At 32.7% G+C, this 57671-nt stretch carries 51 protein-coding genes, 1 tRNA gene and 2 rRNA genes (1 of these 54 running past the window's edge); 33 read left to right on the forward strand and 21 right to left on the reverse strand.

Features of this window, described 5'->3' with window-relative positions:
- Nucleotides 1-227 (forward strand): 23S ribosomal RNA (locus ABWO08_RS00985); the annotation flags it as partial.
- A gap of 170 nt (nt 228-397) precedes the next feature.
- Nucleotides 398-507 (forward strand): 5S ribosomal RNA (gene rrf, locus ABWO08_RS00990).
- Between the two features lie 351 nt (nt 508-858).
- Here rrf and ABWO08_RS00995 read toward each other — a convergent pair.
- Nucleotides 859-1302: a DUF4268 domain-containing protein gene (locus ABWO08_RS00995; protein WP_353083100.1), complete on the reverse strand. Its 444-nt coding sequence runs from the start codon at nt 1300-1302 to the stop codon at nt 859-861.
- Between the two features lie 65 nt (nt 1303-1367).
- Here ABWO08_RS00995 and ABWO08_RS01000 point away from each other — a divergent pair, with 65 nt between their 5' ends.
- Nucleotides 1368-2006 (forward strand): NUDIX hydrolase, encoded by a 639-nt coding sequence (locus ABWO08_RS01000; protein ID WP_353083102.1) that lies wholly within the window; start codon nt 1368-1370, stop codon nt 2004-2006.
- 42 nt (nt 2007-2048) lie between these two features.
- Nucleotides 2049-2813: a lysophospholipid acyltransferase family protein gene (locus tag ABWO08_RS01005; protein ID WP_353083104.1), complete on the forward strand. Its 765-nt coding sequence runs from the start codon at nt 2049-2051 to the stop codon at nt 2811-2813.
- Here ABWO08_RS01005 and ABWO08_RS01010 read toward each other — a convergent pair whose 3' ends face one another.
- Genes ABWO08_RS01010 through ABWO08_RS01020 form a run of 3 tightly spaced genes read right to left on the reverse strand, consistent with a single transcriptional unit; the run spans nt 2814 to nt 5052 of the window.
- Nucleotides 2814-3437 (reverse strand): DUF8845 family protein, encoded by a 624-nt coding sequence (locus ABWO08_RS01010; protein WP_353083106.1) that lies wholly within the window; start codon nt 3435-3437, stop codon nt 2814-2816.
- A gap of 5 nt (nt 3438-3442) precedes the next feature.
- On the reverse strand, nt 3443-3937 hold the full coding sequence (locus ABWO08_RS01015) for an RNA polymerase sigma factor (RefSeq protein ID WP_353083108.1): 495 nt from the start codon (nt 3935-3937) through the stop codon (nt 3443-3445).
- A gap of 56 nt (nt 3938-3993) precedes the next feature.
- Nucleotides 3994-5052, reverse strand: coding sequence for a DUF3810 domain-containing protein (locus tag ABWO08_RS01020; protein WP_353083110.1), 1059 nt, complete (start codon nt 5050-5052; stop codon nt 3994-3996).
- A 96-nt stretch (nt 5053-5148) separates the two neighbouring features.
- Here ABWO08_RS01020 and ABWO08_RS01025 point away from each other — a divergent pair, with 96 nt between their 5' ends.
- A complete protein-coding gene (locus tag ABWO08_RS01025; RefSeq protein WP_353083112.1) occupies nt 5149-6612 on the forward strand; it encodes an aminoacyl-histidine dipeptidase in 1464 nt (487 codons plus the stop codon).
- A 41-nt stretch (nt 6613-6653) separates the two neighbouring features.
- On the opposite strand, the gene ABWO08_RS01030 is transcribed toward ABWO08_RS01025, so the two are convergent.
- The 3 genes from ABWO08_RS01030 to ABWO08_RS01040 all read right to left on the reverse strand — a co-directional run bounded on the left by ABWO08_RS01030 (nt 6654) and on the right by ABWO08_RS01040 (nt 10237).
- Entirely contained in the window at nt 6654-7340 is a 687-nt protein-coding gene (locus ABWO08_RS01030; RefSeq protein WP_353083114.1) for a lipocalin-like domain-containing protein, read from the reverse strand.
- A gap of 47 nt (nt 7341-7387) precedes the next feature.
- Nucleotides 7388-9562: a TonB-dependent siderophore receptor gene (locus ABWO08_RS01035; RefSeq protein WP_353083115.1), complete on the reverse strand. Its 2175-nt coding sequence runs from the start codon at nt 9560-9562 to the stop codon at nt 7388-7390.
- 171 nt (nt 9563-9733) lie between these two features.
- A complete protein-coding gene (locus ABWO08_RS01040; protein WP_353083117.1) occupies nt 9734-10237 on the reverse strand; it encodes a DUF6265 family protein in 504 nt (167 codons plus the stop codon).
- 101 nt (nt 10238-10338) lie between these two features.
- On the opposite strand from ABWO08_RS01040, the gene prfA reads away from it, so the two are divergent.
- The 3 genes from prfA (at nt 10339) to ABWO08_RS01055 (ending at nt 13152) form a co-directional block, all read left to right on the forward strand.
- Nucleotides 10339-11412, forward strand: a complete 1074-nt coding sequence (gene prfA, locus ABWO08_RS01045; RefSeq protein WP_353083119.1) for a peptide chain release factor 1 — start codon at nt 10339-10341, stop codon at nt 11410-11412.
- 142 nt (nt 11413-11554) lie between these two features.
- Complete coding sequence (pyrF, locus tag ABWO08_RS01050; protein ID WP_353083121.1) at nt 11555-12373, forward strand: orotidine-5'-phosphate decarboxylase; 819 nt, start codon at nt 11555-11557, stop codon at nt 12371-12373.
- Nucleotides 12370-13152 carry an alpha/beta fold hydrolase gene (locus ABWO08_RS01055; RefSeq protein ID WP_353083123.1) on the forward strand — a complete coding sequence of 261 codons (783 nt, stop codon included), beginning with the start codon at nt 12370-12372 and terminating at the stop codon, nt 13150-13152. The genes pyrF and ABWO08_RS01055 overlap by 4 nt, the downstream gene beginning before the upstream one ends.
- 148 nt (nt 13153-13300) lie before the next feature.
- Here the strand turns inward: ABWO08_RS01055 and ABWO08_RS01060 are convergent, their stop codons facing one another.
- Nucleotides 13301-14056 carry a DUF4197 domain-containing protein gene (locus ABWO08_RS01060; RefSeq protein ID WP_353083125.1) on the reverse strand — a complete coding sequence of 252 codons (756 nt, stop codon included), beginning with the start codon at nt 14054-14056 and terminating at the stop codon, nt 13301-13303.
- Nucleotides 14057-14202: 146 nt separating this feature from the next.
- Between ABWO08_RS01060 and ABWO08_RS01065 the strand changes: the two genes are divergently transcribed.
- Both ABWO08_RS01065 and ABWO08_RS01070 read left to right on the forward strand, forming a co-directional pair.
- Nucleotides 14203-17628: a methylmalonyl-CoA mutase family protein gene (locus tag ABWO08_RS01065; RefSeq protein WP_353083127.1), complete on the forward strand. Its 3426-nt coding sequence runs from the start codon at nt 14203-14205 to the stop codon at nt 17626-17628.
- 1 nt (nt 17629) lies between these two features.
- Nucleotides 17630-18115, forward strand: coding sequence for a GyrI-like domain-containing protein (locus tag ABWO08_RS01070; RefSeq protein ID WP_353083128.1), 486 nt, complete (start codon nt 17630-17632; stop codon nt 18113-18115).
- Here the strand turns inward: ABWO08_RS01070 and ABWO08_RS01075 are convergent.
- On the reverse strand, nt 18112-18258 hold the full coding sequence (locus ABWO08_RS01075; protein WP_353083130.1) for a hypothetical protein: 147 nt from the start codon (nt 18256-18258) through the stop codon (nt 18112-18114). The genes ABWO08_RS01070 and ABWO08_RS01075 overlap by 4 nt on opposite strands.
- A gap of 2 nt (nt 18259-18260) precedes the next feature.
- Nucleotides 18261-18812 (reverse strand): DUF1543 domain-containing protein, encoded by a 552-nt coding sequence (locus tag ABWO08_RS01080; RefSeq protein WP_353083132.1) that lies wholly within the window; start codon nt 18810-18812, stop codon nt 18261-18263.
- 84 nt (nt 18813-18896) lie between these two features.
- Here ABWO08_RS01080 and ABWO08_RS01085 point away from each other — a divergent pair, with 84 nt between their 5' ends.
- A complete protein-coding gene (locus ABWO08_RS01085; RefSeq protein ID WP_353083133.1) occupies nt 18897-19412 on the forward strand; it encodes a phosphoheptose isomerase family protein in 516 nt (171 codons plus the stop codon).
- A gap of 63 nt (nt 19413-19475) precedes the next feature.
- Here ABWO08_RS01085 and ABWO08_RS01090 read toward each other — a convergent pair whose 3' ends face one another.
- Nucleotides 19476-20423: a TerC family protein gene (locus ABWO08_RS01090; RefSeq protein ID WP_353083135.1), complete on the reverse strand. Its 948-nt coding sequence runs from the start codon at nt 20421-20423 to the stop codon at nt 19476-19478.
- Between the two features lie 228 nt (nt 20424-20651).
- Between ABWO08_RS01090 and ABWO08_RS01095 the strand changes: the two genes are divergently transcribed.
- From ABWO08_RS01095 to ABWO08_RS01110, 4 genes are all read left to right on the forward strand, one after another.
- Nucleotides 20652-22841, forward strand: a complete 2190-nt coding sequence (locus ABWO08_RS01095) for a glutamine synthetase III family protein (RefSeq protein ID WP_353083137.1) — start codon at nt 20652-20654, stop codon at nt 22839-22841.
- Between the two features lie 100 nt (nt 22842-22941).
- On the forward strand, nt 22942-23817 hold the full coding sequence (locus tag ABWO08_RS01100) for an OmpA family protein (RefSeq protein ID WP_353083139.1): 876 nt from the start codon (nt 22942-22944) through the stop codon (nt 23815-23817).
- Nucleotides 23818-23819: 2 nt separating this feature from the next.
- On the forward strand, nt 23820-24599 hold the full coding sequence (locus ABWO08_RS01105; RefSeq protein WP_353083141.1) for an OmpA family protein: 780 nt from the start codon (nt 23820-23822) through the stop codon (nt 24597-24599).
- A gap of 57 nt (nt 24600-24656) precedes the next feature.
- On the forward strand, nt 24657-25835 hold the full coding sequence (locus ABWO08_RS01110) for an AIR synthase related protein (protein ID WP_353083143.1): 1179 nt from the start codon (nt 24657-24659) through the stop codon (nt 25833-25835).
- Between the two features lie 4 nt (nt 25836-25839).
- Here the strand turns inward: ABWO08_RS01110 and ABWO08_RS01115 are convergent, their stop codons facing one another.
- Nucleotides 25840-26238: a DUF2721 domain-containing protein gene (locus ABWO08_RS01115; RefSeq protein ID WP_353083145.1), complete on the reverse strand. Its 399-nt coding sequence runs from the start codon at nt 26236-26238 to the stop codon at nt 25840-25842.
- A 100-nt stretch (nt 26239-26338) separates the two neighbouring features.
- Nucleotides 26339-28225, reverse strand: a complete 1887-nt coding sequence (gene htpG, locus ABWO08_RS01120) for a molecular chaperone HtpG (protein ID WP_353083147.1) — start codon at nt 28223-28225, stop codon at nt 26339-26341.
- Between the two features lie 183 nt (nt 28226-28408).
- Between htpG and ABWO08_RS01125 the strand changes: the two genes are divergently transcribed.
- The 6 genes from ABWO08_RS01125 to ABWO08_RS01150 all read left to right on the forward strand — a co-directional run bounded on the left by ABWO08_RS01125 (nt 28409) and on the right by ABWO08_RS01150 (nt 33973).
- Nucleotides 28409-28882 carry a lipocalin family protein gene (locus ABWO08_RS01125; protein ID WP_353083149.1) on the forward strand — a complete coding sequence of 158 codons (474 nt, stop codon included), beginning with the start codon at nt 28409-28411 and terminating at the stop codon, nt 28880-28882.
- Between the two features lie 13 nt (nt 28883-28895).
- A complete protein-coding gene (locus ABWO08_RS01130; RefSeq protein WP_353083151.1) occupies nt 28896-29630 on the forward strand; it encodes a YiaD family glycine zipper/OmpA-like lipoprotein in 735 nt (244 codons plus the stop codon).
- A 166-nt stretch (nt 29631-29796) separates the two neighbouring features.
- Nucleotides 29797-30528 carry a DUF4369 domain-containing protein gene (locus ABWO08_RS01135; protein ID WP_353083153.1) on the forward strand — a complete coding sequence of 244 codons (732 nt, stop codon included), beginning with the start codon at nt 29797-29799 and terminating at the stop codon, nt 30526-30528.
- A gap of 23 nt (nt 30529-30551) precedes the next feature.
- Nucleotides 30552-30962 (forward strand): peroxiredoxin family protein, encoded by a 411-nt coding sequence (locus ABWO08_RS01140; protein ID WP_353083372.1) that lies wholly within the window; start codon nt 30552-30554, stop codon nt 30960-30962.
- A gap of 158 nt (nt 30963-31120) precedes the next feature.
- Nucleotides 31121-31202, forward strand: a tRNA-Tyr gene (locus ABWO08_RS01145).
- Nucleotides 31203-31318: 116 nt separating this feature from the next.
- Nucleotides 31319-33973 (forward strand): T9SS type B sorting domain-containing protein, encoded by a 2655-nt coding sequence (locus ABWO08_RS01150; protein ID WP_353083155.1) that lies wholly within the window; start codon nt 31319-31321, stop codon nt 33971-33973.
- Nucleotides 33974-34035: 62 nt separating this feature from the next.
- Here the strand turns inward: ABWO08_RS01150 and ABWO08_RS01155 are convergent, their stop codons facing one another.
- Together ABWO08_RS01155 and ABWO08_RS01160 are read right to left on the reverse strand one after the other, a co-directional pair.
- Complete coding sequence (locus ABWO08_RS01155; protein ID WP_353083157.1) at nt 34036-34728, reverse strand: SIMPL domain-containing protein; 693 nt, start codon at nt 34726-34728, stop codon at nt 34036-34038.
- Between the two features lie 46 nt (nt 34729-34774).
- A complete protein-coding gene (locus ABWO08_RS01160) occupies nt 34775-35422 on the reverse strand; it encodes a rhomboid family intramembrane serine protease (protein WP_353083159.1) in 648 nt (215 codons plus the stop codon).
- Between the two features lie 100 nt (nt 35423-35522).
- Here ABWO08_RS01160 and ABWO08_RS01165 point away from each other — a divergent pair, with 100 nt between their 5' ends.
- Entirely contained in the window at nt 35523-36398 is an 876-nt protein-coding gene (locus ABWO08_RS01165; protein ID WP_353083161.1) for a lysophospholipid acyltransferase family protein, read from the forward strand.
- Between the two features lie 50 nt (nt 36399-36448).
- On the opposite strand, the gene ABWO08_RS01170 is transcribed toward ABWO08_RS01165, so the two are convergent.
- Nucleotides 36449-38065, reverse strand: coding sequence for an ABC-F family ATP-binding cassette domain-containing protein (locus tag ABWO08_RS01170; protein ID WP_353083163.1), 1617 nt, complete (start codon nt 38063-38065; stop codon nt 36449-36451).
- Between the two features lie 95 nt (nt 38066-38160).
- On the reverse strand, nt 38161-38922 hold the full coding sequence (locus tag ABWO08_RS01175) for a TlpA family protein disulfide reductase (protein WP_353083165.1): 762 nt from the start codon (nt 38920-38922) through the stop codon (nt 38161-38163).
- A gap of 61 nt (nt 38923-38983) precedes the next feature.
- Between ABWO08_RS01175 and ABWO08_RS01180 the strand changes: the two genes are divergently transcribed.
- Nucleotides 38984-39910 carry an ABC transporter ATP-binding protein gene (locus tag ABWO08_RS01180; RefSeq protein WP_353083167.1) on the forward strand — a complete coding sequence of 309 codons (927 nt, stop codon included), beginning with the start codon at nt 38984-38986 and terminating at the stop codon, nt 39908-39910.
- Here the strand turns inward: ABWO08_RS01180 and ABWO08_RS01185 are convergent.
- On the reverse strand, nt 39903-40481 hold the full coding sequence (locus ABWO08_RS01185; protein ID WP_353083169.1) for a non-canonical purine NTP diphosphatase: 579 nt from the start codon (nt 40479-40481) through the stop codon (nt 39903-39905). The genes ABWO08_RS01180 and ABWO08_RS01185 overlap by 8 nt on opposite strands.
- Before the next feature lie 174 nt (nt 40482-40655).
- On the opposite strand from ABWO08_RS01185, the gene capB reads away from it, so the two are divergent.
- Nucleotides 40656-41915 (forward strand): cysteate-C-fatty acyltransferase, encoded by a 1260-nt coding sequence (gene capB / locus ABWO08_RS01190; protein WP_353083171.1) that lies wholly within the window; start codon nt 40656-40658, stop codon nt 41913-41915.
- 55 nt (nt 41916-41970) lie between these two features.
- Here capB and ABWO08_RS01195 read toward each other — a convergent pair whose 3' ends face one another.
- Nucleotides 41971-43089, reverse strand: a complete 1119-nt coding sequence (locus ABWO08_RS01195; RefSeq protein WP_353083173.1) for a GTP cyclohydrolase — start codon at nt 43087-43089, stop codon at nt 41971-41973.
- Nucleotides 43090-43111: 22 nt separating this feature from the next.
- Nucleotides 43112-44062 (reverse strand): transporter, encoded by a 951-nt coding sequence (locus ABWO08_RS01200; protein WP_353083175.1) that lies wholly within the window; start codon nt 44060-44062, stop codon nt 43112-43114.
- 120 nt (nt 44063-44182) lie between these two features.
- Here ABWO08_RS01200 and ABWO08_RS01205 point away from each other — a divergent pair, with 120 nt between their 5' ends.
- From ABWO08_RS01205 to ABWO08_RS01225, 5 genes are read left to right on the forward strand one after another with little or no spacing between them, the layout of a single operon-like run.
- Nucleotides 44183-44431, forward strand: a complete 249-nt coding sequence (locus ABWO08_RS01205; protein ID WP_353083176.1) for a DUF4834 domain-containing protein — start codon at nt 44183-44185, stop codon at nt 44429-44431.
- 41 nt (nt 44432-44472) lie between these two features.
- Nucleotides 44473-46914 (forward strand): YfhO family protein, encoded by a 2442-nt coding sequence (locus tag ABWO08_RS01210; RefSeq protein ID WP_353083178.1) that lies wholly within the window; start codon nt 44473-44475, stop codon nt 46912-46914.
- A 4-nt stretch (nt 46915-46918) separates the two neighbouring features.
- A complete protein-coding gene (locus tag ABWO08_RS01215; protein WP_353083180.1) occupies nt 46919-48208 on the forward strand; it encodes a glycosyltransferase family 4 protein in 1290 nt (429 codons plus the stop codon).
- A gap of 13 nt (nt 48209-48221) precedes the next feature.
- Nucleotides 48222-49691: a lipopolysaccharide biosynthesis protein gene (locus ABWO08_RS01220; RefSeq protein WP_353083182.1), complete on the forward strand. Its 1470-nt coding sequence runs from the start codon at nt 48222-48224 to the stop codon at nt 49689-49691.
- Between the two features lie 51 nt (nt 49692-49742).
- Complete coding sequence (locus tag ABWO08_RS01225; protein ID WP_353083183.1) at nt 49743-50933, forward strand: M20/M25/M40 family metallo-hydrolase; 1191 nt, start codon at nt 49743-49745, stop codon at nt 50931-50933.
- Between the two features lies 1 nt (nt 50934).
- On the opposite strand, the gene uvrA is transcribed toward ABWO08_RS01225, so the two are convergent.
- A complete protein-coding gene (uvrA, locus tag ABWO08_RS01230; RefSeq protein WP_353083185.1) occupies nt 50935-53724 on the reverse strand; it encodes an excinuclease ABC subunit UvrA in 2790 nt (929 codons plus the stop codon).
- A gap of 295 nt (nt 53725-54019) precedes the next feature.
- On the opposite strand from uvrA, the gene ABWO08_RS01235 reads away from it, so the two are divergent.
- The 4 genes from ABWO08_RS01235 to ABWO08_RS01250 all read left to right on the forward strand — a co-directional run.
- Nucleotides 54020-54715: an MbnP family protein gene (locus ABWO08_RS01235; RefSeq protein ID WP_353083187.1), complete on the forward strand. Its 696-nt coding sequence runs from the start codon at nt 54020-54022 to the stop codon at nt 54713-54715.
- A 52-nt stretch (nt 54716-54767) separates the two neighbouring features.
- Nucleotides 54768-55733, forward strand: a complete 966-nt coding sequence (locus ABWO08_RS01240) for a cytochrome-c peroxidase (protein ID WP_353083189.1) — start codon at nt 54768-54770, stop codon at nt 55731-55733.
- 21 nt (nt 55734-55754) lie between these two features.
- Complete coding sequence (locus ABWO08_RS01245; RefSeq protein ID WP_353083191.1) at nt 55755-57101, forward strand: YHYH protein; 1347 nt, start codon at nt 55755-55757, stop codon at nt 57099-57101.
- 285 nt (nt 57102-57386) lie between these two features.
- Nucleotides 57387-57671, forward strand: partial view of a T9SS type A sorting domain-containing protein gene (locus ABWO08_RS01250; protein WP_353083193.1) — the start only. Its footprint extends 1491 nt past the window's final position; the window shows 285 of its 1776 coding nt (coding positions 1-285); the start codon lies at nt 57387-57389; the stop codon falls past the right edge of the window.

Here is a 57671-nt window from a genome sequence, read left to right on the forward strand (position 1 = left end):
AGAGGACCGAATTGGACAAACCTCTGGTGTATCTGTTGTTCCGCCAGGAGCACCGCAGAGTAGCTACGTTTGGAAGGGATAAGCGCTGAAAGCATATAAGCGCGAAACCCACCACAAGATGAGATTTCTTTTAAGGGTCGTTGGAGATGACAACGTTGATAGGCTATAGATGTAAAGGCAGTAATGTCATAGTCGAGTAGTACTAATAACCCGTAAGTTTATGTGTAACGCTTGCGCCCTTCGGGGCGCAGCAAACTTTCTTTCCTTTACAGGATGACATTTTTCTTTATCTCAGTATGTTAAGATATTTGCGCTTGATAGCGCGGTGCAAGGTCTTAGGTATAAGGTGTAGGGTAATAACCCAAAACCTAGAACCCAAAACCCTGAACCAAAAGTTTAAGGTGGTTATTGCGTCGGGGCTCACCTCTTCCCATTCCGAACAGAGAAGTTAAGCCCGATTGCGCAGATGGTACTGCAGTTATGTGGGAGAGTATGTCGCCGCCTTTTTTTTGGAAAGCCTGTTCATTTGAACAGGCTTTCTTGTTTTTACACGGTTCGGCGCAGTCACTGCGTTCGTGTCGCCGCCTTTTTTTATAAAACTCCAATCTGACACGAGCGTAGCGAACTGGCGAAGCAAAAGATTGGAGTTTTTTGTTTTAGCTCGGTTCGCCGCCTTGTCATTGCGAGGAGGAACGACGTGGCAATCTCATCTGCTTTAGTTGTTTGCTAATTGTAACTATTAATTATTGCAAATGCTCTAGCAATCTCATTTTCGCGTGAGGGATGGAAGTGAAAATCCTTTGTGAAACAAAGATTATAGCGAACAGCCCGACCCAGAGGGGCACGCCCAAATATAATTTAGGTATTAAGTTCTAGATCGTTGATGTAATCTTGGTATTCGTAGAAAAATACCTCAAACTGTGACATGGTTTCATTGAAGAAATCAAAAATTTCTGGCCAAGTGTTTTTGTTGTTTAAACTCACACCCAGTTTTTCAACCCAAATTCGGCTAATTACATTTCCGCTTTCTAGGTAGTAATTTCCTTCTAAAATTGCTTCAGGAAGATATTCCTCCAGCAGGATTGTTTGTAGGGATTGTATTTTTTCGAAGTAAATTTTTCTTTTCTCTTCTTCTTTGGTTTCAATATCTAGTGAAACTTGCGCTTTTTTATTGTCGATATAAAATTTGAAGGAAACATCTTTAATTTTAGTATTGTATAAAAGCCATTTTCTTGGATAAGCTTCGGCAAATTGTACCCAAAATTCTTTTTTTATAAATAAACTTTCTTCTTTACTGAACATAATTAGGTATAATTTGGGTAATTTATTTTTTATTGGTAAATTTAGGAATAATTACAGTTTACTTTATGACTTTTAAGGACTTTTTTGAATCGCTTTCTGCAATAAGTGAAGTTGAATTACCTTCCATTTCTTCTCATATTAAAATGGCTCCATTGGAACGGATTAAATCGTTACAAGAACCTATTTATAGTAGTTTGACGGCAAAAAAAGCCGCTGTAATGATGTTGTTTTACCCAAAAGAAGGAAATACACATTTAGTATTAATTAAACGAAATTCTTACCCTGGAGTGCATTCCTCACAGATAGCATTTCCGGGAGGTAAAGTTGAAGAATTAGATACTAATTTTCAGGAAACTGCTTTAAGGGAAACGTTTGAGGAGATTGGTGTTACACCAGATAAAATAAATATAATTAGAAATTTTACTCCGTTATATATTCCACCAAGTGATTTTTTGGTTTACCCTTTTATGGGTGTATGTAATGTAGAAATTGAATTTGTTTTGCAACAAGAAGAAGTAGCTGGAATTCTTGAAGTCCCTTTAAAAACTTTTTTGGATGATGCTATAATTTCTACTATGACAATGGATACTTCTTATGCAAAATCTCTTGAAGTTCCTGTCTTTAAATTTGAAGAGCACGTTGTTTGGGGAGCTACTGCAATGATGTTAAGTGAATTAAAAGATGTATTGAAAGTGGTGCTTTAAAGTTTTACTTTTTTTGTATGTTTGCTTTTTATTTAGATTATTATGGGCTTGCTAAAGCGAAATCCTTTCGGACATATTTTATTCATTAAAAAGTGGTTAATACGCATCTTTGGTTGTATTACCCATAGACGTTACAGAGGATTTAACGATTTGCAAATAGAAGGATCAGAGATAATTAGAAGTCTTCCTGATAAAAATGTTCTTTTTATATCCAATCACCAAACTTATTTTGCTGATGTAGTTGCTATGTTCCATGTTTTTAATGCGAGTCTCTCTGGTCGAGAAAATACCATTAAGAATGTGGGGTATATTTGGCAACCAAAAATGAATATCTATTATGTTGCTGCTAGTGAAACAATGAAAGCAGGTTTATTGCCAAGAATTCTTGCCTATGTAGGCGCAATTACTGTAGAGCGAACTTGGCGCGCAGGTGGAAAAGATGTTGAAGAAAAAAGAGAAGTGAACCCTAATGACACCGAAAATATTAAATTGGCACTTCAAGATGGTTGGGTAATTACTTTTCCTCAAGGTACAACCAAGTCTTTTAAGCCAGTTAGAAAAGGAACTGCACATATTATTATGCAACATCGACCTGTTGTTGTTCCTATTGTAATTGACGGTTTTAGAAGGTCTTTTGATAAAAAAGGATTGCGATTAAAAAAGAAAAATATACTTCAATCATTTATAGTTAAAGAACCCTTGCAAATTGATTATGATCACGATACTATTGAAGATATCGTAGAGAAAATTGAATTTGCAATCGAGCAGCACCCTTCCTTTTTAAAGGTAGCTCCTATTGAAGCTTAATTATTCTTCAAATTCTATCTTTGATAGTTCTTTAAAGTTATTATTTAGTTTGTTTAATAATATACCATACAATAGTTTGTAGAAAAGCCAAAATAAAAGCAAAGAAAATGCTATAATGGCAACTCCAACTACTATAAATAGTCCTTCATGTTTTGTGAATAATATATTAATTCTAGAATTGTTTTTTACTTCAAAGTAAACTGCAATTGTACTTGAAAAGAATACTAATAATAAATTATACCATACATAATATTTTACTATTTTTCTTGTGTTCAATATGTCCTTCATTAGCTTTTTTATTGAAGAACCTGTATTTATTACTTGGAAGTTTTTATAAAATAGCGCAATAAAAAAGGTTAATACAATGAAATTAATAATTGTAATAATTACTTCAAAATTATACAAATGAGCTACAACCATTTCTTTTTTGTACTTTTCATCAAGTAACATAAATAAGTCGGTGCCTCTTAGAACAATAAATTCCAAAATGCTAATAATCAAAATCCACTTCACAATGGAAGATGATCTTTTGTGTATCATATTATAAAGAGTCCCTTCAGATAATTGTTCAAATGACGTATTATCTTTTTTCCAGGCCTTCTTTAATAAATCCAATTCTTTCATGCTATCTACGGATTTAATATTTTTTTTAATTTTCCTTTAATTCTATTCATTTTTACTCTCGCATTTACCTCGCTAATACCTAATGTATCTGATATTTCAGCATAATCTTTGTCTTCCAAATACATGAAAATTAAAGCCTTTTCAATGTCATTTAGTCCTTGAACCGCCTGATACATTAACTTTAATTGTTCTTCCTCTTCGGGGTTGTAATCTTCCTGGCTAATACTGAAACTTACCGTTTCGTAATTTACAGTGGATATACTTCTGGTGTTTTTTCGATAAAGTGTAATTGCAGTGTTTAATGCCACTCGATATGCCCAAGTCGAGAATTTAGATTCGCCTCTAAATTTTGGGAAAGCCTTCCACAATTGTATGGTGATTTCTTGAAATAAGTCTTTGTGAGCATCTTCATTATTTGTGTAAAGACGGCAAATTTTATGGACAATGTTTTGATTGTCCTTAAGTTGCTTCACAAATAAAAGTTCCAAATTTTCACTCATACTTTAAATTAGTAATCAAATCCTAAAATTTGTTACAGAATAATTTACATTGTATTCTATAATGGTTTCTTATTATAATAATTCACTAACAAATTCACAAATTTGCTGTAGCTTTCCATTCCGTCTTTTTGTTGATTCATTTTTAGAAATTGATCGTAAAAAGCATGAAATCCTTTATCAATAATCGTGTCGTATTGTTTCCAAAAGGCATCGTTTTCTTTATAGTTTTTTACTATTCCGGGATTAATTTTTGATTTTAAATAAATAAATTTAGCTTCATCTTTCATTGCAATATTTAGCAAGCAATACTTTAGTGCATTACTATAAGCCGAATATTGAAAATACAAATCCTTGTTTTTTATCCCGGCCAAAAAGCCAATAAAATTGCATTCACTTTCACTTGCATATCCAATTTGATGGGCCATTTCGTGACAAACCACATTGGGTAAACTAAATCGTGGCAACTTGTAATTTACTTGTGCTTCATTGGTAAATGGATTCAAATAACCAGCAAATCCCATATAGGTAAGTGGTAAACTAAATAGCGACTGCTTTTTGCTTGGATGAGAATAAATAAATGGATATTCTTTTTGTAAATTTTCATAACCATTTGAACTCGAAATAAAAATTGCTTCGATGCTCTCAGGGTTGATTACTTTTTGATTCTTATTGTGAGTAATTTCAAAGTGGATTTCGTTGGTTTTTGCAATTAATCGTTGAGTGAAATTTTCTAAATCCGCATCTGAATAATCGCGTTCTATGTGCATTTTTTCAAATAAAGGAACCCGATAATAGTTCAATCCCCAAAATAAATGAAACACAAAGTATATGACCGAAAGATAACTCGTAATTTGAAGTAAATTAGTTTTCCAATTTTGTTTCCAAGAATTTCTGGTTTTCCATAATTGAAATAATAAGAATGAAATAGCAATTCCATATAATAAATCACCCACAGAAAATGGAATCCACCCAAGTGCAATTCGCATGAAATAGGATATGCCTACATACAATCCGTTACTATAATATTGTTCTACCACTTCGGGGTAAAAAGCAATTAGTTTCAGATATACAATCTGAAGAACTAATAAAGCTGGAAGTAGGTATTTTCTTTTCATATTTCTATAATCGAATTGTAAATATAATCACAAATCAATTCGCAAAGAAATTAAACTTTGTAACTTTGTAACCTAAAATAACAAACAACAATAAGAATGAGCCAAGAAATAAGAAACCTAGAGCCTAAAGCGCTTTGGAATAATTTTGCCGATCTAAATGCAGTTCCGCGTCCATCAAAAAAAGAAGAGCGTGTAATTGAATTCATAAAAAACTTCGGAAATAAATTAGGTTTAGAAACTTTTGAAGACGAAATCCGTAACGTAATTATAAGAAAACCAGCTTCTCCAGGAATGGAAAACCGCAAGCCAATTGTACTTCAAGGGCATTTGGATATGGTGTGTCAAAAAAATAACGATACTGATTTCGATTTTGATACCCAAGGAATTGATATGTATGTGGATGGCGATTGGGTTCGTGCTCGTGGAACTACACTTGGTGCCGATAACGGACTTGGAGTTGCCATGATGATGGCTATTTTAGAATCTAAAGAAATTAAACATCCCGCAATAGATGCACTTTTCACCATCGATGAAGAAACCGGAATGACCGGAGCATTAAACTTAAAAGGCGGAATCTTAAAAGGAGAAATCCTTTTGAATATGGATACCGAAGAGGATGATGAAATAGGTATTGGTTGTGCCGGTGGAATTGATGTTACGGCAAATAGAAGTTACAATGAAGAAGAAACTCCCGAAGGTTCTGTAGGATATACGATTACCGTAAAAGGATTAAACGGAGGTCACTCGGGTATGGATATTCACAAAGGGCTAGGGAATGCTAACAAGATAATGAACCGTTTATTATTGGACGGTTTTGAGAATTTTGGATTGCAAATCGCTGAAATTTCAGGTGGTAGTTTGCGAAATGCAATTCCTAGAGAAAGCACTGCTAAAATTATTGTGGCAGCCATGTATGACGAAGCTTTTGCATTTGATATGCAAGAAGTAATTAGTGATATTCAAGCCGAATATAAAACTATGGAGCCCAACTTAACTATTGAAATTACTAAAGCTGATTTACCAAGTAAAGTAATGGATTTAGGAGTGCAAGAAGGTTTTATTAGAGGAATTTACGCGGCTCATAATGGTGTATATCGTATGAGTGTAGATATTAAAGACTTGGTGGAAACCTCTAATAATATTGCACGTGTAATTGTAAAAGACGGCGAAATCACGATTCAAAATTTAACACGTTCTTCGGTTGAAAGTTCTAAAATGGACTTGGCAAATGCTTTGCGTGCTGCTTATGAGTTGTTTGGTTGTGAAGTGACTTTTGCAGGAAGTTACCCAGGATGGACGCCAAATGTAAACTCAGAAATATTGGATCTTTTAGTTAAGATTTACGAAAAACAAAACGGATCTAAACCAAATGTGGCTGCTTGTCACGCTGGATTAGAATGCGGAATTCTAGGGACTAATTATCCAGATATGGACATGATTTCTTTTGGTCCAACCATTCATGGAGCACACAGTCCTGATGAAAGAGCAAGTATTTCTTCTTCTCAAAAATTCTGGAAATTTGTATTGGAGATTTTAGAAAATATTCCAGTTAAGAACTAAGATTATAAAAAAAAGCTCCGATTCATTTCGGAGCTTTTTTATTAAGGTACTTTGATGAATTTAGCTTTACAAGGTTCAATACACGGATAATTCAGTATTAATGTTGTTCCTGTTAATTCGTAAATAATTGTTGTATTTGGGCAACTAGAAGGGATTAGTGTATTGTTCGCCGCAGTATAAGTTCCAGTTGAACTTGCATTCGATGCTGTAGACATATCGCACAAAGAACCATTAGAAGTTACATTTCCATTAGCGTCAAATGTTAGGGTTTTATAGCTAGTTACCGGTGTAAAGATACCACTTCCATTGCCGGGATCTGCCAACATTTCTGTGTATTTCCATGTTCCAACTAAGGTGTTTGGAGTGTCATCTGCATCAGTATTGTTGCAGGAAATCAAGGTCAAAAAAACTAACGAAATAAATAATTTGATGGTTTTCATACTGTTTATTAATTTATTGGATTGGATTCCAAAAATAAAAAAATAAGTCATTAGAATTTTATCTTCAAGTATTAAAAAAAACTTACTCTTTCTGAATTTATAAATAATAAGTTTAACTGGAAAGTAAATTATTGAAATCATATTGAAAATTATTGCCGACATAATAAGCATTTCGTAAATGTTCAATAAAACATTAGGAATCCTTTCATTAAAGTCCAAAATAAAACCAATTACCGTTAGTAATATTGAAGTGATGCCAATTATTATGATATCTTTTTTGTTAATCATATTCTTTTTACTTTCTTATTTAATATAACTAGAGTATTTGTTACCTATTAAAAATCGTATGTAAGTGTAATAGAATAATTTCTTGGTGCAATGGGGTTTAAGCTGTTGTCATCGTGAATGTTGTAATTTAATTCGTTTAACAAATTGCTGATTTTAGCCCGAATGGTCCAATTTGAATAGGCATAGGCCATCGTTGCATCTATTTGAAAATAATCAGGAACATAAATTAATTTTCTCGAGTCATTAGCAATTTGTACTCGTGTAGGTCTTCCTGCATAGCGAGTTCCAAAATAAGTATTAATTAATCCAACCGATAATCCGTTTAGTTTTCTTCCTTCAAAATTATAATTAATATTGAAATTTGCAGTGTTTTTTGGGTTGTATTTCAATTGACTCCCTTCAATAAAATAAGAACTCTTAATGTATTTTGTTTCATTAAAGCTATATCCAGCAATAAGTGATAATCCTTTAAATGGATTGGAAACTATATCCAATTCTATCCCTTGACTTTGTACTTCGCCAGCCAATACTTTAATATACGAATAAGTGTTTCCATTGTTTAAGGATTGCTGATAGAAATTTTCATTTGTAATCTGATAACCCGTAAGGTTAATAAACAAGCGGTCTTTTAGAATTTTCGTTTTAATCCCAATTTCATATTGATCAATAAGTGACGGCTTCAAAGCATTTCCAAGTGCGTCTTGACCGGTATTAATTTCAAAAGAATTCGAATAACTAGCAAACACCGAATAATTTTCAGAAGGTTGAAAAATTAATCCCAATCGAGGTGAAAAAGCGCCATCATAATTTGTTGAAATTGATGTGCTGTTTGATGCGTAGGAAAGCACCTCATTTTTAGTATCTTGATAGCTGTATCTAATTCCTGCTAGTAATTTAAACTTATCAGATAGGCGGGCCAAATCTTGAATATAAACTCCAAATCGATTAATTGGTGTACTTGTTAAAGTGTTTTTATTTAAAGTTGGAATTAAAGGTTCTAATGTTGGATTGTAATCATTAAAAATATTGATTACATCATAATTAATGAAATTTTGATAAGCTGTTGTGTAGGTTTTGAAACTTTCAACATCATAGCCAAACAAAAATTGATGGTTTATTTTTCCGGTAGCGAATGTCCCTTTCAAATCAGTTTGTTGGATAAAATAATCGTCTTTGTTTTCAGTGCGCTGAATGCTTCTAGTCCAATCTCCATTGGCGGTGATATTTCCTCCAATTACAGGATTAGGGCGTGTGTTTGAAAATAAATCGGTTTCATAAAATCGAATGGAATTGATAAAATTCAAACTCCAATTTTTTGATAATTCATGAGTTAAAGTAGCTGTGGCAAGTGTTTGCTTGCTGTTGTAATAACCCCAACTTACACCTAAAAACCGATTTCTAGGTAAATCCAATATTTCATAATTGTAAATTCCTGCACCAAAATCGGGGGTCCTGTTGTCTTTTATATAATCGGCCTCCAACAATAATTCGGTTTTATCACTTAATTTTATTAAAAATGAAGGATTGATATAGCTTCTTTCCGAATGAACAAAATCTCTAAAACTATTCCCTTTTTCAAAACTTCCGTTGATTCTAAAGGACATGTTTTTATTTTTTCCAATAGAATTATAAATGTCAAAAGTTGGTTTGATCGTATTGAAACTTCCATATCTAAAACCAATCTCACCGCCCAATTCATTTTTTGGTTTTTTGGTAACCAAATTCAAAATTCCTCCTGCAGCAACATTTCCAAATAAAAGCGCGGCGCTACCTTTTAATAATTCCACTTTTTCCAAACCACTAGTTTCAATTGACATACCATTAAAATAGCGAATTCCATTTTTAAATGTATTGGAACTACTCAAAGGAAAACCTCTTGAGGCAATCTCTTCTTGGTATCCTCCAGTAGTTCCCATAATGTAAACTCCGTTGGTGTTTTTTAAAATATCCGTCAAGGAATTGGTTTGTTGGTTTGTCAATACAGCGCTACTAATTATAGCTGTAGCTTGAGGCAAATCCATCGATTTTATTCCTGCTTTGCCAATATTCACAGGGTTTTTTTGAGGGTAGGAGGCAACATTTACTTCCTTTAATCTTTTCCCTTTTATGTTTTTTACGGTATCAATTAAAGCATAATACGCTTCGTCATTGTTTGATTCTTGAGCGAAGACAGTTGTTGTAATGGTAAAAATAAGCAGTGATAAAAGCGCAACCCTTTTCATTTATTTAGATTTATTAAAAATAATAATGCAAATATAAATTCAAGATTTTAATTTACAAAACTTATTTAGAATAAATAAAAATAATATTTATAACCACCAAATTTTCAATTATTTATAAATAAAAAAAACTTGCCCGAAAGCAAGTTTATGATTTTTAAAATAGTGTTTTGGTTATTTTTTCTTCGATAACATATAAGTGGTTGTGCTCAATTTTCTTTTTTCTTTGCCTGAAACAACAATAGAAATGCTTTTGTTTTTTAGTAATCGGTATTCCAATTTTTGAGGATAATCGTGCTTCGGGTTTTCAAATACCAACAGACTGTCGTCATCTTTGGTCAATTGAAACGGAATAGCGGTGTTGTTGTTTTCGCCTTTTACTGTAGCCGAGTAAATTAGGTGTTCTTTATCTTGAATCAATTCAATTTGCTCGTTGTGAATTGTGTCTTTTTCATCCTGAATATAATACGATTGCCCAGCAAAAGTGCTGTCATTTTTTGGCGTCCAAATTTCTTTTAAGGTTCCCAAACTATCTGTTTTTTCCCATTCACCCTCAAGCCATTTGGCTTTTGCCAATTCATTATATTCTTTAATAAGATTCCCTTTAGCATCATATTTATTGCAAGAAACGCTAGCCAAAAGAACCAAAATCAGTAAGGAGAATAAAGTATTTTTCATAGTCAAAATATTAATACTACAATATTATAAAAAAACTACTAACTGAACACTGCCAACTGAACACTATTTACTATTTTTGCTCTCCAAATAAAGAATACAAAATGTTAGATAGACTTCAATATGTAAAACAGCGTTTTGACGAGATTTCAGATTTGATTATTCAACCTGATGTGATCTCCGATCAAAAGCGTTATGTTCAATTAAATCAAGAGTACAAAGGACTTAAAGATTTAATGGAGAAAAGAGAGGAATTGATTAATGTTACTGGAAATATAGAAGAAGCCAACGAAATTATTGCCGATGGTAGTGATGCTGAAATGGTGGAAATGGCCAAAATGCAATTGGACGAAGCAAAAGAAAGATTGCCTCAATTGGAAGAAGAAATTAAATTCTTGTTGATACCAAAAGATCCAGAAGATGCTAAAAATGTAATGGTGGAAATTCGTGCCGGAACGGGTGGTGATGAAGCTTCAATTTTTGCTGGAGATTTATTCAGAATGTATACTAAATACTGTGAAACTCGTGGATGGAGAACTTCTGTAGTAGATATGAATGAAGGAACTTCAGGCGGATTTAAAGAGGTGATTTTTGAAGTTACCGGTGAAGATGTATACGGAACTTTAAAATTTGAAGCGGGTGTACATCGTGTGCAACGTGTACCACAAACCGAAACTCAAGGTCGTGTACATACATCTGCAGCTACTGTTATGGTACTTCCAGAAGCCGAAGAATTTGATGTGCAAATTGACATGAACGATGTTCGTATTGATTTCTTTTGCTCTTCAGGACCTGGAGGACAATCGGTAAATACGACAAAATCAGCAGTGCGTTTAACACACATCCCAACCGGATTGGTAGCGCAATGTCAGGATCAAAAATCGCAACATAAAAACAAAGACAAGGCGCTTGATGTATTGAGATCGCGTTTGTACGAACAAGAATTAGCCAAAAAACAAGCCGAAGATGCAACCAAGCGTTCTTCTCAGGTTAGTTCTGGAGACCGTTCGGCAAAAATTAGAACTTACAATTATTCGCAAGGGCGAGTAACCGATCACCGAATTGGTTTGGATGTTTTTGATATGGATGGGGTGATGAATGGAAAAATTCAAAAATTTGTTGAAGAACTGCAATTGGTTAACAACATGGAAAAACTGAAAGAAAGCGAAGTTTTGTAAACTCAGAAAAGAATAAATACTTAAAAGCCAAACTAGAAATAGTTTGGCTTTTGTTTTTTGAATATGTTGAGTTTTTGTGGTTACCAAACTTTAAACTAACTTTGTGCAATAACGAGTTACAAACTACAAATTACCAAGAGCCTTGACAACTAAGCAACTTATCGAGCAAATTAAAATCAAGAATTCTTTTCTGTGCATCGGATTGGATGTCGATTTAACTAAAATTCCATCGCATTTATTAGAACTTGAAGATCCAATTTTCGAATTCAATAAAGCAATCATTGATGCTACTCACGATTTGTGTGTTTCCTATAAACCCAATACGGCTTTTTACGAAGCGTACGGTATAAAAGGTTGGCAATCTCTTGAAAAAACAATAAATTACTTAAACGAAAAGCACCCTGAAATCTTCACCATTGCCGATGCAAAGCGTGGCGATATTGGAAATACATCGACCATGTATGCCAAAGCTTTTTTTGAGGATTTAAATTTCGATTCGGTTACCGTTGCGCCCTATATGGGAAAAGATTCGGTGGAGCCTTTTTTGGCTTTTGAAAACAAACACGCTATTATGTTGGCTTTGACTTCTAATGAAGGAGCGTTTGATTTTCAAACCAAAAATGTAGAAGGCAAAGAATTATATAAAGTCGTCATTGAAACTTCTAAGTCGTGGAAAAACTCCCAGAATTTAATGTATGTAGTGGGTGCCACCAAAGCTGAATATTTTACAGAAATCAGAAAAATAATTCCAGACAGTTTCTTGTTAGTTCCCGGAGTAGGAGCGCAAGGAGGAAGTTTGCAGGAGGTATGTAAATACGGAATGAGTTCAAATATAGGCTTGTTAATCAACTCGTCTCGAGGAATTATTTATGCATCCAGTGGAGCTGATTTTGCAGAAAAAGCAAGATCAGAAGCCTTGAAAATGCAACAAGAAATGAAAGAAATACTTCACGCTCTTTGATAGCTTTCACTCAATATAAAAATGAACATTCGCAAGAATGGGTAACTTTTGTGCATGGTGCAGGAGGAAGTTCGTCTATTTGGTTTAAGCAAATTCGTGAATTTCAAAAACACTTTAATGTTTTATTATTGGATTTACGTGGACATGGCGATTCCAATCAGCAATTAAAAAAAACATTCGATAAAAAATACACTTTTCAATCTATCGCCGAAGATGTTTTGGAAGTATTAGATCATTTAAAAATTCAATCCTCCCATTTTATTGGCATTTCACTCGGTACAATTGTCATTCGCCAGTTGGCAGAAACTCATCCCAATAGAGTCAAAAGTATGGTTATGGGTGGGGCTATTTTAAAAATGAATTTCCGGTCTCAAATCTTAATGCGTTTGGGCAATACATTCAAGTATATTTTGCCTTATTTGGTTTTATACCGCTTTTTTGCTTTTGTAATTATGCCTAATAAAAATCACAAGCAGTCGCGTTTGTTGTTTATTAACGAGGCCAAAAAATTATATCAAAAAGAGTTCATTCGTTGGTTTAAGCTCACCGCCGAAATCAACCCGGTTTTAAAATGGTTTCGCCAGCAAGAGTTAAATATTCCTACTTTTTATGTAATGGGAGAAGAAGATTATATGTTTTTACCCTCGGTGCGAAAAGTGGTGGCCAGCCATATAAAAACGGCCGAATTATTTGTTGTTAAAAACTGTGGTCATGTTGTGAATGTAGAACAACCGATTGTTTTTAATGAAACGGTGATTGCGTTTATTCAGAAAAATTGATTTTATTAATTTAAAAAAAGCCAATGCTCTTCGAGCACTGGCAATCTTTTTACTAACTAAACCAAACAAAATTATAAATCCTCATTTATAATTATACAAATATCATAACACTTTATTAATGTGGTGTTAAGCGAATGTTATAGTTAAATTATTTATTCAACAAGCCAAAAACACTTTGTAATAAGGGTGAAGTTCTCGATTTTAAATCGGTTCTAATATTTTTTTCTTCTACCGAAATCATTTTAAAAACACCTTCCATAGATTTATTGGTGATATAATCGGTAATGTCTGGGTTTACTTTGTTTACAAACGGTATGTTGTTGTATTTGCTAATAATAGTATTCCAGATTGTGTCTGCTCCAACTTTCCCAATTGATTGCTGAACAACAGGCGAGAATTTGGTATACAAATCTTTAGTTGTAGCCCCTTTTAGATAAACCGTAGCGGCATCTTCATTTCCTAATAAAATTGATTTTGCATCGGTAATGTTCATGTTTTTTACTGCTGAAACAAAAATAGGAGTTGCTTCTTTAACTGCGTCTTCGGCAGCACGATTCATAGCAGTTATTCCTTGGTCGGCAAGATTTCCCATTCCAAGTTTTCTCAGGGTGCTTTCCACTTTTTGCAATTCCTCTGGAATTAATATTTTCACCGCTTCATTTTTCAAAAAACCATCAACAGCAGTTAGTTTAGAAACCTCTTTGGTGATTCCATTATTTAAGGCTTCTTTTAAACCTGCCGCTATGTCAATTGTTGCAGCCGTGTTTGCTGTACCTCCAACTTTTGGTATGCTAATTTTTGGTAAAGTGACTTTTGGTTTTACAGGTAATTTCTTCGGTATAGTTTTTAATTGTGCTATTCCAATAAAAGGGCAAATTAGGGCGAAAAGAATTATTTTTTTCATTCTTATTGATTTTGTTTTTCAAGTCTATACAAATAGTATGCCTTTATTTTGAATTCACAAATAACGGCAAAGTTTTAGATAAATTTGAAGGTAATAAAATTATTAAATTCGTAAATTGCGCTCTCAAAATTGAATAAAAATCACCAATGGAACCACAAACGCCCTATATTCCTAAAAATAAAGTAAGAATTGTTACTGCTGCCTCTCTTTTTGATGGACACGATGCGGCAATTAACATAATGCGTAGAATTATTCAAGCTACCGGAGTAGAAGTGATTCACTTGGGCCACGATCGAAGCGTGGAAGAAGTAGTGAATACAGCAATTCAGGAGGATGCAAATGCTATTGCAATGACTTCGTATCAAGGAGGTCACAATGAATATTTTAAATACATGTATGATTTACTTAAGGAAAAAGGAGCCGGACATATTAAAATTTTCGGTGGTGGAGGAGGAGTAATTCTGCCAACGGAGATTGCCGAATTGCAAGCATACGGAATTGAAAGAATTTATTCTCCAGATGATGGTCGCGCAATGGGATTACAAGGGATGATTAATGATTTGGTGCAACGATCGGATTATCCTGTAGGTTCTATTTTAAAAGACGAATTAGCACATATAGAAGATAAAAATCCAACGGCAATTGCAAGATTGATTTCTGCTGCAGAGAATTTTCCAGAAATTGCAAAGCCTGCATTTGATGCAATTCACAAGAAAAATGAAACAAATAAAACCCCTGTTCTTGGAATTACCGGAACTGGAGGTGCGGGAAAATCGTCATTGGTAGACGAATTAGTGCGTCGCTTTTTAATTGATTTCCCTGAAAAAACAATCGGATTGGTTTCTGTAGATCCATCTAAAAGAAAAACAGGAGGTGCTTTGCTTGGTGACCGTATTCGTATGAATGCCATCAATAATCCGCGTGTATACATGCGTTCATTGGCAACACGTCAATCTAATTTGGCCTTGTCTAAATATGTCAATGAAGCCATCGAAGTTTTAAAAGCGGCAAAATACGATTTGATTATCTTAGAAACTTCTGGAATTGGTCAAAGTGATACCGAAATTATGGATCATTCGGATGTTTCTTTGTATGTAATGACTCCCGAATTTGGTGCGGCTACACAATTAGAAAAAATCGACATGTTGGATTTTGCCGATTTGGTAGCGCTTAATAAATTTGATAAAAGAGGTGCTTTGGATGCGATTCGCGATGTGAAAAAGCAATACCAAAGAAATCATAATTTATGGGATGCCGATATCGATTCGATGCCAATATTTGGAACTATCGCTTCGCAATATAACGATCCGGGAATGAACACACTCTACAAATCCATTATGGATAAAATTGTAGAGAAAACAGGATCCGATTTAAAATCGACTTTCCAAATCACTCGTGAAATGAGTGAAAAAGTATTTGTGATTCCGCCACACAGAACCCGTTATTTATCTGAAATTGCAGAAAACAACAGAAAATACGATGAAACAGCTTTGTCGCAAGTTGAAGTTGCTCAAAAATTATACGGAATTTTCAAAACCATAGAAACCGTTTCAGGTAAACTACCGGAATTAACTAAAGTTGGTTTAGTGAATAGTGTCATTCCGACGAAGGATGAATCTCATCAATTTTTGGAATTACTTTATAAAGAATTTGACCGTGTGAAAATGAATCTTGATCCATACAATTGGGAGATAATTCTAACTTGGGAGGAGAAAGTAAATAAATATAAAAATCCTATTTATAGTTTTAAAGTTCGTGATAAAGTCATTGAAATTAAAACACACAGCGAAAGTTTATCGCATTCGCAAATTCCAAAGGTGGCTTTACCAAAGTACCAAGCTTGGGGTGATATATTAAAATGGAATTTACAAGAAAATGTTCCGGGAGAATTTCCTTTTGCTTCTGGATTGTATCCATTTAAGAGAGAAGGCGAAGACCCAAGCCGAATGTTTGCAGGTGAAGGTGGTCCAGAAAGAACGAATAAGCGTTTTCATTATGTAAGTGCCGGATTGCCAGCAAAACGATTGTCTACCGCTTTTGATTCAGTTACCTTATACGGAAATGATCCGCATATGCGTCCCGATATTTATGGAAAAATCGGTAATGCCGGTGTTTCTATTTGTTGTTTGGATGATGCTAAAAAACTATATTCTGGTTTTGATTTAACGCATGCCTTGACTTCTGTTTCAATGACTATTAATGGTCCGGCTCCTATGTTGCTTGGCTTTTTTATGAATGCGGCTATTGATCAAAATTGTGAAAAATATATTATTGAAAATAATCTTCAGGCAGAAGTTGAAGAAAAAATCAATGAAATCTATAAGAAAAAAGGAACTGTTAAACCAAAATACCAAGGGGATTTACCTGAAGGGAATAATGGTTTGGGATTGATGCTTTTGGGTGTTACCGGAGATCTAGTGTTGCCTTTGAGTGTCTATAATGATATTAAAATAAAAACCTTATCACAAGTTCGTGGAACGGTTCAAGCGGATATTTTAAAAGAAGATCAGGCACAAAATACTTGTATTTTCTCTACTGAATTTGCCTTACGATTAATGGGTGACGTTCAAGAATATTTCATCAAAGAAAATGTTCGAAATTTTTATTCGGTTTCTATTTCTGGGTATCATATTGCAGAGGCCGGTGCCAATCCAATTACGCAATTGGCATTCACTTTAGCTAATGGTTTCACTTACGTGGAATATTATTTAAGCCGCGGAATGAACATCAACGATTTTGGGCCCAACTTATCGTTCTTTTTCTCTAACGGAATTGATCCAGAATATGCGGTTATTGGTCGTGTGGCGCGTAAAATTTGGGCGAAAGCCATGAAAATTAAATACGGTGCTAACGAAAGAGCGCAAATGTTGAAATACCACATTCAAACTTCGGGGCGTTCACTTCACGCACAAGAAATTGACTTTAATGATATTCGTACTACATTACAAGCGTTGTATGCAATTTATGACAATTGTAATTCGCTGCACACCAATGCGTATGACGAAGCAATTACTACGCCAACAGAAGAATCGGTGCGAAGAGCTATGGCGATTCAGTTGATTATTAATAAAGAATTAGGTTTGGCGAAAAACGAAAACCCAATTCAAGGTTCTTTCATTATTGAAGAATTAACCGACTTAGTTGAAGATGCGGTGTTGCAAGAATTTGACCGAATCACTGAGCGTGGCGGAGTTCTTGGTGCTATGGAAACGATGTACCAAAGATCTAAAATTCAGGAGGAAAGTTTGTATTATGAAACTTTAAAACATACAGGTGAATTTCCAATTATTGGGGTGAATACCTTTTTGAGTTCAAAAGGATCACCAACAATTATTCCGGCAGAGGTAATTCGTGCTACTGAAACTGAAAAGCAATATCAAATAGATATGTTACAGAACCTTCAGAAAGCGAATGAAGAAAAAGTTTCAAATGAATTGAATGCGATTCAAGAAGCAGCTATCAACAATCAAAATATATTTGAAAAATTAATGGAAGCTACTAAAGTGTGTTCGTTAGGACAAATTACGAGTGCGTTATTTGAAGTAGGTGGCCAGTATCGTCGAAATATGTAATTTGAATCTATTGAATCCAACAATAAAAACATTTCCAGAAACTAAATTCATAGGTAAATATCTTTCGTTTACCTATGCCGATTATCGTGCTTTTGAATTGTGGAGCAGTTTTATGTCTCGAAGAAAAGAAATTCAAAATGTAGTTGGAACCGAATTGTATAATATTCAGGTTAATCCAATAAATTTTGATTTTAGTCCAACTACTCCATTTGTAAAATGGGCTGCAGTTATGGTTTCTAATTTTGATATAGTTCCCGATGGAATGGAAACTTTAGTTTTGAAAGAAGAATTGTATGCTGTTTTTAATTACAAAGGCGATCAAAATAGTGTTGCGGCTTTCTTTAATGCAATATATAATGAGTGGATTCCGTCTTCTAGATATGAGTTAGGTACTCATCCACAGTTTGAAATATTAGGCGAAAAATACAAGAATAATGATTCTGATTCGGAGGAAGAAATTTGGATTCCAGTTAGGAGTAAGATTTAATTATTATTTTTATTTTCGTTAAATTTTCTAACCATGGCTTTTAGCTTTTCTTCTCGAGCTACTTTTTTTGCTTTGACTTTGTCGTGCTCTTTATTAAGTTTGTCGTTGTGCCTCTTGATGTTGCGCTCGTTGTTTCTTCCCATGTTTATTTAATTTTATCTAGGTTTAAATATCCAATATGTAATACATCTTCTTCTATGATTTCAGTTTTAGAAATTTGAATATCATAGTTATTTAAGAAAGCTGGTGCTAAAATTTCTTTTACTTTATAGGTGTCATCAATGTCAATTCCAAATTTATCGTCAATGTGTGAAGTAGCTCCTTTGAAATCATAATGTTTGTAAAAGGCTGTGTCTTTTGCTTTTTGGGATACTTCGGATAACGAATTGCCAACCGAAAGTAGTTTGTAATGGTATTCTTCAAATTCATTTTCCTTATAACCGCCAAGGTTTATGAAAAATAATTGAGATGAGTTGGCAGTTGCGGTTCCTTTTGGGACTACTTCAATTTGATAATTTTCAACAAAATTTACTTCTCTCCATGCATCAATGTGGAAATTTCCTTTGGCTTCTGGCCAAAATTCCTTCATTTGTGGAATCAACTCTTTTATAGAATTTCCAATTCCAAAAAAAATGTCGTGTTGCTCGGTATATCTTCCTTTTGGACGACATCCAATCATAATCATATATAATTTCATCTTTCAAAGGTACATTTTTTTGTCAATTGTAAAGTTTGGCACAAGTATTGAAAGGTAAGTAGTATAACCTAAATATAAATTATCATGAAAAAATTTACACTTCTTTTGGCCTTTATTTTAATAGTAACTTTTCAATCTTGTACTGTTAACGAAACAGCTCCTATTAACACAGTAGATAACGATACAATAAGTGAAGTATGGGAATATAATAGATCGTTTACTACAACTAATAACTTTAGTAATTTAATTACTTATCCTCATGCCATTTATACTTCGGATATGGTTTTAGTTTACCGTCTTTCTGGCATTACTGGCGGAAATGATATTTGGAAATTATTGCCAGAAGCGTATTATTTTAATAGTGGTGTTTTGGATTTCAGATATGATTTTGATTTTACTCGTTACGACGTAAATATCTTTATGGAAGGGTTTGACTTAGCTGGCGTGTCTTCTTCTTACAGAGCCAATCAGATATTAAGAGTAGTTGTTATTCCTGGCTTTTTTGGAAATAAAATGGCTAATACAGTTGACTTTAATGATTATAATGCAGTTGCAAAAGCGTATAATATTAATCCTGAAAAGGTGCTTAAAATAAAATAGATTTGGTTAATCTATAAATTTGTTTGTTTGAAAAGAGGTTGTGTTTTAATACAGCCTCTTTTTTTATTTGGGTTCTTGTGTATTTGCTTTTTTAAGAGAAACAATTACTCCGGTTGCTAATGCTATTGCAATAAAACTTAAAGAAACCCATTCTGGAAATTTGTAAAAATGTACTAACAGCATTTTAATTCCGACAAAAAATAGAATAGCAATCAAGCTGTATTCTAGATAGCTGAATTTCTCCAACATGTTGGCTAAGAAGAAATACATAGATCTTAAGCCTAAAATAGCAAATATATTAGAGCTAAAAACTAAAAAGGGGTCTGAGGTAATTGCTAAAATTGCAGGTACACTATCAGTTGCAAATACCACATCCATTACTTCAATTACCAATAATGCTACAAGAAGAGGAGTGGCGTAATTTTTATTGTTTTCTTTAATAATAAAATGCTCGTTGTCTCGATGTTCAGTTATTGGAATTATCTTTCCAATTATTTTGTATATTTTAGAATCTTTAGGATTAAAATCTTCTTCTTCGTTTTTGAAAAGCATTTTTATAGCTGTAAATAATAAAAAAGCACCAAAAACATAGGTAATCCAATTTATTTTCTGAATTAATAGCACGCCAAAGAAAATCATTATTCCTCTAAAAAAAATGGCGCCTATGATTCCCCAAAACAGTACGCGATGCTGGTATTTTTGTGCAATTTTAAAGGAGGAGAAAATTATAGCGATTACAAAAATATTATCTGCACTAAGCGATAATTCAATTAAATAGCCAGTGAGAAATTTAATTGAAGCTTCTAGTGGTTTTAGTTGAGTTGGATTATCCAAATAGTTATTTTGGTATAACCAATATATTACTCCAGAAAAAGCGATTGAAATTGAAACCCATACAGAAGTCCATATACCTGCTTCTTTTGAGCTAATAATATGGGGTGTTTTATTAAAAACCCCCAGGTCTAATGCCAAGAAAATAGTAATTACAACAATAAAAAAAAACCAAACCATAAATTCTCTTTTTTTACAAATATAGAATATCAATAGTAATTTTCAATTATAAATTTTAATGTAAAATTTAGAATAATGCTCGATTTTTATTTTTATTAATATTATTTTTTAATTGTTAATTAAATATTTTGAATTACCCCTAAAAAAATAGGGTATAATTTATTTTTAAACAAAATATTGATATATTTGCATCAAAATAATAGGGTATAACTTTAAATTTTAATAATTATGTCAACTTTACGTTTTCAAGCATTAAACGAGTCTTCAGGTAGAAAGCCTGTAAAATTTGAAGAATCTGGTAGAAAATCAGATCTTTTTGGATCAAATGTATTCAATGATAAAGCAATGAGGCAATATTTAACCTCTGATGCTTATAAAGGAGTAAAAGATGCCGTTCAGCATGGAACTAAAATTGACAGAAAATTAGCTGATTATATCGCAATGGGTATGAAAGAATGGGCGCTTTCTAAAGGAGTAACCCATTATACACACTGGTTTCAGCCATTAACAGGAACTACTGCTGAAAAACATGATGCGTTCTTTGAAACTTCTTACGATGGTTCAGATCCTGTAGAGAAATTTGGAGGTGGTCAATTAGTGCAACAAGAGCCAGATGCTTCTTCTTTCCCAAATGGTGGAATTAGAAATACATTTGAAGCGCGTGGATATACAGCATGGGATCCAACTTCACCTGCATTTATTTTCGGAACTACATTATGTATTCCTACAGTTTTCATCTCCTATACAGGTGAAGCATTAGATTATAAAACACCTTTATTACGTGCTTTAAATGCAGTTGATGACGCCGCTACAGAAGTATGTAAATATTTTGATAAAAATGTAAAGAAAGTTACTGCTACTTTAGGATGGGAGCAAGAGTATTTTTTAATTGATTCTGCTTTGGCAAATTCTCGTCCAGATATCGTTATGACAGGTAGAACGTTACTTGGTCATACTTCTGCAAAAGGGCAACAATTAGACGACCATTATTTTGGATCAATTCCATCTCGTGCCCTAAATTATATGAGAGAATTGGAAGAAGAATGTATGTTATTGGGTATCCCGGTTAAAACACGTCACAATGAAGTTGCACCTAACCAATTTGAGTTGGCTCCAATTTTTGAAGAAACTAATCTTGCAGTTGATCACAACTCTTTATTAATGGATGTAATGTCAAAAGTGGGTGAGCGTCATGATTTTAAAGTGCTTTTCCACGAAAAACCATTCAAAGGTGTAAACGGATCGGGTAAACACAACAACTGGTCTTTGGCTACCGACACTGGAGTGAATTTATTATCTCCAGGAAAAACGCCAATGAGTAACTTACAATTCTTATCGTTCTTCATCAATACGATTAAAGCGGTAAATGAATACGAAGAATTATTGCGTGCTTCTATTGCAACAGCAAGTAATGACCACCGTCTTGGAGCTAATGAAGCGCCACCAGCAATCATCTCTGTGTTTATTGGAGAGCAATTGACTAAAGTTTTAGCTGAATTAGAAGGAGTTTCAAATGGAAAACTTTCTCCTGAAGAAAAAACAGATTTAAAATTAAATGTAGTTGGTAAAATTCCAGATGTAATGTTGGATAATACCGATAGAAATAGAACTTCTCCGTTTGCATTTACAGGAAATAAATTTGAGTTTAGAGCAGTTGGCTCTTCTGCAAACTGTGCTAACGCAATGACTACTTTAAATTCTATCGTTGCAAAACAATTGAAAGAATTTAAAATAGCAGTAGATGCATTAATAGAAACTAAAGATTTAAAGAAAGACGAAGCGATTTTTAATGTATTGAGAGAATATATTAAAGAAACTAAAAAAATCCTTTTTGAAGGTGATGGATATAGTGATGCTTGGGAAAAAGAAGCTAAAAAACGTGGCTTAAGCAATCATAAGACAACGCCTGCTGCATTGAAAGCTAAAGTTTCTAAAAAAGCATTAGAGTTATTTGCTGACTTAAATGTAATGAACCACATTGAAGTTGAAGCGCGATACGAAATTGAATTAGAAGAGTACACTAAGAAAATCCAAATTGAAGGAAGAGTTCTTGGAGATATTGCTCGTAATCACATCATTCCAACAGCTATTCGTTACCAAAATACATTAATCGAAAATGTTCGTGGATTGAAAGAAATCTTTGGAAAAGATTTTGAAAAAATTGCTAAAGAGCAAATTATTTTAATCAAAGAAATTTCAGAACATATTGAAGGAATCAACTCTCAAGTAGAAGCGATGACTGAAGCGCGTAAAAAAGCAAATGCTTTAACCGATGCTCAAAAAATGGCAGAGTCTTATTGTGATAAAGTAAAACCATATTTTGAGGTTATTAGAGCACACTGTGATAAATTAGAGTTATTGGTTGATAATGAAACTTGGACTTTAACTAAATACAGAGAATTGTTATTTACAAGATAATTTATTATTAGATTATATAAAACCCGATTCAAATATTGAATCGGGTTTTTTATTGGGATTAATTTTGTCTATCAAAATATATTTTCCGTAAATTCGTTTTATGATTAGTAAAAAACACTTCTTTTGTTTGATTCTATTAATTTGTTTCTCTTTTGCGAAAGCACAAGAACAGTTTTCGTTGTTTTTTGAAAGCAATAAATTCGAATGTTCTAAATTAGAATCAAAGAAACTTCAAGAATGGATACTAGCCAATAAAGAGGTGAAAATTATTGCTATTCATGGTTTTACAGATGATGATGGGACTTCAGGATTTAATGATACACTTGCTAAGAAAAGAGTAGCATATATTTACAATAAGGTTAAAGATCAAATTAAAATTAGAGAAGATTTTAAGACGATTAGTTTTGGTGAAAATTTTAAGCAAGATGCTGCTAAATCTCAAAACAGAAAGGCAACTGTTTATTATTTACTTCCAAAAGATTTTTCCCGCGAAAATGAAATTCTAGGAATTAAAAAAGAAGAACCAAAACCAGTTGAGCAAGAGACTCCAGAGTTCATTCCAATTGAAGAGGAAACTATGAATTTCCCTGAAAATTCAACTTTAGAAGATAAGATAAAACTTTCAGAAAAAGGAACTTTAATACGATTGGATGACATAAATTTTTATGTGAACACCTTTGCAATTATTCCTACATCCAAGCATTCTATTGATGAGTTAATTTATGTTTTAGATACTTATCCAAAATTAAAAATTGAGATCCAAGGACATATTTGTTGTGTAGATAAAGATGTACGAAATCTATCTACTGCAAGAGCAAAACAAGTAAAACGAATTTTAGTTTCTGAAGGAATTAGTGAAAGAAGAATTAAAACAAAGGGTTTTGGGGTTTCCAAACCAAAATTTGCAATTCCAGAAAAAAGTGAATTTGAAGCGGCTCGAAACCGTCGCGTAGAAATAATGATTTTAGATAAATAAGAATGAAAAAATACAGTTTCCTTTTTTTATTAATGCCTATGTTTTTCTATTCACAAGAAAAACTAGATGTTTTTTTCGATTTTGATAAGTATGATTTAAATGAAGTGGCAGTTAAAAAAATTAATTCTTGGATAGCTGAAGGAAAAGAATATCAGGTTTCTAAATTGTACGGATTTTGTGATTCTAAAGGTACAAATCAATACAATGATACACTTGCCATGAAGCGTGTTTATACTGTTTATGATTTCTTAAAACAAAGTAAAATAGAAGTAAAAAAGGAATTGGAAATAAGAGGATTTGGTGAGGATTTTGTGCAATCGGATGTTCAAGATGAAAATAGAAGGGTGACGATTATTTTTCAAGAAAAAAAACCAATTATCGTAGAAGTAGCTCCCGATCAAAAACTTAAAGATAAACTTAAAGATTCGAAAGTCGGGGATTTAATTAGGTTACCCAATTTATATTTCTTTAATAATTCAGCTAAAATTGTACCCAAGTCACAACCAGTTTTGTATGATTTATTGTGTTTAATGAATGACAATCCAAAGCTGAAAATTGAAATTCAAGGACATATTTGTTGTAAACTACCAAATCAAATAGACGCTGTTTCAACTGCAAGAGCAAGGGCAATTTATAATTTTTTAATTGTAAATAAAGTGAATAGAAAGCGACTATCTTTTAAAGGATTTGGTGCAACAAGACCTATTCATCCAATCCCTGAAAAAAGCACCCAAGAAGAGGAAGATAATCGAAGAGTAGAAATTATGATTGTTGAAAATTAATAATCAAAATTTGTATTTCAAATTACTATCTTTGCGCCACAACACAATAACTACATAATGAGTTCTGATAATAGCCAACGATACGCCTTGCGCGGAGTTTCTGCATCTAAAGAAGATGTTCACAATGCCATCAAAAATATAGATAAAGGATTGTTTCCTAAGGCTTTTTGCAAAATTGTACCCGATTATTTAACCAATGATGATGCTTATTGCATTATTATGCATGCCGATGGTGCAGGAACGAAATCTTCTTTAGCTTACATGTATTGGAAAGAAACCGGCGATATTTCGGTGTGGAAAGGCATTGCTCAAGATGCTTTAATTATGAATATCGATGATTTGCTTTGTGTTGGTGCAACTAATGATATTTTGCTTTCATCTACTATTGGAAGAAATAAAAACTTAATTCCAGCTGAAGTTTTATCGGCAATTATTAATGGCACAGAAGAACTGATCGCGGAGTTAAAATCATTTGGTGTAACCATTCATTCCACCGGAGGTGAAACTGCCGATGTGGGTGATTTAGTTCGAACTATTATTGTAGATTCAACGGTTACAGCTCGAATGAAGCGCAGCGATGTGGTTGATAATGGAAACATTAAGCCAGGTGATTTAATTGTGGGATTGGCTTCTTTTGGTCAAGCCAAATACGAAAAAGAATACAATGGCGGAATGGGTAGTAACGGATTGACTTCAGCGCGACACGATGTTTTTGCAAATTATTTAGCTGATAAATTTCCAGAAAGTTACGATAGTTCAGTTCCAAAAGATTTAGTTTATTCTGGTGGAGTGCAACTTACAGATGCAGTTGAAAATTCACCAATTGATGCTGGAAAATTAGTATTGTCGCCAACAAGAACTTATGCTCCAATTATCAAATCGATATTAAATAAATATACTCCTAAAGATATTCACGGGATGGTACATTGCTCTGGTGGTGCTCAAACCAAAGTGTTGCATTTTGTAGATAATGTTCATGTAATAAAAGATAATTTATTTCCAGTTCCCCCTTTGTTTAAATTAATTCAAGAGCAATCCAAAACCGATTGGAAGGAAATGTACCAAGTTTTTAATTGTGGTCACCGTATGGAAGTATATGTGCCACAAGAAATTGCTGCCGATATTATTGCCATCTCGCAATCATTTGGAGTGGATGCGCAAATTGTAGGTAGAGTAGAAGCTAGTGCAACAAAAAAACTGACTATTAATAGTGAATACGGTACTTTTGAGTATTAAGAGTTTATTTTTCTCCCTCTATTAAATCACTAAGGTGAACGCGTAAAGCATTCACTGAAATGCTGATTTCCCAGAATGATATTCCTAAAGAAACCAAAAGGCTAAGTAGGCTTGCGCCGAAAAAATAAATGCCCATAAGTTGCCATTCTAAAAACAATACCAACATCGAAAAGACCGAAAGAAATAAGCACAACACACCAAAAAGTTGCATGTAGCGAATTAAGGTTAATCGTAGGTTGAGGTTGGTGATTTCTACTAAAATACTTTTGTTTTTTATTTCGTCGTAATTCTTCTTCAAGCTACGAACAATTTGCGCAATAGTTAAAAACCGATTGGTATAGGCCAATAAGATTAAGGAAGTTGCCGAAAATAAAAGCGCTGGAGTTTCTATAGAGAGAGTCATTTTTTTCTGTTTTTAGAATTACAAATGTCGGTAAATAATTTAATATCCATAAAAAAAACCTGCAAGTTTACTTACAGGTTTTTTTCTTTATTCTATTCTCTTATTTAATCAATTCAAAACTACGCTTCACAAAAGCAGTAAGTTCTTCCCCTTTTAATAATCCTTGTGAAATTTTAGCTAAATCTAAAGCTTGTTTGATTAAACTTTCTTGAGCCGATTTGTCTGGTGTATTCAAAATGGTTGTTGCTAACTCTGAATTGGAATTTACGACCAAATTGTACATTTCAGGGAAATTCCCCATACCAAACATTCCGCCGCCACCCGTTTGACTCATCTCTTTCATACGACGCATAAACTCAGGTTGGGTAATAATGAAAGGAGCCGCAGTACTTTCCATAGGTTCCAATTGTACAGTGTAATTTGCTTTTGGAACAAATTCTTCTACAACGGTTTTTAAATTTCCTTGCTCTTCTTCCGATAATTTAGAAATTTGATTTTCTTCTTTAGCAATTAATTTATTAATGTGATCCGAATCTACACGAACAAATGTTAGGTTTTCGTTATCACCTTCTAATTTTTGAATTAAATGCGAAACAATAGGAGAGTCTAGTAATAATACTTGGTATCCTTTTTCTTGAGCAATTTCAATGTAACCGTGTTGTGCCTCTTTGTTAGAAGCATAAAGAACAACTAATTTTCCGTTTTTATCCGTTTGATTGGCGGTAATAGCTTCTTTTAATTCTGATAAAGTGTAGTATTTGTCTTCCACCGTTGGATACAATACAAAATCACCTGCTTTTTCGTAGAATTTAGGTTCAGAAAGCATTCCGTATTCTAAAACGATTTTAATATCGTTCCATTTTTTCTCAAAATCTTCGCGGTTTTCATTGAATAACGCTTTCATTTTGTCGGCTACTTTACGAGTAATGTAATTCGAAATTTTCTTCACATTACTATCCGCTTGCAATCCAGAACGTGAAACATTTAATGGAATATCTGGAGAATCAATAACCCCTTTTAACATTCCTAAAAATTCCGGAACAATTCCTTCTACATTATCGGTAACATACACCTGATTTTGATACAATTGAATTTTATCTTTTTGTAATTGTAAATCAGAAGACATTTTTGGAAAATATAAAATTCCGGTTAAGTTAAACGGATAATCTACATTTAAATGAATGTTGAAAAGCGGCTCCTCAAATTGCATTGGATACAATTCGTGGTAAAACTGTTTGTAATCTTCCTCTTTCAAATCGGCAGGTAATTTTGTCCAAGCCGGATTTGGATTATTGATGATATTATCTACCTCAATAGTTTCTGCTTTGTAATCTTCTGGAGCATCTTCTGGCTTTGGGAGAGTTTCTGTTTTGGTTCCAAATTTAATTGGCACCGGCATGAATTTATTGTATTTGGTAAGTAATTCTCTAATTTTGAATTCTTCTAAAAACTCCAATGAATCTTCGGCTATGTGAAGAATAATTTCTGATCCACGAGTTGTTTTGTCGGCAGCTTCAAGAGTAAACTCCGGACTTCCATCGCATGTCCAATGAGCTGCTGGCTCGTCTTTGTAGGATTTTGTAATGATTTCAACTTTCTCGGCAACCATAAAAGCAGAATAAAATCCTAGTCCAAAGTGGCCAATAATTCCGGCGTCTTTTGCAGAATCTTTGTATTTTTCTAAAAACTCCTCAGCACCAGAAAATGCAACTTGGTTGATGTATTTCTCTACTTCGTCTGCAGTCATTCCAAGACCTTGATCAATGATGTGTAGTTTTTTTCCTTCTTTATCAATTTTAACTTCAATAATAGGGTTGCCATATTCTACTTTGGCTTCTCCAATACTGGTTAAATGTTTTAGTTTTAAAGTGGCATCTGTTGCGTTAGAAACCAATTCGCGTAGGAAAATTTCGTGATCGTTGTAAAGAAATTTCTTAATTAATGGGAAAATGTTTTCTACTGAAACATTAATTTTTCCTGTACTCATATTTTGAATTTTAAGTGAAACAATATTGATTTTTATTTATTCAAATTCAGTACCAAAGCTGCAATTATGACAAATTGTCGTGAATAATAATTTTTTATTTGAATATTTAGTGTTACATTTAATAGATACTATTAGAATAGTGATAGTTTAATAATTTAATTTAAATAAAACACATTAATAACTATGAGAAAAACTGCATTTTTTTTGTTTTTAACATTGATTTTTTTTGGTTGTAAACCAAAGCAAACGGTCGTTAATACTAAATTAGATACCAAAACAGAAGTTGCCATTAAAGGGAATTGGAAAATTTCTTCAGTAACCTATCCTGGTTCAGATTATATCAAGGTGAACGCTTTTGATCTAGCCGATTCAAAATGTTTTGTTGGTAGTACTTGGAAATTTATTTCCAACAACAATAAAGGAGAAATGACTTTGAATGATGCTACATGTACTTCGTTTACTTCTCCAATTACCTGGTATATTAACAAGGATGGAAATTTTGTAATGAAAATTATAAATAATTCAAAGGCAAAAAAGGTGATGGAAGGTTATGTTTTGACCATTGCTAATTCAACCGATAGTTCTTTTCAACTTATTGATAAGATTAATGTAGGAGGTCAATTTGTGAATGTGGTGTATCAATTTAATAGAAACTAAAAAAAATAAAACGATGAAACAAAAATCAACAACAGAAAGAATTCAAGGATTTTTTCAAAAAATTACTCTATTAGTTTTAATTGCAACTTTTAGTTTAGGCTCTATTTTAACGAGTTGTGAAGCAGCAAAAAATACAAATAAAACACAGCGTGGTGCTGCAATAGGTACTGTTGCAGGAGGTTTGCTCGGGGCAGTACTTGGCAATAATTTGGGTAAAGGTGGTAATGGCGCACTTGGCGCTGTACTTGGCGGAGTAATAGGAGGTGTAGCCGGTGGTGTCATTGGAAATAAAATGGATAAGCAAGCGAGAGAAATTCAAACCGCTTTGCCCGGTGCAACTGTAGAGCGAGTAGGCGAGGGAATTAAGCTGACATTAGGCGAAAATTCGGTGCGATTTGATACAAATAAATCTACTTTAACAGCAACTGCTAAAGCAAATTTAGATCGATTAGTACCTGTTTTTCAAAGTTATGGAGAAACTAATATTGTCATTTACGGCTATACCGATAGTACAGGAACTCCCGAACATAATCTTAATTTATCAGATCAAAGAGCAACTTCAGTTAAAAATTATTTAGCTGCAAAAGGATTAAATTCATCTCGATTTACCACAACAGGTATGGGGATTGCAGATCCAATAGCAACCAATGATACTCCGGAAGGTAGAGTTCAAAATCGTAGAGTGGAATTTGCAATTACTGCAAATGAAAAAATGGTTGAGGATGCAAAAAAAGAAGCTGGAAATTAATTGATGTAACAGATAATATTAGGTCGATAAATCAAGTTTATCGACCTTTTTTTTGCTTTTTATTTTAGGGAACTTCCTATCTTCACTATTAATATCTAAAACATATCTTAAATTTTGTGTGGTTTATATATTTTTAAATACTTTTGCCAAAATTTTAATTTTATAGATGATGAAAAAAATAGCATTTTTATTGGTTCTTTCTTTGGCCATTTTTAGTTGTAGTAAAGTTCGTAAAGGGGAATTTCTTATTTCTGGTAATGCAAAAGGAATTGCAGACGGGAAAATGGTAGTTCTAAAAAAACAAAATGAATTTGGTCTTGTTGTGAATGTAGATTCTGCAAAAGTAAAAGAAGGAAAATTTGAAATGAAAGGTAAAGTTAATGAGCCAAGTATGCTTGCAATTTTTGTAAATGGTTTACAACAACCAATTCCATTTATTTTAGAGACAGGGGAGATTGAAATTACTGTAGATAAAGATAGCATCTGGAAATCAGAAATTGGTGGTACAGATAATAACGATTATTTCCAAGAATTTAATGTTAAATTGAATGGTTTTCAGAAAAAATTATTGGAATACCAAAACAAGAATATTCAAAAATTAATGGATGCTCAAAAGAAGCAAGATAATGCTGCTATTGAGAAATTAAAAAATGGTTATACTGAAATCCAAAAAGGAATGGATGATTTCATGTTTACCTATCCAGAGCAAAATCCAGATTCTTTTATTTCTGTTTTGTTACTACAAAATGTATTTAGCTCGCCTAAATTTGATTTTGAAAAAGTAAATAAAACCTATTCTAATTTAGATTCGGATCTTAAAGAAACCAAAATTGGTAAAGAAATTGGATTGAAGTTAAAATCAATTCAAAGTGCTCAAAAAACGCAAAAAAAAAAGTAACATCTCCAGTTGAGATAGGTGCTATAGCTCCAGATTTTTCTGCAAAAACTCCCGAAGGGAAAGTAGTTTCATTAAAACAATCATTAGGTAAAGTTACCATTATTGATTTTTGGGCTTCTTGGTGTGGTCCTTGTAGAAAAGAAAATCCAAATGTGGTTGCTATGTATAATGAATTGCATATTAAAGGACTAAATATTCTTGGCTTTTCATTAGATAGTGAGTCAATAAAATGGAAAGATGCAATTGTAAAGGATAAATTAACTTGGACTCAAATTTCTAATTTGAAAGAATGGGAAGATCCAATTGTAAAGCTTTATAATATAGAACAAATACCAACTACTTTTGTTTTAGATGCATCTGGAAAAATAGTTGCCAGAGACCTAAGAGGAGAAGAATTAAAAAGCAAAGTAATTGAATTGCTAAATAAAAAATAATAATTTTATTATTTAATTAAACAAAATAAAAAAATCTCCTTGTGAGATTTTTTTTATTAAATTCAAAATCATACGATTAATAATAGATTCAAAATAATGCTGCAAAATAAGTTTGCAAACATAAAAAGTGTTTTTATATTTGCAGCCTATAATAAGGAGGGGAGATACTCAAGCGGCCAACGAGGGCAGACTGTAAATCTGCTGACTACGTCTTCGCAGGTTCGAATCCTGCTCTCCCCACAAAATAAAAACTCCAACATATTGTTGGAGTTTTTTTTTATACTTATTTTTATGTTTTTAATAAAACTCTAATGTATTTCTGCTAATTTTGTATTCACAAAGTAATACATTGATAAATGCGTTTTCCTAAATCACTTTTTCTTTTGTTTTTCATTATTCTATTGAATGCTTCAAAGTCAACGGGACAATGTTTTACAATTGAGAGTGTGCTTGTTGACGCCTGCTCGCCAAACTTACCCGTTAATGAAGAGGGCTTTAATGAAATGGTTCGTTTTAAAGTAGGAGCAACTGCTATAAATATGAATACAACTCCATTAAATGTGGATTGGCCAAATGTTGCAAATCCCTGGCTTGGTTTATGGCAAAATCAATCAACAGCAGCTAAAGTTGCAGCATTAAACGCTGATATAAATTCAGCCGGAAGTTGTGGCTTAATTATAGAGCCTACAGGGGGAATATTACCTGCAAATGCTGAAGTTATTTTGGTTACTAGTCAAAATATTAATATTTCATTTAATTCCTTTGCAGCGCTAACAGGAACGATATATATGATTTTTCAAAATAACCCAAGTAATACCGGAGGTAATTTTGCTAATTGGAATTTAATTCCTGGACTTAGAACCCTAACCATGTCTTTTGGTACTTGCAGTCAAACGGTTTCATATGAAAGAAGTTTCTTAATAAATATTTTCGGAACATTTGGAGGTGCACCTACTGATAACGATGGTGCAACAGTAAATTATTCTCCAACTGGTGTTCCAACTTATATTAATAATGGATGTAATGCGCCAATTCCTCCATTTGTTGTAAATGCTGGTGCTTCACAAACTGCCTGTAAAGGAAATACAATTAGCTTAACAGGAACAGCTCAAGGACAACAAACCGTTTTATGGTCGGCACCAACAGGAACTTTTTCTAATCCTACGAGTTTGTCTACCAATTATACTATAGATCCAAATGCCACTGGAACCTCAATTACTTTAACATTAACAATTACAAATATTTGTAATGTGGTAAAAACATCAACTGTTGTAATTAATTTTTCTACAAGTCCTACTCCAACAATTACTTCGCCAATTACTTATTGTCCAAATGCTATTGCTACACCTTTATCTGCAACTGCATCAGCTGGAGGAGTATTAAATTGGTACGGAACAAATGCAACTGGAGGAACTGCAACAACTTTAGCTCCTACACCATCAACAACTTCTTTAGGAAGTACTTCCTATTTTGTAAGCCAAACTATTGCAGGTTGTGAAAGTGTTAGGGTTCCAATAGTTGTCACTATTTTAAATACAGGTCCTTCTTTAAATTTACAATGTGTAACGGCTAATTCAACTCAAACTTCCTTGTATTTTCAATTTGATAATGTTGGACAAACAAATTATTCCTATTCTTATTCGGTCAATGGAGGCCCATTAGTATCGGGAAACTTCGCTACACCAAACTTTTTTATTGTTAATGGATTGACAATTGGACAATCAGTAACTTTTAATTTAACAGCAAATGGTGTTGCATGTGTCGGTTCACAAAGTGCAACTTGCTCAACAGTTTGTGCCACAACCATAACTCCAAATTTTGCTACAATACCACCAACTTGTATAAATTCAACGGCTCCCGTATTGGCTCTTACATCACCAAATGGAATATCTGGAACTTGGTCTCCAGCAACAATAAATACTGCCCTTGTAGGAACTACTCCTTATGTTTTTACACCAAATTCAATTGCTTTTCCTTGCGCTGTTCCCCAAACACTGAATGTAACTGTTAATCCAATTCCAACTCTTTCAATAAATAGTCCTTCTGTATGTCAGGGTGCACCGGCAACTTTAATTGCTACTCCAACTATTTCAGGTACTTATTCGTATAATTGGACTGTACCTGCAGGTTTAACTAATCCTGGGAATGTTCCTTCTTTTGGTGTTACAACACCAGGAATATTCAGCGCAGTAATTTCAAATACTACAACCGGATGCGTAAGCGCAAGTGCTTCGGGAACGGTAAGTGTAAACACAAATCCTATTGTGACAGTAAATGGCCCATCTTTTTGTCAAGGTAGTTCAACTACAATTACAGCAATTCCTGCTTTCGCAGGCGCTTATACTTATATTTGGACAGTTCCTTCTGGGATGGCTTCTCCAGGTAATGTATCTAATTTTAGTTCGACTACACCTGGAAATTATAGTGTAATTATTACTGATCCTAATTCGGGATGTTCAAGTGCGAGTAGTTCAGCAACTGTAAGCTTAAATCCCAATCCAAATGTTTCCGTAAATAGTTCATCTGTAAATCAAGGAACACCAGCAATTGTTACTGCTACGCCATCAAGTAATAGTTCGTATTCGTTTAACTGGACTGTTCCAAATGGAGTTATTAACCCAGGGAATGTTGCATCATTTAGTACATTAACTGCTGGTAGTTATAGTGTGGTTATTACTGATTCTAACTCTGGTTGTATAAGTGCAAGTGCCACAGGATATGTAACTATTAATTCAGATTTAGTGATAGATTATCCACATTATTTTACGCCTAATGGAGATGGAATACATGACTATTGGAATATTAAAGGTTTAGATAATTTTCCTAGTGCAAAGATTTATATTTTCGATCGCTATGGAAAATTAATTAAACAAATTTTTCCAAAAGGACCAGGGTGGGATGGAACCTATAACGGAAGTTTATTACCCGCAACCGATTATTGGTTTACTTTAGATTACATTGATGCGTCTGGGAATAAACAATTAAAGGCCCATTTTTCTTTATTAAGATAATAAAATAATATAAAAAAAAGTGCTAGAGAAATCTAGCACTTTTTTATTATCACTGTAAAGTATTATTCTAAAATAAAACTAACTGAAACAGTTGCAACTACTTCAATTTCTCCAACTGCAATAGTTTCTTTTGGAACTGAATTACCAGAAATCTCTTTGTCTGCCATTGCCATTCTATACATAGGTTGTGGAAAATATGTTTGTGTATTGTCATTAATTGTAATTGCTTTACCTATTTTTTGATTCAAAACAGAAACATAATCTTCGGCTTTATGTTGGGCTTCTTTCATAGCCAATTTTCGTGCTTCTGATTTGTATTCTTCTAATTTGGAAGTTTTAAATTCAACATTGCTGATACTATTTATTCCATTGTCTACTAATCCCATCATTAAACTATCATACCTTGAAAGATTTTTAAGAATAATTGTAACCGATTGAGATGCTCGATAATTGTATTTCTTTTTTTCGTAATCGTAGTTTCGGTTCAAACTTACGTCGGTTGTTTTATAATCATTTGAAAGAATGCCGAATTCCTTAATGAATTTTAGAGTTTTGTCAACTGTTTCATCGTTTAGTTTTTTTACTTCTGTAGCATCTTTTCCAATGTTTTCAATGCCAAAATTAATAACGACTTGATCAGGTTTTACACTTATTTTTCCTTCTCCAGAGACAGAAATTTGAGGAATTTGCGTTTTTTCTTGAGCCTGAACTAAAGAACTAAATACAGCGAATGCGATTACGATAACTTTTTTCATAATTAATTATTTTTTAGATTATTAACTAGTTCAAAAGTTGTGCCAATTATAGTTTTCCTTGCTTAGCCATTACTGCCATAATTACAATTGGAATAGTCAAAGCAACAACCATAAAAGTGTTTTCTAAAAGTATTTGGTGGTGAACTAGTATAGTAAAAAGGTAGCCGCCAATGGCACCGCCAAAGTGAGCGGTATGACCAATGTTGTCATTCTTTGCTTTCATTCCGTAAATAGAATACAATAAATAACCAATTCCAAAAAGATAAGCAGGGATTGGAATAGGGATGAAAAATAAAAATATTTGCAAATTTGGATCCAATAAAATAGCTGAATAAATAATTCCGGTTACCGCTCCTGATGCTCCAATAGCACTGTAATAATAGTCGTTCTTGTGAAGGTAAAGCGTTAGCATACTTCCAAAAATAAGACTTGCAAAGTAAATTAATAGAAAAGAATAGTTGCCAAGTTCGCCATAAACTACGGGAGCAAAAAAATACAAGCTCAACATGTTGAAAGCTAAATGCGCAATGTCGGCATGTAGGAATCCAGAAGTAATCATTCTTATGTGTTCGCCTTTTCTGATGCTTCCAATATGGAATTGGTATTTGCTAAAAAAGTAAGAATCTTCAAAGCCTTTGAAGCTAATAATAACGGTAACGGCGATTAAAATAATAAGAAATAAAGCTGGATTCATTATAAATGTTTTAGGTAAAAATAAGAATTGTTTCTTACGTTTTATTGATATAGACTATTTAAAATTAAGTTAAAATGTATATTTGCATAAATTTATAGTGATGCAGTTTATACTATTTCTTCTTGTTTATCCTTTATTGTGGCTGATTTCCATATTGCCTTTTCCGATTTTGTATTTACTTTCGGATGGTATATATGTATTGGTTTATCACATTATTGGGTACCGAAAAAAAACAGTTAAAGAAAATATTGCAATTGCTTTCCCCAATAAATCTGATGCAGATCGTTTAGTTATTGAAAAAAAATCATACCATCATTTATGTGATATGTTTTTGGAAATGGCTAAAACTATGACTATATCAAGAAAAGAAATTGATAAACGATTTGTTTTTACCAACATGGAAACTTATTTGGAGTTAGAAAAAAAGGGTAAAAGTATCGCTTTGTTAATGGCGCATTATGGAAGTTATGAATGGTCGGTTTCTATAAATCATCATATAAATTTTAAAGGATTTGCTATTTATAAAAAATTGGCAAACAAGTATTTAGATAAATTAGTTATTGATATTCGGTCTAAATTTAAAGCTGATTTAATTTCAACAAAAGAAACGAGAAACGTTATTGAACAAAATAAATCTGATCAAATTTTAGGACTATATGGTTTTATTAGCGACCAAACTCCAAGAAAATCGGATACGATGCATTGGTATACTTTTTTAGGAGTTGAAACACCAATTCATATTGGCGCAGAGACTTTGGCTAAACAATATGATATGAATGTGGTTTATTTAAAAGTTCGTAAAGTAAAAAGGGGCTATTATGAAGCTACTTTAGAACTGCTTTCAGATGATGTGCAATCGGTGCCAAATTATGAAATTTCTGAAGCATTTATTAAGAAAGTAGAACAACAAATTTATGAAGCGCCCGAGTTTTATTTGTGGACACACAAACGCTGGAAACACAAGAAAGAGGATTAAATAAAAAACCAAAACTATAGTTTTGGTTTTTTTTATCAATAGTAATTAGCTTAGTTATACATTTTCTTGCGCATTTCTTGAATTTTATCATCTTCAAGGTATTCATCAAATGTCATGTAACGATCAATAACACCATTTGGCGTAATTTCTAAAATTCTGTTTGCAACGGTTTGTGCAAATTCGTGATCGTGTGTTGTAAATAATACAGAACCTTTAAAGTTTTTAAGTGAATTGTTAAATGCTGTAATCGATTCAAGATCTAGGTGATTCGTTGGTTCATCAAGCATTAATACGTTTGCACGAATCATCATCATTCGAGATAACATGCAACGCACTTTTTCTCCTCCAGATAAAACCGAACATTTTTTTAAGGCTTCTTCTCCAGAAAAAATCATCTTTCCAAGGAAACCACGCACATAAACTTCGTCGCGTTCTTCTTCGGTTTTTACAAATTGACGCAACCAATCTACCAGGTTTAAATCGCTTTTAAAGAACTCACTATTATCATTTGGTAAATACGATTGATTGGTAGTAATTCCCCAATCAAATGTCCCAGAATCTGCAGTCAAATTGCCATTCAATATTTCATAAAATGCAGTTGTTGCACGAGAATCTTTTGAAAAAACGACAACTTTATCGCCTTTAGCCATATTTAAATCGACATTGCTAAAAAGTACTTCACCATCTATACTTGCAGATAATCCTTGCACATGAAGAATTTGATCTCCAGCTTCTCTTTCAGTATCAAAAATTATCGCTGGATATCTTCTGCTTGAAGGTTTGATTTCGTCTAAATTTAATTTGTCAATCATTTTCTTACGAGATGTTGCTTGCTTTGATTTAGCCACATTCGCACTAAAACGTCGGATGAATTCTTCTAATTCCGCTTTCTTTTCTTCCGCTTTCTTATTTTGTTGTGCTCTTTGTTTAGCTGCTAATTGACTTGATTCATACCAAAAAGTATAATTCCCTGAATAATGATTGATTTTTGAGAAATCAATATCAGAAATATGTGTACAAACCGAATCTAAAAAGTGTCTATCGTGAGAAACAACAATTACTGTATTTTCATAATTGGCTAAGAAATTTTCAAGCCAAGTGATGGTTTCAAAATCTAAGTCATTGGTAGGCTCATCCATGATTAATACATCTGGATTTCCAAATAACGCTTGCGCTAATAAGACTCTTACTTTTAATTTTCCTTCTAATTCTCCCATTAAAGTATAATGAGAATCGGCAGTTAATCCCAAATTTGATAACATGGCTGCTGCATCTGAATCGGCGTTCCAACCATTCATTTCTTCAAATTGCACTTGCAATTCTCCAATTCTATTTGCATTTTCGTCACTATAATCAGCATATAAAGCATCCATTTCCGATTTTATGGCAAACAATACTTTGTTTCCCATAAGCACGGTTTCTAAAACAGTATGCTCATCAAACATGTTGTGATTTTGATTCAAAACCGACATACGCTTTCCAGGTTCTAAAATCACTCTACCCGAAGTAGGGTCAATATCACCTGCAAGAATTTTTAAAAAGGTTGATTTTCCAGCTCCATTCGCTCCAATAATTCCGTAGCAGTTGCCCTGAACAAAGGAGGTGTTTACCTCGTCAAATAATATTCTTTTACCAAATTGAACTGATAAATTAGATACCGTAAGCATAGTTATTGTGTATTTTAAATTTGGTGCAAAAGTAGTAAAATCGTTTCGATTTTAGGGAGTAATTTAAGTTTTTTTCGACTGCTTAAATGCCGTTATTACTTTTGACTTTCTTTCTTTAATGCGAGTTCCAATCCTTTATAATCAAGAAGAACTTTTGCGATTTGCCCTTTTTTATTTAAGATAAAATGAGTTGGAAAGGCATTTAAATGAAGGGTTTCATTCATGTATTTTTTCATATTTGGAACCACGGCATAGGCCAAAGGTTTTTTAACAAGAAATTTTTTCAATTGTTCTGGATTATCTTCTGCAAAACTGATAAAAATAATATCATTTCGATCTTTATATTGCGATGCAAGTTTGTTTACAAAAGGAAATTCTTTAATGCATAGAGGACAGTGAATGTACCAACATTTTATAACTACAATTTTGTCTTTAAAGGTTTCGTTTGTAATCGGTTTTCCATTCAAATCTTTAAAATTAAATTCTGGAAACGGTGTTCCTTCCATTTTAAAATGTTCTAATTCTTCAATGGCTTTTTCGGCAATACTTGCTTTGATGCTGGAGTCAGAATTTGGATCAATCTTAATTAACTGATAATGCTCGATTTCGTTTATTGTCTTTGTTTTGAAAGGAAAGTAGTCCCCTTGAGCAAGCTGGTTTAAGAATGCTTCTTTAGTTATTTCATTTGAATTTTCATCCAATGCAACAAAATCGCTAGATAGAATGATGTTTTTTTCTTGATAATCTAACCAGATAGTGAAGCTAGTTTGAATTGTTTCTGGTGTAATTGCAGATTTGGATTGTCCGAAAGAACAAATCCAAATGAATAAAAATAGGATGATTGTTATTTTTTTCATTTGGTAAAAATAATAATAAATTCTCATTTATATTTTGAATAAAAATAACAACCTTTGCCAAATGCTTGAAGTATTAAATATTAATTTTTCGTATTTAAAGGAAATCACTATTTCCAACTGCAATTTTACTTTACAAAAAGGTAAAACGCTTGCCGTTATTGGGGAAAGTGGATGTGGGAAAAGTACTTTATTAAAGCTTGTTTACGGCTTGTATGATTTAAATTCGGGTGAAATAAACTGGAATGGTATTCCGGTTTTAGGACCAAAATTTAATTTGATTCCGGGTATGGATACTATGAAATATCTTGCCCAAGATTTTGATTTAATGCCTTTTATTTCGGTTGCAGAAAATGTAGGTAAGTACTTGTCTAATATTTATCTGGAAGCAAAAAATGCTCGCATAAACGAATTACTTGAAATTGTAGAAATGCAAGAATTTGCTTCTGTAAAAGCAAAATATTTAAGTGGAGGTCAAATGCAACGGGTTGCCATTGCTCGAGTTTTAGCTTTAGAGCCCGAATTGCTTTTATTGGATGAACCGTTTAGTCACATTGATAATTTTAGAAAAAACAGTTTACGTAGAAAATTGTTTGCGTATTTAAAGCAAAAAGAAATTACTTGTATTGTTGCCACACATGATAGTACCGATGTATTGTCTTTTGCTGATGAGGTTTTGGTGATGAAAGAAGGAACTATTGTTGAGGAAGGTACTCCAGATTCAATTTACCAAAGACCTAAAAATCTTTATGTTGCTTCGTTATTTGGCGATGTGAATGAAATTGAAATTGACGGAAATTTCCAATTGCTATACCCACACCAATTAATTGTAGTTGCTCATTCTTCTTTAGAAGTTAAAGTTTGTAATTCCTTTTTTAGAGGAAATACCTACTTGATTGAAGCTCGACACGCAAAGGGAATTTTATTTTTTGATAGCGCTCAAGATTATCCAATCGATACGATTTTGTTTTTAGAGAAAAATACTAAATAGTGTTGTTTAAATAATCAATTAGTTGTTTTACTGCAATTCCGCGGTGGCTAATTTTTGATTTTTCCGCCATTGATAATTCGGCAAAGGTTTTGCTCATGCCGTCTGCCACAAAAACTGGATCGTATCCAAAACCATTTTCGCCAATTTTTTCTTCTATAATTTTTCCGTTAATTATTCCGGTGAATAGAATTTGTTTTCCTTTACAATTCAAGCAAATGACTGTTTTGAAATTAGCTTTTTTATTGGATTCATTTTCTAACGCTGCAATAAGTTTGTTTATATTATTGGAATCATTTTTTGGTTCCCCAGCATAACGAGCAGAGTGCACTCCGGGCGCACCACTTAAAGCATCTACTTCCAGTCCGGTATCATCTGCAAAACAATCTAAACCATATTTTTGAGTAATATAATTTGCTTTTAAAATAGCATTTCCTTCAATAGTATCAGCTGTTTCTGGTATATCTTCTGTACAGCCAATATCTTGAAGGCTCACTATTTGTATAGTAGCAGGAACCAATTGTTGGATTTCTTTAATTTTATTGGCATTGTTAGAAGCAAAAACAAGTTTCATTATTTAAAAATTTAATTTAAATTAATTATTAAACAAAAATAGAATATTTTATTGCTATATATCATAAACAAATTATTAGAATGTTTAAAAGTTGTTTAAAGATTAGTGTTAAATAATTCAATAAAAAAATTAATTTATTCCTATTTTTGCATCGTTTTTAACAACATAATTATCATGGTAAAAGATTTATTTGAAAGAATACAAAACAATAAGGGACCTTTAGGAAAATGGGCTTCACAAGCTGAAGGTTATTTTGTTTTTCCTAAATTAGAAGGAGAACTAGGGCCAAGAATGAAATTTGAAGGTAAAGATATATTGAACTGGAGTTTAAATGACTATTTAGGTTTAGCCAATCATCCCGAAGTTCGAAAAGCAGATACAGATGCTGCAATAAAGTATGGAGCAGCTTACCCAATGGGGGCTCGTATGATGAGTGGACATACCAAATACCACGAACAATTAGAAAATGAATTGGCTGCTTTTGTAATGAAAGAATCGGCTTATTTATTGAATTTTGGTTACCAAGGAATTATGTCAACTATTGATGCTTTGGTTACGCGAAATGATGTAATCGTTTATGATGTTGATGCACATGCATGTATTATTGATGGGGTTCGTTTACACAGTGGAAAGCGTTTTACCTACCGTCATAATGACATTGAGAGCATGGAGAAAAACCTACAGCGTGCTACAAAATTGGCTGAAGAGACCGGTGGTGGAATTTTATTTATTACCGAAGGTGTATTTGGAATGCGTGGTCAACAAGGTAAGTTGAAGGAAGTGGTTGAAATGAAGAAAAAATACAATTTCCGTTTGTTGGTAGATGACGCACACGGTTTTGGTACACTTGGTAAAACAGGTGCTGGAGCGGGTGAGGAGCAAGGTTGCCAAGATGGAATTGATGTTTACTTCTCAACTTTTGCAAAGTCTATGGCTAATATTGGTGCTTTCGTGGCTGCAGATAAAGATATTATTGATTATTTAAAATACAACTTGCGTTCGCAAATGTTTGCAAAAGCTTTACCAATGATTCAAACCGTTGGTTCATTAAAAAGATTGGAGTTGCTAAGAAACTCCTCTGAAATTAAAGATAAACTTTGGGTAAATGTAAATGCATTACAAAATGGATTGAAAGAAAAAGGATTTAATATTGGAGACACTAATACCTGTATTACACCAGTTTACCTAGAAGGATCTATACCAGAAGCCATGATTATGGTAAATGATTTAAGAGAAAACTACGGTATTTTCCTTTCAATTGTGGTGTATCCGGTAATTCCAAAAGGAATAATTTTGTTGAGAATGATTCCAACAGCCTCACACACTATTGAAGATATTAATGAAACATTGTCTGCATTTGAAGCAATTCGAGAAAAACTAGTTAACGGTACTTATGCTAAAATTGCTGAAGCTAGTGTTCAAAATGTAGAATAATTTTCTAAAACTTTATAAATAAAAATCCATTCATTAATTTGAATGGATTTTTTTATTAGATCTCTTTTCGATACGTTCGTCTTCTTCTAAAGGTGACTGGGTCAAAATGCTTCCAAAGTTGGTGAATGGCAATGTTGTCTTCCAGTTCGGGAGTTCGGATGCAATCTAAAATTCCTTTTTTGGTAAAAGTGTGGTAATTTTCTTCAAATAGTAGTGCAGTTACTCCTTTGCTTTGATATTCGGGGGCAACCCCAATTAAATAAAACAATACTTCTTTCGACTCTTTTTTTGCTTTAAGCAAATGATAAAAACCAAACGGGAATAATTTGCCTTTGGCCTTTTGTAAAGCTCTAGAAAAACTAGGCATCACAATGCTAAAAGCCACCATTTCATCGTCTTTATCCATCACAAATTTTATGTATTCTGGATTGATAAAGCTGATGTATTTTTTCTTGAAATATTCTTTTTGAACATCAGTAATGGCTACAAATGAAGATAAACTGGCGTACGATTTATTAAATAAATCAAACATTTTATCTACGTGAGGCATAATGTCCTTTGTTTTAGTAAAATTCAATTCTCTCAATTGGTAGCGCTTTTTTATAAGCGGAACTATTTTCTCAAAATATTCAGGTTTTACATTAGCAAAGGGAAATTTGTTTTCTAAATATTCTTTCTCTTTTACATAGCCTAATTGCTCTAAATGCTCTTTATAATACGGATGATTGTACCAAGTAATCATAGAGCCAATCTCGTCGTAACCTTCGGTAACAACTCCTACTTTATCTAAATTGGAAAATCCCATAGGACCTTCAATGTATTCTAAATTATTTTTTTTGCCAAGCTCTTTAACCTTTTCAAGTAAGGCGCGAGTTACTTCTACATCATCAATTACATCCCACCATCCAAAGCGTACTTTCTTTTTTTGTTGGTGATTTACTTCGTCCCAATTGATTATTGCTGCAATTCGACCTGCAATTTTGTTGTTTTGGTATGCCAAATAAAAAGTTACTTCAGCATTTTCAAAAGCAGGATTTTTGGTTTTATCAAATCCTTCTAACTCATCTTGAATTAAAGGTGGAACCCAATACGGATGGTCTTTGTAAAGTGAAAACGGAAAAGTTACATACTCTTTAAGTAATGCTTTGGTATTGGCTTCGATAATGGTTATCATTCTAGTAATAAGGTGTTAAGCGTTAAATAGCATCTTTTCTTTTCTTGCCTTTTCCTTTGTCTTTTTTGCCCTTTTCTTTCTTTTCTTCTTTGTTTGGTTTGCGGTATAAAACTTCATCGTAATTACCGTCAAATCTCCAAGAGGCACCTATTCCTGCATAAAATATATTTGGAGTAGTTTTATAGTTTCTGCTTACTGACGCGTCTATTTGAATATTGCTTCCCAATAAATAAGCAGCGCCACCAGTAAAAAAGCCATCCGAATAGTATTCGTTGCTAAGCCCTCTATTTTCTATAAATCCACTCCAATGGTCATTAAATCCTTTTGTTAAAGTAACAACATAACCTAAAGTTTGCATTGAAGTTCCATACTGATCCATGAAAACATTGGTAACAAATACCCATGATTTTGGTAAAACATTTTGAGTAATTACCATTGCTTTTGGTCCAAATACTCCAATGGTATTGGAAGTTCTAGCAAACAACTCTCTGTTGGTATTAATATTGATTCCAACATAGGCAGCAACCGATGGGATTAATTGACGCCAGTCGTATTTATGATTGGCTTTCCAACTTTTTACATCAATTTTCTTTTCATAATTTTTCATCGGATCATAAATCAAATATTTAAAACCAATGGTTGTTGTCTTTAATCCAGTCCTGTGAGTACTTTGCATATCTGAATTGTACCAATCATTTTGATAGTTTAAATTCACAATGGCCTCTAATTGTTCTCTAAAAAATCCATATCGAGTTGTTAAATCTGCGCTGTATCCATTGGCAGTATATTCTAAAAGATCATGCTTTTCATTAATATAATTTAAACCCGATTCAACTTGAATTACTGTTTTTCCTACTGAAAATGCTGACATTGAATTTCCTGGACGATTGGAATTAATTACATCTGTATATTGTGCATGGGTGTTTGAACTAATAATAAAAAAACTAAAAAAGATCAGGTGAATTAATTTCATAATGTAAAATTTGTTTTAATAGTATTTTGAATTCCAAATGTACTATTTTTTATCATTATTTTAAGAGGTAATCCTAATTTAGAAACACGGAATTTAGTATTTTTGACAAAATTTATAAATATGCAAGTAGCATCTATAGGAACTTTGATAGAAGATATTTTCATCATTTTGATTATTTACTATGTAATCAAATTTTTAATGAAATTATTTTTGCCTCTAATGGCAAGAAAAGTTGTTGAAAAAGCAAATGAGCAATTTCAGCAACAATACCAACAAAATACGAATACGCATTCGCAGAATAAACAAGAAGATAAGCCCAAAGAAACTAAAAATGTGGGTGAATATATTGATTACGAAGAAGTAGAATAAATATTAGAATTGATATCTAAAATTAATTATTTGACAATAAAATGAAGCAAATTCAAAAGTTATACCCCCATTTTTTAGCCCTATTCGGTTTTGTGGTAATTGCCTTAATTTATTTTTTACCAGTATTACAAGGAAAAAAAATATACCAATCGGACATTATTCAATTTACTGCAATGGCCAAAGAGCAAAATGATTTTAGAGCTGTTGAAAACGCTGAACCGTATTGGACTAACGCTGCATTTGGAGGAATGCCAACTTATCAAATGGGAGCCAATTATCCCCACGATTACATCGGAAAATTAGATGATGCATTGCGTTTTTTACCAAGACCTGCAGATTATTTGTTTTTGTATTTCTTAGGTTTTTACGGGTTAATGTTAGTTCTAAAAATAGATCCACTTAAAGCCTTTTTTGGTGCCTTAGCATTTGGTTTTTCTACTTATCTCATTGTTATTTTAGGTGTTGGTCATAATGCTAAAGCCCATGCAATTGCCTACATGCCTCTGGTAGTTGCAGGTGTCGTAATGGTTTTTAGGAAAAAATATGTTGTTGGTGGATTGCTTACCATGCTAGCCGTTGCTTTAGAAATTAATGCCAATCACTTTCAAATGACTTATTATTTATTGTTTCTGTTGTTGGTGATGGGTATTTATTATGCCTATAAATTCATAAAAAATAAAGAATATAAAGAGTTAGCATTAGTTGGTGGGACATTTGCTGTAGCATTAGTTTTTGCATTAGGAGCCAATGCCACAAGTTTATTGGCTACAAAGGAATACACAGATTTCAGTATTCGGGGAAAGAGTGATTTAACATTCACTCCAGAAGGAACTAAAAAAACTGAATCAACTTCTTTAGATCGAAGTTACATTACAGAATACAGTTATGGAGTTGCCGAAAGTTTAAATCTTATCGCACCAAGACTTTTTGGAGGGGGAAATGGAGAAAAACTAAGCGACGATTCAGCAGTTTATGATTACATGTTAAAATATGGTGCTTCTGAAGAAGAAGCCCTTCAAATTACCGATTCTTATGCGCCAACTTATTGGGGTTCCCAACCCATTGTAGCTGCTCCGGCCTATATTGGTGCCGTAGTTTTCTTTTTGGCTGTACTTGGATTGTATCATGATAAAAGAAAAATTAAATATGTTTTTCTAATTGGTGCATTACTTTCTTTGGTTCTTTCTTGGGGAAAAAACTTCTCGGTATTAACCGATTTCTTTATAGATTATGTGCCATTATATGATAAGTTTAGAGCTGTTTCATCTATTCAAGTTGTTTTAGAATTGTGTTTTCCTGTTTTAGCAATACTAGGTTTACATTCATTTTTCACTACCGATAAAGAAAAACAATGGCCTAGTTTATGGAAGTCTGCTGCAACCGTTGTTGGTTTGTTGGTATTATTGTTTTTATGTAGAAGTTTGTTTGATTTCTCAGGAGAATTAGATGGGCAATTGCGTCAAATGTTTAGTCAAAGTCAAGACAAATCTTTCGGGGTTGGATTTATTGATGCTTTAAAAGCTGATAGAAAAACCATGTACGCAGCTGATTTATTGCGTTCAGGATTCTTTATTTCATTAGTTGCTATTGCACTTTGGGCTTATACTAAAAACAAACTTAGTTCTCAAAATGCCATTATTCTTGTTGGATTATTGATGGTTGCCGATTTGTTTTTTGTAGATAAAAATTACGTTAGTAATAAGGATTTTGTAAGTGCGCATGAGGTTGATGTTCCTTTTACTGCTTCTCCAACAGATGAACAAATTTTGCAGGACACTACTAGTTATAGAGTACTCGATATTGAAGGATATTTAAATGCAAAAGCGTCTTATTTTCATAAATCTATTGGGGGTTACTCGGCAGTGCGACCAAGAAGAATGCAAGAATTATTTGATTACCAAATAGCAAATAACAACAAGCGTGTGTTGGATATGTTGAATGTGAAATACATCATCAAAACCAATGAAAAAGGGGAAGAAGTGGCGAGCATGAATCCAGGTGTTAATGGAAATGCATGGTTTGTAAAAGAAATTAAAACGGTTTCCAATTCTGATGCGGAGATGAAAGCTTTGGATAAATTGGATAATAAGAATGCCGTTGTTATTAATGAGAAAGAGTTTGGGGAAATTATTAATGGTAAGCCAAGAACATTTAATTTAGATTCAACAGCAACAATTCAGTTGACTAATAATAAACCAAATCATTTGAAATACAGTTCAAATAATAAAAACAATGGATTTGCCGTATTTTCAGAAATGTATTATAAAAATGGTTGGAATGCTACCATTGATGGAAAAGAATCAGAAATCATAAGAGTAGATTATGCGCTTAGAGGATTGAATATTCCTGCAGGAAAACATACGGTTGAATTTAAATTTGAACCACAAGTTGTAAAAACCGGAAGCACCATTGCTTTAATAAGTTCTATTGGAATGGTTTTGCTTTTAGCTGGTGGAATCTACTTTGAAAGAAAGAAGAAATAATTAAATGGGTCAAACTAAAAAAGTATTAATCATCACATATTATTGGCCACCAGCAGGCGGGCCAGGAGTGCAACGATGGTTAAAGTTTGTGAAGTATTTGCCCGATTTTGGCGTGCAACCCATAGTTTATGTTCCTGAAAATCCAACTTACCCAATACTTGATGAAGGATTGCTAAATGAGGTTTCTGATAAGGCAATTATTCTTAAAAATAAGATATTTGAACCGTATCAATTAGCCGGAATTTTCTCCAAGAAACAAACTCAAAAAATCAGTTCGGGAATTATTCCAGCAGCCAAAAAGCAGTCTTTTTTAGAAAAACTATTGCTTTGGATTCGTGGAAATTTATTTATTCCTGACGCCCGAAAATATTGGGTTAACCCTTCTGTAGCTTATTTGAAAAAATACATTCAAGAAAACAATATTGATACGATTGTTACTTCGGGACCACCACATTCGTTGCATTTAATTGGGTTAAAATTAAAAGAAGAATTGAACGTAAAATGGTTTGCCGATTTCCGTGATCCATGGACAACCATTGGCTACCACAAAGCTTTGAAATTATCTTCTTATGCCGATAAAAAGCACAAACAATTAGAAAGCAAAGTGCTTACTACTGCAGACACTATTATTGTTACAAGTAAAACTACTAAAACCGAATTTCAAGCACTTACCAATAAGCCAATTGAAGTGATTACAAATGGATATGATGTAGAAAATATTTCAAAACAAACCTTGGATGATAAGTTTACTATGGCGCACATTGGTTCCTTTTTATCCGATAGAAATCCAAAAGCATTATGGGAAGTGTTGCAAGAGTTGGTTTTAGAAAATGAAAAATTTGCTGCTCATTTTCAATTGAAATTAATTGGGAAAATAAGTCAAGAAATTCTAGAAAGTATTTCAGAGTTTCAATTGGATACCTATTGTAATAATTTAGGGTATGTTTCGCATGCCGAAGCCTTAGCCCACCAAAGAAAGTCACAGGTTTTATTGTTGATCGAGATTGATTCGGAAGAAACCAAAAGTATCATTCCGGGTAAACTATTTGAATATATGGTTTCAGAACGACCAATTATTGCTATTGGCCCGAAAGATTCTGATTTTGACGAAATAATTACTTCTACAAATACCGGAGTTTTCTTTACGTATTCGGAAAAAGACCGATTAAAAAAGACTATTTTAACCTATTTTGAGTTATTTTTGGAAAATAAATTACAAGTTCATCCTGTTGGTTTACAGCACTATTCAAGAAAGAATTTGACCGAAAAATTGGTTTCAATTCTAAATAATTAATTTTAAATCCACAATGGGAATAGTTCAATCGCAATCTATTAAAAATACCATTATCACTTTCTTCGGATTTGGGATTGGAGCTGTTAATGCCTTGTTTTTTTATACTAATTTCCTTGAGAAAGAGTATTATGGAATCGTAATGACCGTGCTATCTGGTGCCAATATTCTGATGCCATTAATGGCATTTGGCGCTCAAAATACCTTAATCCGATTCTTTTCACACTATAAAACTCAAAAAGAGAAAGAAGAGTTTTTAACTTTCATGTTGGTTTTGCCTTTGGCATTAATTATTCCAATTGGATTGTTGTTTTATTTCTTTTATGATCCAATATCTGCAAGTTGGATAGAAGAAAATCCTACCTTAAAACCGTATTTTTGGTTAATTCCTTTCGTTGGATTATTCATGGCTTATTTTGAGGTGTTTTATGCTTGGGTTAAAGTGCACATGAAATCGGTTATAGGAAACTTTATTAGCGAAGTATTGGTTCGATTAATTGTTATGGGATTGCTTTTTTCTGTTCATTTTAATTGGATAGAAAAGTCGACCTGTGTTTATGGAATTGCTTTGGCTTATTTTGCTCAATTTGTTGCCATGAAATTATATGCCATTTCGGTGAAAAGACCTGTATTGCGATTCGTAATTCCAGATAATCTTAAAGATATTGTTCAGTATTCCTTTTTTATTATAGTGTCGGGCGGGGTAGCCGTTATGCTAGTAGATTTTGATAAAGTAATGATTGCACAATATTTAAATATTAGTGAAAATGCTTTATATGGAGTTGCGATTTTTATTTCAACAGTAATTGCTGTGCCAAGCAGGGCTATGACTCAAATTGTAGCTCCTATTACAGCCAAATTAATTGCTGAAAACAAATTTGATGAGTTAAATGATTTGTATAAGAAGAGCGCTATTAACCTTCAAGTTATAGGTGGGTTTATTATGATTTTGATTTTCTTAAATATCAAACAAATGTATCTTCTTATTCCAAAGGATTATAGCGGCGGTATTTGGGTGGTATTTATGATTGGATTATCTAAATTTTATGATGTATTATTAGGCAATAATAACTCGATAATTGTAAATACAAAACATTACAGAACCGTATTATTGTTTGGTGTTTTTACGGTTTTTTTAATGATTGTCTTAAACATGATTTTTATTCCGATATATGGAATTGAAGGCTCTGCATTTGCCACCTTAATAACGGTTATGATTTATAATACAATCAAATTGTTTTATGTAATTAATAAAATGAATTTGTATCCGTTTACGATTAAAACAATTTACTCTTTTGGAATATTAATTGGATGTTTTTTATTGTTTTATTTCTGGGATTTTTCATTTCATCCAATAATTAATATTGGCTTGAAATCTATAATGATTAGTGTGTTTTATTTATTCATCACATATAAATTACAAATTTCAGAGGAAGTTAATAAAGTAGTAAGTTCATTTTTAATAAAGATTAGAGTCATAAAATAATTTTCAATTACTTTTGTAATCATAATTTATAAATATTCACTTTCATTTTTTATGAAATCAAAAAACATAATTTTTCTAGTATTAAGTTTGATTACACTTTCAAATGTTTACAGCCAATCATTTATTCAGGCTTATGCCGATTTGGTAAACCAATGTTCTCAATCTAATATAACAACTAATTTAACACAATTTGAAGCATTAGGAGTTAAAAGAAGAGGCACCACTTCATTACAAAACACCCTTAATTGGTTAAAAAATAAATACTCAAGTTACGGATATACTGCTGCCCAGATGCAAGAAGATTCTTATACTTACAGTGGTTCTTCGGCAGTTTGTAAAAATTTAATTGTTACCAAAGTAGGTACAACTTTCCCAAATATTTTTGTAATTGTTTGTGGGCATTATGATTCTATTGTAGGAACTGGAACCAATGATAATGGAAGTGGAGTAGTGAGTATATTAGAAATTGCTCGATTATTACAAAATGTTCCTACCGCTTATTCAATAAAGTTTATCAATTTTAGCGGTGAAGAAGATGGGTTAAAAGGGAGTCAAGATTTTGTGGCTAATGTTGTAAATGCAACCAATCCTAAAATGAATATCCGATTGGTATTTAACATAGATGAAGTAGGAGGCGTTGCTGGAATGGTCAATAACACCATTACTTGTGAACGCGATACCAACAATAACCCCTCTTCAAATAATGCCGCTTCAGCAACAATGACTAACGAGTTGATGAATTGTGTTACTTTATATTCTCCTTTAAATACGTTACTTTCATTTGCGTATGCTTCAGATTATATGTCGTTTCAAAGCAACAACGAAGTAATTACTGGTTTCTTTGAAACCAATGAAACTACTCACAGGCATACTACAACCGATTTTTTAACAAATATGGATCCGGTGTATAACTATAATGTTGCAAAAGCAGCAATTGGAGCAACATTGCATTTTGCGCAAGCCAATGCAGCTGTTATGGGCAACGATAAGTTTGATGATTTTGGAATTAGTTTTTTTCCAAATCCAACTAAAGATATTTTGAATATTAATTTGGGTTCATTGCCCGTATCCGAATATACTTTTTCAATTATTGATGTTAACGGAAAAGAAGTTCTAAATACTTCTATTAAAGAGGCTAAACTAATCGAATCGGTTTCAGTTGCTACTTTGGCAAAAGGGATCTATTTAGGCGTGTTGCAATCCGGTTCTAACCGAATTACAAAGAAGATAGTAATCGAGTAGTTTACAATTTACTTTTCAAATACTTTCCTGTAATGGATTTCTTGTTTTTTGCAATTTCTTCTGGAGTTCCAGTTGCTAATAATTGACCTCCGTTTTCACCACCTTCAGGACCTAAATCAATAATCCAATCGGCACATTTAATTAAATCGAGATTGTGTTCAACCACCAATATAGAATGGCCATTTTCGATTAAGGCATCAAAGGAAGCCAATAGTTTTTTAATATCGTGAAAATGCAAACCTGTTGTAGGTTCATCAAAAACGAATAATGCTTTTTCTTTGGAAGCACCTTTAATTAAAAAAGAAGCCAATTTGATACGTTGTGCTTCACCACCCGAAAGGGTAGAAGAAGATTGGCCTAATTGCACATAACCCAAACCAACATCTTGAAGAGGTTGTAGTTTTTGAGTGATTTTTGTTTGTTTATGTTCTTTGAAAAACGAAATAGCATCATCGATAGTCATAGTTAGAATGTCGTCGATATTTTTATCTTCAAAATTCACTTCCAGAATTTCCTTTTTGAATCGTTTTCCACCACAAGTTTCGCAAGGTAATTCCACATCGGCCATAAATACCATTTCCACGTTGATAGAGCCATCGCCCTTGCAAGATTCGCAACGACCACCATCTACATTAAAAGAAAAATGCTTCGGTTGGTAGCCACGAATCCTAGATAATTTGGTTTTAGCATACAAATCTCGAATGTCGTCGTATGCTTTTATATAGGTCACCGGATTGGAACGCGAACTTCTACCAATTGGGTTTTGATCTACATATTCAATATGTCTAATTTTATGATAATGCCCTTGCATGTCGCTGAATTGACCTGCTTTTTCACTTACTCCTTCCAACTTTTTTTGAATCGCCGGAAACAGTATTTTCTTAACCAAGGTGCTTTTTCCGCTACCGGAAACTCCAGTAATCACTGTTAAACATTCTAATGGAAATCGAACATCAAGGTTTTGTAGATTGTTTTCTCTAGCACCAAGAATATCAATGTAGGTTCCCCATTTTCTGCGGTTTCTAGGAACTTTAATTTCCAATTCTCCGTTAAGGTATTTTGCAGTTAAAGAATCGGATTTTAATATTTCTTCATAGTTTCCTTGCGCTACTAAATTTCCGCCTTGTGTTCCTGCTTCCGGACCAATGTCAATAATGCTATCGGCTTGTTTCATAATGTCTTCATCGTGCTCTACAACAATCACTGTATTGCCTAGGTTGCGAAGGTTTTTTAATACATCAATTAACAATTCGGTATCTTTTGGGTGTAACCCAATACTCGGTTCATCTAAAATGTACATGGATCCAACCAAGCTACTTCCTAACGATGTGGCTAAATTAATTCGTTGCGATTCACCTCCCGAAAGTGTAGCCGAATTTCTATTTAAAGTCAAATAATCCAAACCTACATTACTTAAAAAAGCCAATCGATTTTTTATTTCAACCAATAATCTTTTAGAAACTTGGGTATCGTATTCTGATAATTGTAAATCATCAAAAAAGGGTATTAGTTTCTTTATTGATAAATCTACTAAATCCGAAATGGTTTTGCCGCCAACCTGAATGTAATTGGCCTCCACACGTAGTCTTTTTCCTTTGCAAGTAGTGCATTTTGTTTTTCCGCGATACCGCGAAAGCATTACTCGGTTTTGGATTTTATAATTTTTTTCTTCTAATTCCTTGAAGAAATCATTTAGTCCTTGAAAATAAGAATTACCTGTCCAAACCAAGTCTTTTTGCTCGGCTGATAATTCAAAATACGGTTTGTGAATTGGGAAATCAAATTTATAGGCATTGTTAACTAATTCATCGCGATACCATCCCATGCTTTCACCACGCCAAGGATAAATTGCATTTTCAAAAATAGAAAGTGCCGTGTTTGGGATAACCAATTCATCATCAATTCCTATAACATTGCCATATCCTTCACACTTTGGGCAAGCTCCATAAGGGTTGTTAAAACTGAATAAATGAATGTTTGGCTCCAAGAAAGTCATGTCATCCAATTCAAAATTAGAACTAAACTCAAGTTTGTTTTTGCCATCTACTTCTTGTAAATAACAAACGCCTTTTCCTTCAAAAAAGGCAGTTTGTATTGCATCAGAAAGACGGTTATAAAATTCTTCTTCCTCTTTTACTACAATTCGATCAATTATTAAAAGGATGTCTTTATTATCCAAAGAATGGCTGTCAATTTCATCCAAACGTACCATTTCGTTATTTACTAAAATCCTAGCAAACCCTTGTTGTAATAAAACTTTAAGTTTGTCTTCTAGTTTTCTGCCGTTTTCTAAATGAATTGGGGATAATAGTAACCAGCGACTTTCTAATGTGAATTTCTTAACTTCATTTACAACATCATTAACCGAATCTTTTCTAACTTCTTTTCCAGAAATTGGAGAAATTGTTTTTCCAATTCGAGCAAATAATAGTTTTAAATAATCATAAATTTCGGTTGAGGTTCCTACTGTAGATCGTGCATTGGTGGTGTTTACTTTTTGTTCAATAGCAATTGCAGGGGCAATTCCTTTAATGTAATCTACTTTTGGTTTGTCTAATCTTCCAAGAAATTGTCGTGCATAGGAAGATAAACTTTCTACATAACGACGCTGTCCTTCGGCATATAAAGTATCAAATGCCAATGATGATTTTCCGGATCCTGAGAGCCCAGTTATAACTACTAATTCATTTCTTGGGATAGCAACATCAATAGTTTTTAAATTATGAATGCCAGCACCTTTAATGATAATATTTTTCTTTGGATCTAGGATAGAAACATCTTTTGGAATCATGATAAAAAATGAATTTTTGCAAAGATACTAATTAATCAAATGAGATTTGGTATTGAACAAATCACAAATATTATTTTGATGATTTTGCACTATATTTGTTTTATTTTATTTTTTAAAATTGAAATCTTGCTTTAAATCTAAAAGTTAATTCTAATCTGTTTTAATATATCTTTTGAAAAATTAAGAACTTATCAGTTAACTTATAAAGAACAAAAAAATGCTTTGTTTTATCATTTTCAAAAGATAAGAGTTTTATTTAATGAAACTCAAAAGCAAAAATTTGACAAGGTAATTTATGAAAAAAGTTTTTGTAGGTATTTTTATTATTGCATTTGTATGTCTTTCTTTTCAAGTAAAAAATGATAAGAAAGATCTTATAGTATTGGTTCATTTAAATTTTCAAAAGAAGCCATTAGTATTGAATGATAAAAAATATATTACAAAAAATAAAGATACCGTTTCAATTACAAAAATGAAGTTTTATATTTCTAATATTATTTTAGAAATGGAAGATGGAAGTGCGTACAAAGAAAATTCTAGTGTGCATTTAGTAGATGCAGAAAATCTTAGTTCACTAGAATTAAAATTGAACAATGTTCCCGATTTGAAAATAAATAAGGTAAGTTTTGATATTGGAATTGATAGTGTAAGCAATGTTTCAGAAAAATTTGAAGGTGATTTAGATCCTACAAATGGAATGTATTGGGCTTGGAATACGGGTTATATTAATATGAAATTAGAAGGAAAAAGTTCTAGTTGTACTAATGCTAAAAAAGAATTTCAGTTTCATATTGGGGGTTATTTGCCAAAGCAAAATGCACTTCAAAAAATAGAGCTTAGTTTAGATGGAAAACAAAATATTAATATTGAAGTCGAACTAAGTAATTGGTTGGATGCTATTTCACTTAAGGAAACGAATTCCATTATGATTCCTGGTGAAAAAGCGATTAAAATGGCACAACTTTATAAAAATATGTTTGGATTTGAATAATAAAGGGATCATAATATTAGTAGTATTTATAATTTGCATTTTTCTTTTCTCGATGAAAAGTAATAGTTATGTAGATATTGTAGTTCCGAAAGATTGGCCAAAACCAGTTTATAATTTTAAGGATAATAAACTATCAAGAGAAGGTTTTGAATTAGGTAGAAAATTATTTTACGATCCAATTCTTTCAAGAGACAGTACTATTTCATGTTCTAGTTGTCATTCGCAATATACAGGATTTGCTCATACAGATCATGCATTGAGTCATGGTATTGAAGGAAGAATTGGAAATCGAAATGCAATGTCGTTAGTGAATTTAGCTTGGGCAAAATCATTTCAATGGGATGGCGGCGTACTCAATTTGAACTCTCAACCTATAAATCCGATCACGAATTCGCAAGAAATGGATAATACATTGACAAATGCATTAGGGAGTTTAAATCATTCCAAAAAATACCAAGGAATGTTTTATAAGGTTTTTGGAGATAGTTTAATTAATACAAAAAACCTTCTTAAAGCTATTGGCCAATTTACTGTTTCGTTGCAGTCCTATAATTCAAAATACGACAAAGTAATGCGTCATGAAAAGGAGGTTTTTTTTACTGATCAAGAAGTAAACGGACATCAATTATTTAAGAAGAATTGTGAATCGTGTCATAAAGAGCCATTGTTGACCAATTCAGATTTTGCAGATAATGGTTTGCCTCTAGATACTGATTATAAGGATTATGGAAGAGTGAAAATCACTCAAAAACCTAAAGATAGTTTTAGTTTTAGAGTACCCACATTGCGAAATATTGAGTTCACTTATCCCTACATGCACGACGGTAGATTTATGAAATTGCGTGAGGTAATTAATTTTTACACCGATGGGAAAGCGCATCGGAAAACGCTTGCCAAAGATTTACAAAAACCAATTTTATTATCAGAAAACGAAAAGAAAGATTTAATAGCATTTTTACTAACTTTAACCGATAAAGAATTTTTATTTAACTCAAAATATAGTTATCCAAAAGATTAATTCACCACTAACAATTTTTTTATGAAAAAGAAATTACTAATTTTATTTATCTTCTTTTCAGTAAGTAATGTATTGCTTTCTCAAACCAATCCAATAATTTTAGGATGGCTAAGAAATACTACAGGAATTACAGGGAGGCATTATGTCACAGGAAATTCTACTCCAATAGTTGACACTCCGTTGGCAAATGTGCAAACAGTTCAATATTCTGCAACTTCTGTTTATGTTTCTACAAATGGTATACCTGCATATATTACAGGACCATTTCAAGACGGAAATCCCTCTTTAGCAGCGAGTCAAAATGCAATTTTCAAATTTCCATTAAATCCAACCCCTAATACAGGTACTTTAACTCCAACTACTGGAGGTAATATTGGACTTTTTATTAATGGTGTTGCGCTTTTTGATTATAGAGATGGTGTTTCATGGAGGAATTCAACTAGTTCCTTATGTGGAGGACCAATTCAGCCTCCTTGCATGGGTGATGGGGTTTGGAATAGAGATGCTATTCCAGCCGAAAGAGCAGGTTTTGATTGTTCAAAAGCACATCCAGCAATGGGAAATTACCACCACCACCAAAATCCAAGTGCATTTAATACTGATATTAGTGTAATATCTAATATTTGTACTTTATATCCTTCAGATGGTTTGTATTCAATTAATGTTAATCAACATTCTCCTTTAATTGGCTTTGCTTATGATGGCTACCCAATTTATGGAGCTTATGCTTATGCTAATGCGAATGGGACAGGTGGAATAGTTCGAATGAAATCTAGTTTTCAATTGCGAAATATTACTACTAGAACTACTTTGTATACTGGCGCAACTGTAACAGCTGGACCAGCAGTGAGTTCAACTTATCCATTAGGATATTTTAAAGAAGATTATGAGTTTGTTTCACATCCTAATGATGCATCATATTTAGATATTCATAATGGTAGATTTTGTGTAACCCCAGAATACCCAAACGGTACCTATTGCTATTTTGCTACAGTAAATGCTAATCATAATTCGGCCTATCCTTATGTTGTAGGTCCAACTTTTTACGGTGTTAAAACAGCATCAAAAGTTACAACCATAACTGAAGCTACTACAACTTTAAGTACAATTTTATTTAATCCAGACAAATTAAATACGATAGTATTTCCAAATCCGGCTAGTGATTTTTTTGCTGTTCAAGTACCAATGGCATTACAAGATATGAAAGATGAGCTTGTGGATACTTTGGGTAAAGTAATTCAAACTCAAACACTTTACCAAGGAAGTACTATGTGTTATTTTGATGTTCAGACTCTATATGAAGGAGTTTATTTTGTAAGGATAGCTAATGAAAATAAAAATACTTCAACTAAAATAATAATTAAATAAATAAAACGAAATAATATCTCTTTGGTTTAAATTTGTTTTTACGAAAACGTAATAGTTTAACTCAACATTACCTCAACATTAATTTAATTTCAATTATTTTTAAATAATTATATATTTCCAAAATATCTTTATGAATAAAGTAAAATCAATAGTTTTTAATGAATTACAAGAAAAAAAAGGAATTAAATTTATGTATAGTTTTTATATAGTTTAATAAAATAAATGATTTTAATTTTGTTGTATAATTTTGCTTAAATTTGAAAAAATTAACAAAAACTAAATATTATGAAAAAAATTACATTTTTATTTACATTTTTAATTTCCATTTTGGGTTTTTCACAAAATCTTGTTTCAAATGGAGATTTTCAAACTGGTACTGCCTTACCTTGGACAGGTAATGCTGCTAATGTACAAGACCTAGGTAGTGGAAACTGGGTTAATCAAGCTGACGTAGCAGTTCCCGGAAACGCTTATGACGTTAACTTGAGTCAAGAAATTAACTTAGTAGACGGTAAAACTTACAAATTAAAATTTGATGCATTCACTGCAACAGCTACAGGTACAAGAACT

Source organism: Flavobacterium sp. (assembly GCF_040383245.1).
Classification (GTDB): domain Bacteria; phylum Bacteroidota; class Bacteroidia; order Flavobacteriales; family Flavobacteriaceae; genus Flavobacterium.

Coding starts and splice junctions, on each gene's coding strand:
- capB (WP_353083171.1), top strand. CDS start 40,656: ATGGTAAAAGATTTATTTGAAAGAATACAAAACAATAAGGGACCTTTA.
- ABWO08_RS01170 (WP_353083163.1), bottom strand. CDS start 38,065: ATGCTTACGGTATCTAATTTATCAGTTCAATTTGGTAAAAGAATATTA.
- ABWO08_RS01085 (WP_353083133.1), top strand. CDS start 18,897: ATGAAAAAATTTACACTTCTTTTGGCCTTTATTTTAATAGTAACTTTT.
- ABWO08_RS01075 (WP_353083130.1), bottom strand. CDS start 18,258: ATGGGAAGAAACAACGAGCGCAACATCAAGAGGCACAACGACAAACTT.
- ABWO08_RS01040 (WP_353083117.1), bottom strand. CDS start 10,237: ATGAAAAATACTTTATTCTCCTTACTGATTTTGGTTCTTTTGGCTAGC.
- ABWO08_RS01135 (WP_353083153.1), top strand. CDS start 29,797: ATGATGAAAAAAATAGCATTTTTATTGGTTCTTTCTTTGGCCATTTTT.
- ABWO08_RS01065 (WP_353083127.1), top strand. CDS start 14,203: ATGGAACCACAAACGCCCTATATTCCTAAAAATAAAGTAAGAATTGTT.
- ABWO08_RS01195 (WP_353083173.1), bottom strand. CDS start 43,089: ATGATAACCATTATCGAAGCCAATACCAAAGCATTACTTAAAGAGTAT.
- ABWO08_RS01010 (WP_353083106.1), bottom strand. CDS start 3,437: ATGAAAGAATTGGATTTATTAAAGAAGGCCTGGAAAAAAGATAATACG.
- ABWO08_RS01175 (WP_353083165.1), bottom strand. CDS start 38,922: ATGAAAAAAATAACAATCATCCTATTTTTATTCATTTGGATTTGTTCT.
- ABWO08_RS01110 (WP_353083143.1), top strand. CDS start 24,657: ATGAGTTCTGATAATAGCCAACGATACGCCTTGCGCGGAGTTTCTGCA.
- ABWO08_RS01165 (WP_353083161.1), top strand. CDS start 35,523: ATGCAGTTTATACTATTTCTTCTTGTTTATCCTTTATTGTGGCTGATT.
- ABWO08_RS01205 (WP_353083176.1), top strand. CDS start 44,183: ATGCAAGTAGCATCTATAGGAACTTTGATAGAAGATATTTTCATCATT.
- ABWO08_RS01035 (WP_353083115.1), bottom strand. CDS start 9,562: ATGAAAAGGGTTGCGCTTTTATCACTGCTTATTTTTACCATTACAACA.
- ABWO08_RS01005 (WP_353083104.1), top strand. CDS start 2,049: ATGGGCTTGCTAAAGCGAAATCCTTTCGGACATATTTTATTCATTAAA.
- ABWO08_RS01130 (WP_353083151.1), top strand. CDS start 28,896: ATGAAACAAAAATCAACAACAGAAAGAATTCAAGGATTTTTTCAAAAA.
- ABWO08_RS01115 (WP_353083145.1), bottom strand. CDS start 26,238: ATGACTCTCTCTATAGAAACTCCAGCGCTTTTATTTTCGGCAACTTCC.
- ABWO08_RS01150 (WP_353083155.1), top strand. CDS start 31,319: ATGCGTTTTCCTAAATCACTTTTTCTTTTGTTTTTCATTATTCTATTG.
- ABWO08_RS01080 (WP_353083132.1), bottom strand. CDS start 18,812: ATGAAATTATATATGATTATGATTGGATGTCGTCCAAAAGGAAGATAT.
- ABWO08_RS01215 (WP_353083180.1), top strand. CDS start 46,919: ATGGGTCAAACTAAAAAAGTATTAATCATCACATATTATTGGCCACCA.
- prfA (WP_353083119.1), top strand. CDS start 10,339: ATGTTAGATAGACTTCAATATGTAAAACAGCGTTTTGACGAGATTTCA.
- ABWO08_RS01245 (WP_353083191.1), top strand. CDS start 55,755: ATGAAAAAGAAATTACTAATTTTATTTATCTTCTTTTCAGTAAGTAAT.
- ABWO08_RS01180 (WP_353083167.1), top strand. CDS start 38,984: ATGCTTGAAGTATTAAATATTAATTTTTCGTATTTAAAGGAAATCACT.
- htpG (WP_353083147.1), bottom strand. CDS start 28,225: ATGAGTACAGGAAAAATTAATGTTTCAGTAGAAAACATTTTCCCATTA.
- ABWO08_RS01220 (WP_353083182.1), top strand. CDS start 48,222: ATGGGAATAGTTCAATCGCAATCTATTAAAAATACCATTATCACTTTC.
- ABWO08_RS01235 (WP_353083187.1), top strand. CDS start 54,020: ATGAAAAAAGTTTTTGTAGGTATTTTTATTATTGCATTTGTATGTCTT.
- ABWO08_RS01105 (WP_353083141.1), top strand. CDS start 23,820: ATGAAAAAATACAGTTTCCTTTTTTTATTAATGCCTATGTTTTTCTAT.
- ABWO08_RS01030 (WP_353083114.1), bottom strand. CDS start 7,340: ATGATTAACAAAAAAGATATCATAATAATTGGCATCACTTCAATATTA.
- ABWO08_RS01155 (WP_353083157.1), bottom strand. CDS start 34,728: ATGAAAAAAGTTATCGTAATCGCATTCGCTGTATTTAGTTCTTTAGTT.
- ABWO08_RS01200 (WP_353083175.1), bottom strand. CDS start 44,062: ATGAAATTAATTCACCTGATCTTTTTTAGTTTTTTTATTATTAGTTCA.
- uvrA (WP_353083185.1), bottom strand. CDS start 53,724: ATGATTCCAAAAGATGTTTCTATCCTAGATCCAAAGAAAAATATTATC.
- ABWO08_RS01125 (WP_353083149.1), top strand. CDS start 28,409: ATGAGAAAAACTGCATTTTTTTTGTTTTTAACATTGATTTTTTTTGGT.
- ABWO08_RS01160 (WP_353083159.1), bottom strand. CDS start 35,422: ATGAATCCAGCTTTATTTCTTATTATTTTAATCGCCGTTACCGTTATT.
- ABWO08_RS01100 (WP_353083139.1), top strand. CDS start 22,942: ATGATTAGTAAAAAACACTTCTTTTGTTTGATTCTATTAATTTGTTTC.
- ABWO08_RS01240 (WP_353083189.1), top strand. CDS start 54,768: ATGAAAAGTAATAGTTATGTAGATATTGTAGTTCCGAAAGATTGGCCA.
- ABWO08_RS01020 (WP_353083110.1), bottom strand. CDS start 5,052: ATGAAAAGAAAATACCTACTTCCAGCTTTATTAGTTCTTCAGATTGTA.
- ABWO08_RS01015 (WP_353083108.1), bottom strand. CDS start 3,937: ATGAGTGAAAATTTGGAACTTTTATTTGTGAAGCAACTTAAGGACAAT.
- ABWO08_RS01000 (WP_353083102.1), top strand. CDS start 1,368: ATGACTTTTAAGGACTTTTTTGAATCGCTTTCTGCAATAAGTGAAGTT.
- ABWO08_RS01095 (WP_353083137.1), top strand. CDS start 20,652: ATGTCAACTTTACGTTTTCAAGCATTAAACGAGTCTTCAGGTAGAAAG.
- ABWO08_RS01210 (WP_353083178.1), top strand. CDS start 44,473: ATGAAGCAAATTCAAAAGTTATACCCCCATTTTTTAGCCCTATTCGGT.
- ABWO08_RS01090 (WP_353083135.1), bottom strand. CDS start 20,423: ATGGTTTGGTTTTTTTTTATTGTTGTAATTACTATTTTCTTGGCATTA.
- ABWO08_RS01185 (WP_353083169.1), bottom strand. CDS start 40,481: ATGAAACTTGTTTTTGCTTCTAACAATGCCAATAAAATTAAAGAAATC.
- ABWO08_RS01225 (WP_353083183.1), top strand. CDS start 49,743: ATGAAATCAAAAAACATAATTTTTCTAGTATTAAGTTTGATTACACTT.
- ABWO08_RS00995 (WP_353083100.1), bottom strand. CDS start 1,302: ATGTTCAGTAAAGAAGAAAGTTTATTTATAAAAAAAGAATTTTGGGTA.
- ABWO08_RS01025 (WP_353083112.1), top strand. CDS start 5,149: ATGAGCCAAGAAATAAGAAACCTAGAGCCTAAAGCGCTTTGGAATAAT.
- ABWO08_RS01060 (WP_353083125.1), bottom strand. CDS start 14,056: ATGAAAAAAATAATTCTTTTCGCCCTAATTTGCCCTTTTATTGGAATA.